46 protein-coding genes and 1 rRNA gene (1 of these 47 running past the window's edge) are annotated in these 57,671 nt (G+C 41.6%); 28 read left to right on the top strand and 19 right to left on the bottom strand.

Features of this window, described 5'->3' with window-relative positions:
• From L1266_RS06855 to L1266_RS06840, 4 genes are all read right to left on the bottom strand, one after another.
• Positions 1 to 343: the beginning of a cupin-like domain-containing protein gene (locus L1266_RS06855; protein ID WP_235377148.1), read on the bottom strand. It extends 668 nt beyond the left edge of the window; 343 of the gene's 1,011 nt are visible here — the first part of the coding sequence; its start codon is at positions 341 to 343; its stop codon lies beyond the left edge, outside the window.
• Positions 343 to 1,068, bottom strand: a complete 726-nt coding sequence (locus tag L1266_RS06850) for a SapC family protein (RefSeq protein WP_138616057.1) — start codon at positions 1,066 to 1,068, stop codon at positions 343 to 345. The genes L1266_RS06855 and L1266_RS06850 overlap by 1 nt, the downstream gene beginning before the upstream one ends.
• A gap of 20 nt (positions 1,069 to 1,088) precedes the next feature.
• Positions 1,089 to 2,630, bottom strand: coding sequence for a tryptophan halogenase family protein (locus tag L1266_RS06845; RefSeq protein ID WP_235377147.1), 1,542 nt, complete (start codon positions 2,628 to 2,630; stop codon positions 1,089 to 1,091).
• A gap of 90 nt (positions 2,631 to 2,720) precedes the next feature.
• Positions 2,721 to 5,669, bottom strand: coding sequence for a TonB-dependent receptor (locus tag L1266_RS06840; RefSeq protein ID WP_235377146.1), 2,949 nt, complete (start codon positions 5,667 to 5,669; stop codon positions 2,721 to 2,723).
• 300 nt (positions 5,670 to 5,969) lie between these two features.
• On the opposite strand from L1266_RS06840, the gene L1266_RS06835 reads away from it, so the two are divergent.
• Entirely contained in the window at positions 5,970 to 6,581 is a 612-nt protein-coding gene (locus tag L1266_RS06835) for a fumarylacetoacetate hydrolase family protein (protein WP_054552598.1), read from the top strand.
• On the opposite strand, the gene L1266_RS06830 is transcribed toward L1266_RS06835, so the two are convergent.
• From L1266_RS06830 to L1266_RS06820, 3 genes are all read right to left on the bottom strand, one after another.
• A complete protein-coding gene (locus tag L1266_RS06830; RefSeq protein WP_138600380.1) occupies positions 6,532 to 7,413 on the bottom strand; it encodes an ABC transporter substrate-binding protein in 882 nt (293 codons plus the stop codon). The genes L1266_RS06835 and L1266_RS06830 overlap by 50 nt on opposite strands.
• A gap of 182 nt (positions 7,414 to 7,595) precedes the next feature.
• Positions 7,596 to 8,648, bottom strand: a complete 1,053-nt coding sequence (locus tag L1266_RS06825) for an aldo/keto reductase (RefSeq protein ID WP_054552596.1) — start codon at positions 8,646 to 8,648, stop codon at positions 7,596 to 7,598.
• Positions 8,649 to 8,660: 12 nt separating this feature from the next.
• Positions 8,661 to 9,089: an acyl-CoA thioesterase gene (locus L1266_RS06820; protein ID WP_054552595.1), complete on the bottom strand. Its 429-nt coding sequence runs from the start codon at positions 9,087 to 9,089 to the stop codon at positions 8,661 to 8,663.
• A 153-nt stretch (positions 9,090 to 9,242) separates the two neighbouring features.
• On the opposite strand from L1266_RS06820, the gene L1266_RS06815 reads away from it, so the two are divergent.
• From L1266_RS06815 to L1266_RS06800, 4 genes are all read left to right on the top strand, one after another.
• Positions 9,243 to 9,449 carry a hypothetical protein gene (locus tag L1266_RS06815; RefSeq protein ID WP_054552594.1) on the top strand — a complete coding sequence of 69 codons (207 nt, stop codon included), beginning with the start codon at positions 9,243 to 9,245 and terminating at the stop codon, positions 9,447 to 9,449.
• A 61-nt stretch (positions 9,450 to 9,510) separates the two neighbouring features.
• On the top strand, positions 9,511 to 10,563 hold the full coding sequence (dinB, locus tag L1266_RS06810; protein ID WP_054552593.1) for a DNA polymerase IV: 1,053 nt from the start codon (positions 9,511 to 9,513) through the stop codon (positions 10,561 to 10,563).
• 106 nt (positions 10,564 to 10,669) lie between these two features.
• Positions 10,670 to 12,352, top strand: coding sequence for a carbon starvation CstA family protein (locus L1266_RS06805; protein WP_054552592.1), 1,683 nt, complete (start codon positions 10,670 to 10,672; stop codon positions 12,350 to 12,352).
• A gap of 103 nt (positions 12,353 to 12,455) precedes the next feature.
• A complete protein-coding gene (locus tag L1266_RS06800) occupies positions 12,456 to 13,979 on the top strand; it encodes a M17 family metallopeptidase (protein ID WP_187490580.1) in 1,524 nt (507 codons plus the stop codon).
• A gap of 67 nt (positions 13,980 to 14,046) precedes the next feature.
• Here L1266_RS06800 and L1266_RS06795 read toward each other — a convergent pair whose 3' ends face one another.
• From L1266_RS06795 to L1266_RS06785, 3 genes are all read right to left on the bottom strand, one after another.
• Positions 14,047 to 16,167 carry a Calx-beta domain-containing protein gene (locus L1266_RS06795; RefSeq protein ID WP_235377145.1) on the bottom strand — a complete coding sequence of 707 codons (2,121 nt, stop codon included), beginning with the start codon at positions 16,165 to 16,167 and terminating at the stop codon, positions 14,047 to 14,049.
• A gap of 311 nt (positions 16,168 to 16,478) precedes the next feature.
• Positions 16,479 to 18,116, bottom strand: a complete 1,638-nt coding sequence (locus L1266_RS06790) for a methyl-accepting chemotaxis protein (RefSeq protein ID WP_054552589.1) — start codon at positions 18,114 to 18,116, stop codon at positions 16,479 to 16,481.
• 149 nt (positions 18,117 to 18,265) lie between these two features.
• Entirely contained in the window at positions 18,266 to 20,491 is a 2,226-nt protein-coding gene (locus tag L1266_RS06785; protein ID WP_235377144.1) for a S9 family peptidase, read from the bottom strand.
• 112 nt (positions 20,492 to 20,603) lie between these two features.
• Here L1266_RS06785 and L1266_RS06780 point away from each other — a divergent pair, with 112 nt between their 5' ends.
• Both L1266_RS06780 and L1266_RS06775 read left to right on the top strand, forming a co-directional pair.
• Positions 20,604 to 21,008, top strand: coding sequence for an HIT domain-containing protein (locus tag L1266_RS06780; protein WP_138600394.1), 405 nt, complete (start codon positions 20,604 to 20,606; stop codon positions 21,006 to 21,008).
• Positions 21,009 to 21,066: 58 nt separating this feature from the next.
• On the top strand, positions 21,067 to 21,819 hold the full coding sequence (locus tag L1266_RS06775; protein WP_054552586.1) for a substrate-binding periplasmic protein: 753 nt from the start codon (positions 21,067 to 21,069) through the stop codon (positions 21,817 to 21,819).
• Positions 21,820 to 21,867: 48 nt separating this feature from the next.
• Here the strand turns inward: L1266_RS06775 and L1266_RS06770 are convergent, their stop codons facing one another.
• Positions 21,868 to 23,568 carry a dipeptidyl-peptidase 3 family protein gene (locus L1266_RS06770; protein WP_235377143.1) on the bottom strand — a complete coding sequence of 567 codons (1,701 nt, stop codon included), beginning with the start codon at positions 23,566 to 23,568 and terminating at the stop codon, positions 21,868 to 21,870.
• Positions 23,569 to 23,841: 273 nt separating this feature from the next.
• On the opposite strand from L1266_RS06770, the gene L1266_RS06765 reads away from it, so the two are divergent.
• Positions 23,842 to 24,684 carry an HDOD domain-containing protein gene (locus L1266_RS06765; RefSeq protein ID WP_054552584.1) on the top strand — a complete coding sequence of 281 codons (843 nt, stop codon included), beginning with the start codon at positions 23,842 to 23,844 and terminating at the stop codon, positions 24,682 to 24,684.
• 58 nt (positions 24,685 to 24,742) lie between these two features.
• Here L1266_RS06765 and rdgC read toward each other — a convergent pair whose 3' ends face one another.
• The gene (gene rdgC, locus L1266_RS06760; RefSeq protein ID WP_054552583.1) at positions 24,743 to 25,651 is read right to left on the bottom strand and encodes a recombination-associated protein RdgC; all 909 of its coding nucleotides are present in this window, start codon (positions 25,649 to 25,651) and stop codon (positions 24,743 to 24,745) included.
• Between the two features lie 90 nt (positions 25,652 to 25,741).
• Entirely contained in the window at positions 25,742 to 27,505 is a 1,764-nt protein-coding gene (locus tag L1266_RS06755) for a sensor histidine kinase (protein WP_054552582.1), read from the bottom strand.
• Positions 27,506 to 27,743: 238 nt separating this feature from the next.
• On the opposite strand from L1266_RS06755, the gene L1266_RS06750 reads away from it, so the two are divergent.
• The 4 genes from L1266_RS06750 to thrC all read left to right on the top strand — a co-directional run bounded on the left by L1266_RS06750 (position 27,744) and on the right by thrC (position 33,001).
• Positions 27,744 to 28,118 (top strand): response regulator, encoded by a 375-nt coding sequence (locus tag L1266_RS06750; RefSeq protein ID WP_138600400.1) that lies wholly within the window; start codon positions 27,744 to 27,746, stop codon positions 28,116 to 28,118.
• A 227-nt stretch (positions 28,119 to 28,345) separates the two neighbouring features.
• Positions 28,346 to 30,763 carry a bifunctional aspartate kinase/homoserine dehydrogenase I gene (thrA, locus tag L1266_RS06745; protein ID WP_235377142.1) on the top strand — a complete coding sequence of 806 codons (2,418 nt, stop codon included), beginning with the start codon at positions 28,346 to 28,348 and terminating at the stop codon, positions 30,761 to 30,763.
• Between the two features lie 9 nt (positions 30,764 to 30,772).
• Positions 30,773 to 31,699 (top strand): homoserine kinase, encoded by a 927-nt coding sequence (gene thrB / locus L1266_RS06740; RefSeq protein WP_138615806.1) that lies wholly within the window; start codon positions 30,773 to 30,775, stop codon positions 31,697 to 31,699.
• A gap of 18 nt (positions 31,700 to 31,717) precedes the next feature.
• Positions 31,718 to 33,001 (top strand): threonine synthase, encoded by a 1,284-nt coding sequence (gene thrC / locus L1266_RS06735; protein WP_235377141.1) that lies wholly within the window; start codon positions 31,718 to 31,720, stop codon positions 32,999 to 33,001.
• Between the two features lie 64 nt (positions 33,002 to 33,065).
• On the opposite strand, the gene L1266_RS06730 is transcribed toward thrC, so the two are convergent.
• Positions 33,066 to 33,365, bottom strand: a complete 300-nt coding sequence (locus tag L1266_RS06730) for a hypothetical protein (protein WP_138615810.1) — start codon at positions 33,363 to 33,365, stop codon at positions 33,066 to 33,068.
• Between the two features lie 360 nt (positions 33,366 to 33,725).
• Here L1266_RS06730 and glyA point away from each other — a divergent pair, with 360 nt between their 5' ends.
• From glyA to L1266_RS06680, 10 genes are all read left to right on the top strand, one after another.
• A complete protein-coding gene (glyA, locus tag L1266_RS06725) occupies positions 33,726 to 34,982 on the top strand; it encodes a serine hydroxymethyltransferase (protein ID WP_054552577.1) in 1,257 nt (418 codons plus the stop codon).
• Between the two features lie 106 nt (positions 34,983 to 35,088).
• Positions 35,089 to 35,538 (top strand): transcriptional regulator NrdR, encoded by a 450-nt coding sequence (nrdR, locus tag L1266_RS06720; protein WP_054552576.1) that lies wholly within the window; start codon positions 35,089 to 35,091, stop codon positions 35,536 to 35,538.
• Between the two features lie 2 nt (positions 35,539 to 35,540).
• Positions 35,541 to 36,680, top strand: coding sequence for a bifunctional diaminohydroxyphosphoribosylaminopyrimidine deaminase/5-amino-6-(5-phosphoribosylamino)uracil reductase RibD (gene ribD, locus L1266_RS06715; protein WP_235377140.1), 1,140 nt, complete (start codon positions 35,541 to 35,543; stop codon positions 36,678 to 36,680).
• A gap of 4 nt (positions 36,681 to 36,684) precedes the next feature.
• Entirely contained in the window at positions 36,685 to 37,338 is a 654-nt protein-coding gene (locus tag L1266_RS06710) for a riboflavin synthase (protein WP_054552574.1), read from the top strand.
• A 42-nt stretch (positions 37,339 to 37,380) separates the two neighbouring features.
• A complete protein-coding gene (ribBA, locus tag L1266_RS06705; RefSeq protein ID WP_138615817.1) occupies positions 37,381 to 38,496 on the top strand; it encodes a bifunctional 3,4-dihydroxy-2-butanone-4-phosphate synthase/GTP cyclohydrolase II in 1,116 nt (371 codons plus the stop codon).
• A gap of 105 nt (positions 38,497 to 38,601) precedes the next feature.
• On the top strand, positions 38,602 to 39,066 hold the full coding sequence (gene ribH, locus L1266_RS06700) for a 6,7-dimethyl-8-ribityllumazine synthase (protein WP_054562661.1): 465 nt from the start codon (positions 38,602 to 38,604) through the stop codon (positions 39,064 to 39,066).
• A gap of 15 nt (positions 39,067 to 39,081) precedes the next feature.
• Positions 39,082 to 39,492, top strand: coding sequence for a transcription antitermination factor NusB (gene nusB / locus L1266_RS06695; protein ID WP_054552571.1), 411 nt, complete (start codon positions 39,082 to 39,084; stop codon positions 39,490 to 39,492).
• Positions 39,493 to 39,536: 44 nt separating this feature from the next.
• A complete protein-coding gene (thiL, locus tag L1266_RS06690; protein WP_054552570.1) occupies positions 39,537 to 40,511 on the top strand; it encodes a thiamine-phosphate kinase in 975 nt (324 codons plus the stop codon).
• Entirely contained in the window at positions 40,508 to 40,993 is a 486-nt protein-coding gene (locus L1266_RS06685; RefSeq protein WP_062566077.1) for a phosphatidylglycerophosphatase A family protein, read from the top strand. Before thiL ends, L1266_RS06685 begins: the two co-directional genes overlap by 4 nt.
• A 33-nt stretch (positions 40,994 to 41,026) precedes the next feature.
• Positions 41,027 to 44,113, top strand: a complete 3,087-nt coding sequence (locus tag L1266_RS06680; protein ID WP_235377139.1) for a ligand-binding sensor domain-containing diguanylate cyclase — start codon at positions 41,027 to 41,029, stop codon at positions 44,111 to 44,113.
• A 104-nt stretch (positions 44,114 to 44,217) separates the two neighbouring features.
• Here the strand turns inward: L1266_RS06680 and L1266_RS06675 are convergent, their stop codons facing one another.
• The 4 genes from L1266_RS06675 to xseB all read right to left on the bottom strand — a co-directional run bounded on the left by L1266_RS06675 (position 44,218) and on the right by xseB (position 49,691).
• Positions 44,218 to 46,320 (bottom strand): hypothetical protein, encoded by a 2,103-nt coding sequence (locus tag L1266_RS06675; RefSeq protein WP_442960595.1) that lies wholly within the window; start codon positions 46,318 to 46,320, stop codon positions 44,218 to 44,220.
• A gap of 285 nt (positions 46,321 to 46,605) precedes the next feature.
• The gene (dxs, locus tag L1266_RS06670) at positions 46,606 to 48,468 is read right to left on the bottom strand and encodes a 1-deoxy-D-xylulose-5-phosphate synthase (RefSeq protein WP_194442882.1); all 1,863 of its coding nucleotides are present in this window, start codon (positions 48,466 to 48,468) and stop codon (positions 46,606 to 46,608) included.
• Positions 48,469 to 48,556: 88 nt separating this feature from the next.
• The gene (ispA, locus tag L1266_RS06665) at positions 48,557 to 49,444 is read right to left on the bottom strand and encodes a (2E,6E)-farnesyl diphosphate synthase (RefSeq protein WP_138615821.1); all 888 of its coding nucleotides are present in this window, start codon (positions 49,442 to 49,444) and stop codon (positions 48,557 to 48,559) included.
• Positions 49,445 to 49,448: 4 nt separating this feature from the next.
• A complete protein-coding gene (gene xseB / locus L1266_RS06660) occupies positions 49,449 to 49,691 on the bottom strand; it encodes an exodeoxyribonuclease VII small subunit (RefSeq protein WP_054552565.1) in 243 nt (80 codons plus the stop codon).
• Between the two features lie 272 nt (positions 49,692 to 49,963).
• On the opposite strand from xseB, the gene pomA reads away from it, so the two are divergent.
• The 4 genes from pomA (at position 49,964) to L1266_RS06640 (ending at position 54,242) form a co-directional block, all read left to right on the top strand.
• Positions 49,964 to 50,731: a flagellar motor protein PomA gene (pomA, locus tag L1266_RS06655; protein ID WP_054552564.1), complete on the top strand. Its 768-nt coding sequence runs from the start codon at positions 49,964 to 49,966 to the stop codon at positions 50,729 to 50,731.
• 3 nt (positions 50,732 to 50,734) lie between these two features.
• The gene (locus L1266_RS06650) at positions 50,735 to 51,658 is read left to right on the top strand and encodes a flagellar motor protein MotB (protein WP_054552563.1); all 924 of its coding nucleotides are present in this window, start codon (positions 50,735 to 50,737) and stop codon (positions 51,656 to 51,658) included.
• Positions 51,659 to 51,788: 130 nt separating this feature from the next.
• Positions 51,789 to 52,265: a hypothetical protein gene (locus L1266_RS06645; RefSeq protein ID WP_138600416.1), complete on the top strand. Its 477-nt coding sequence runs from the start codon at positions 51,789 to 51,791 to the stop codon at positions 52,263 to 52,265.
• Between the two features lie 66 nt (positions 52,266 to 52,331).
• The gene (locus tag L1266_RS06640; RefSeq protein WP_235377137.1) at positions 52,332 to 54,242 is read left to right on the top strand and encodes a DNA topoisomerase III; all 1,911 of its coding nucleotides are present in this window, start codon (positions 52,332 to 52,334) and stop codon (positions 54,240 to 54,242) included.
• 1 nt (position 54,243) lies between these two features.
• Here the strand turns inward: L1266_RS06640 and L1266_RS06635 are convergent, their stop codons facing one another.
• Complete coding sequence (locus L1266_RS06635) at positions 54,244 to 55,557, bottom strand: M20 metallopeptidase family protein (RefSeq protein ID WP_138600420.1); 1,314 nt, start codon at positions 55,555 to 55,557, stop codon at positions 54,244 to 54,246.
• An 83-nt stretch (positions 55,558 to 55,640) separates the two neighbouring features.
• Here L1266_RS06635 and L1266_RS06630 point away from each other — a divergent pair, with 83 nt between their 5' ends.
• Both L1266_RS06630 and L1266_RS06625 read left to right on the top strand, forming a co-directional pair.
• Positions 55,641 to 56,498 (top strand): tetratricopeptide repeat protein, encoded by an 858-nt coding sequence (locus L1266_RS06630; protein WP_138615828.1) that lies wholly within the window; start codon positions 55,641 to 55,643, stop codon positions 56,496 to 56,498.
• A gap of 575 nt (positions 56,499 to 57,073) precedes the next feature.
• Positions 57,074 to 57,671, top strand: a 16S ribosomal RNA gene (locus L1266_RS06625); the annotation flags it as partial.

Below are 57,671 nucleotides of genomic sequence, written 5' to 3'. Positions count from 1 at the left end.
ACAGTGAATCACTGTCGGTTTGTGTGAGTAAATGTGCTAATTTTTGCAGTACAGAAACTAAGTTATCGGCGTGCTGTGAGAAATTAAGCCCTGAGAAATCAGCGTTATAAAAATAGCGACCCTGATGAATTGCTTGGCTGCTAAAACTGCGTACTGGGGCGTTATTGGCAAGCCCTAAAAGGTAGTCTAAGGCGTTTTTAGAACTTTGTTTAGCTGCCATGACTTGGGGCCAATCAACGCAGAGATCTCTTATGACCAGTGGTTCAGTTTGCTCAGCTAAAAACACTTTTAGATCAGCAATGCTTGAAGCCTGGCATTCTTTTATTGGCGCAGCCGCAAACATTACTGCTGAGCCCATTTTTTATTAAGCAAATGAGGAATGTGCTCCATTGATGCCAGCACCATATAAATAGCCTGTAGGTCACCTTGCTGTTGTAACTGCTTAAGCTGTTCAGCGGTTAAGCCGTTTAGCACCTGTTGGTTAATAGTATAAAAGCCGCTTACTGTGACTTTTTCGCCATTTTTATCTGCATATTCAATACTGAAAGCTTCGAGTAAATTAACGCTAAGCAAACGCTCAAAAAACAGATTAATTGTTTGGTGTTCTTGATGTAACGCGTTAAGTACTTGAGCAATATGATTTAAGTATTCGCTATTTCCACCATGTTCAAGGAAAATGGCTTCGCCATCATGTGTGCTTATGCGTGGGCTGTCTAAATCAATATGTACCACCAGAGATTGCTCAGGAATACCGTTGTTATACTGGGTTTGTTGGCCAATTAAAAATGGCTGGCGCTGCATACTTAGCGGTAAGTAACTCAGTTGCAATTCGCCTTGCTCGTTTAGCAGCAAGTTCTCACCATTTTCAAAACCAAATAAAGCGAGGGCTTCGAATTGACCTGTTTGTGGGTGCTTACGAAATACGATAGGTTGATTTGCTTGAACTTTAGCAAACTCACTTGGAAATACGGTAGCGCAGCTAATATTGTCGCCCCAGTTAGCACCGCGTGTGGTGATCACTTTTAGGTCTTTATGGCTGATGTTATCAAGTAAGACATGATTGGCCATTGGGCCTCCTAATACTGAGATTAAATAGGTTGTATACCAAATTGCTGAATATGATTTAACAGCTCGCGGTTAGTGGGTAGTTGTTGTAATCCGCGTTTGGCTTGTTGTTGGTTAGCACTAAAATGCTCAATAATTGCCGCAGGCATTGCAAGTACAGGAAACTGTGGCAATTGCTTCATTCCATAAAGTACATACTGGTAACTGGCTGCAGAGAAGACCTCTTGAGCACGGTCAAAGTCGTTTAACCACGGACTTTGATATTGCCAAAGTGCTAAGTTTTCTTGAAGTTGCAGAGGAATTGAGTTTGCCTCTTTATGAGCTTGCCAATAAGGGCTTGTGCGCTTTGACAACACATAATGCAGCTTTAAAAACTCAATGATACGTTTCCAGCGATAATGGCACTGCTCATCAAAACGTTTTGCCAGTGTCGGCATTGCAGCACGATGTGTTGGGAAATTAGCAAGTAAGTTATTAAGGCCAAGCTCCACCATGACTAACGCTGAGGCTTCAAGTGGTTCAATAAAGCCTGCAGACATACCAATAGCTAAACAGTTTTTATACCAAAAACGGCGTCTATAGCCGGGCGTAAAACTAATTTCACGAAATATCAGTTCATTTTGTGCTGTGCCAGGCTGGGTTTTTGCAATGTACTGGCTAAGCGCTTGTTTCGCATCTTCGCTATTGGCAAAACGACTTGAGTACACCATACCCAGACCACGGCGGCTTTGTAAGCCGATATCCCAAATCCAACCGGCATCTTGCGCCGTGGCTTTGGTATAAGAAAGGATCTCTTGCTGCGGGTTTAAATAGGGCACCTGTACGGCAACGGCTCGATCGTTAAATAACACATCGTGTTGCTCGATTAGCTCTATCCCGTAATGTTGATGTAACAGCTTTGCGTGGGTGCCAGAGCAATCAATAAATAAATCACCCGCAATAGTGCCATGATCGCGGGTTTGCAATGAACTAATATAGCCATCTTCATCACTATTGATGCATTCAACATGACTGACGATATGCTCAACGTTTAGCTTGGTAGTGCAGTGTTGTTGTAGCAGCATGGCAAACTTACCAGCATCTAAATGATAGCCATAGTTTGCTTCACCTTGATAGGCACTATGTAAGTGGTTTTTCGGTGCTTTATGGTGATCGCATAAGTAGGTTTGGCTTGCCACCGCGTGGCTGAAACTCACGGCATCTTTGTTGGCAAACCAATAAGGTGCAATATTTAATTGCTGATATGCCACCGGTAAGCTGAACGGGTGGTAATAATGTGCGTCGCCTTCATCGTCGCACCAGCCATCAAAACGTGAGCCTTGTTTAAAAGACGCATCACAACGTTGAATAAATTCACTTTCGCTAATGCCGATGGTTTTTAAGGTTTGTCGCATGGTTGGCCAAGTACCTTCACCGACACCAATGGTGGCAATATCAGGCGACTCAATCAGGGTAATTTGTGCGTTGTGAGTTAAATGAGGCTGGGCAGCAATTAAACTTGCAGATAACCAACCTGCTGTACCACCACCTAAAATGACGACTTTTTTTACTTCATTCTTTTGCATGTTTAAGGCCATCTCAAATGCTATGTAGACAAACTAGCATAATTATGAAAAAAAAAGCCGCTGTTGAGCGGCTTTTTTGACAACAAAATGCTAGAACGAGTAGCGGAAGCCGATGTTGTAGCGCGCACCGTATTGGTTTGCACGTAACAGCTGCTCAGAGTAACGAACGTAAGTACGTTGCGTTTCATCTGTCAGGTTAAGGCCTTCAACAAACACAGTTAGGTTCTCGTTAACTGAATAGTTCACGTTGATATCCCACTGGCCATAAGACTCAGTAAAGATAGGTGAAGCATGTTGGTCAAAGCCTGTTAAGAACTCATCACGCCAGTTATAAGAAATACGAGCCGATAAACCATTTAAATCATAAATCGCAGAGAAGTTAGCTGAATCACTTAAACCCGGTAGGGCAAATTGATAGCCGATAGCATCTCGGTCTGCTTCAACATCACCAAATACGAAAGTCGCGTTAGCGGCAATACCAAAGCCAGAATCACCAAACATATGTTGCGCTGCTAGTTCCCAGCCCCATAGATTTGCTGTTTCAACGTTGTTATCACGCGATACGAAGAAGTTTGCTAGAGGATCTGTATCGTTACCAACGATAGGTGTGCCTTCTTCTGTGCCTTGGTTTTCGTTGATCTTATCGTGAATTGCTTGGTCAGATGGTTGCTCACCCGCTGCCGCTAAATCGTCACGCGCTTGTTCAGCACGATCACCGATGAATGGGTCTGTAATACCGTCAATAGTCTCTTCGGTTGTGATATTTACAAGGAAGTTATCAACTTGCTTACGATAGTAACCCGCAGACATATAGCTGCCTTCACCGTAGTAGTATTCAAGTGATAGGTCGATATTATCTGAAGTATAAGGTTTTAAGTTCGGGTTACCCACAGCCACTTTACGTTGACCCACTTTCGGGTTACCTAAGAATGACGTTGTTGAGCGAAGCGCGCCTACAGGAGGACGAGCAAGGCTGCGGCTGTAAGAGAAACGTGCAATAACGTCTTCAACTACTTCGATATTCATATCGATGCTAGGTAGAAACTCTTTGCTACTACCTTCACCGTTTGAGAATGAGCGTTCATCAGCGTAAATGTAAGACCATTCGTTACCGTTAACCCATTCCATTGCAACAGCAGGGCGCTCTAAGCTGTTTGCTGTAACATCTGTTGATTCGTAACGTAAACCCGCAGTGATGTTCACTGGCATACCGTTAAATTCTGTTTCGAAGTTAGCTTGTGCGTATACCGCCGTTGTTTCTTCGCTTACACGGTGGTCGTCATCGATTGGACCCGCTTGCACCATGCCGTTTACATCAGCAGGCCAGCTACATGCGCCAATACCGCCATCAGGGTGATCACAGTCAATGCTTTCGGCAATCGCGACAATCTCATCAAAATCAGCATCGTAGTAGTAATTTAATAACTTATCGCTACCACCACCAGAGAAGCCATCAAGTAAACCTGAGCTGTCGACACGAGTGAACATGCTGTCATCGTACCAATCCGCAGAGTTCAACCACCAACCAGCAGCAAGCTGACCTGAGTAGGCTGTTGTCGTACGGAAATCGATTTTAGTGTGTGATACACCAAAGTTAATGCTCGATAGAGCACCGCTGTCTTCGTTATACCACGTACCTTTTAACTGGTATTGGTCAAGATCGTTAGTGTTGGTATCTTTGTTTACACCGGCGAAAAGGGTTCCCATATCGCTCGGTAAAATTTCTGCTTGGCCATTGGTTAAGGTCATATCAATAAGCGGAATTTCGCCTTGGCTAAAGTCAGCCATTTTTTCGTCGATATTAACCGTTGGGTTTTCACACCATGAACATGATGTGTTACCAATGATCATAAACGCATCGTGGCCAATACCTACACCGGCACTTTCAGCCGATGAGTTATGCGCATCAAACTCAATGTTTAAATTGTCTGTTACTTGCCAATCAATGTTTAAACCAAGCGATTTATTTTCGTTGGTTGTTGCACCACGGTTTAAGTTTGTAGAGTAGTCACCACCAATTTCAGTTACCTGCGTGTAAGTACCTTTTTCATTGATAGTTGCTGCGCTGACGTTACCACCATTATTGAACCATACACCAAAGCTACGGCCATCTTTTTCAAACTCGAGTTTTGAGTAAGTGTAATCAACGGTTGCAGTAATGCGGTCATTCGGTGCGTATTGCAGCACAAGTTGACCATTGGTACGTTTACGTGAATTGTCTGAAAACGCGTAACCTGCATTTTGCGGATACCAGGTTGCGCCATCTGCGCGCTGGTTGTTATCTGTCAGTGCTAAATCAGGAGACGATGAAATATCAACATCTGGGATCCAGTTATCAACTGCCATTGATTGTTCGCGGTTATCACGTTCTTGAACTGAGCCTGAAATTAAAATCCCGAATTTGTCATCGTTGAATGTGTTGCTGTAGATACCTGAAAGCTCAGGCGTTACATCATCACCTGTTTCGTTTGATGTGTCGTGAACTGCTTTTGCACCAATCGAAGCGTGCAAACCAGGATTAGAAAGTGGTTTAGCTGTAGTGATATTAACTGTTGCACCAATACCCCCGCTAGGGATATCAGAACGCGCTGTTTTATATACTTCAACACCGCTCACACTTTCTGTTGCGATGTCACCAAAATCAAATGAACGACCGCCAGTTGTTGGCATTTGGCGATTGTTAAGGGTTACTAAGTTAAATTCAGGGCCAAAACCACGAACCGTAATTTTGCTACCTTCACCATTACTACGGTCAATAGACACACCGGTAATACGTTGCAAAGATTCAGCTAGGTTGGTATCAGGGAATTTACCAATGTCTTCAGAGGTAATTGCATCAACAACCCCCGCAGATTGACGCTTGATATCCATTGATTTTACTAGGCTTCCGCGAATACCTGATACTTGTATTACTTCAATATCACTTGCTTTGTCGGGCTGTTCTTCGGCGACAGCTGAGTGAGGAACTAGCGCGCTTAAACCCATTGCCATAGACAGGCTAATAGCAAGCTGCTTTTTCTTGAAAAGTGTGTGGTTCATGCAAATCTCCAGATTTGGTTTTATTTTATGTTGTTGTCTATTTTTGTAAGCGCTTACATTTCTTTTCAAAAAAAATCGCCGAACCCGATTTTTAAAATGTAACCGCTTACATTAAGTTATTAGAAAGTAAAACAATCGTCAACATAAATAACGCTTATAGTGAAAGGTAATATCTATGTTTATGTTATTATGAGAATTATTCTACCAATGGATTTACTTATTTTAGGTACGAAATTGGCGTGTTAATGCTAAAAATAAAAAATTGAGTCTTTTACATTTGTTAAAATGAGAGGTATTTGCGTGCAATCAGTGAAATGGAATAAAGAAGTATTCACCCCAAGCAAAATTATTTGCGTAGGTCGTAATTATGCTGCGCATATTGCAGAGCTTAACAATGAAACACCAACAAATATGGTGCTGTTTGCAAAACCAAATAGCGCCATCACAGATTCTCTTAATAGCGAACACTTAGGTGAGGCTCTACATTACGAAACTGAGCTTTGCTTTTTAGTTAAAGATAAACAGCTGGCAGCGGTTGCGCTTGGGCTTGATTTAACCAAACGAGGCTTACAAAGCACACTTAAAGAAAAAGGCCTGCCTTGGGAGCGCGCAAAAGCATTTAATGGTTCAGCGCTTTTTACTGAATTTGTTGCGGTTAATGCCAGTTGTCATTATCAATTTAGTCTAAAGATTGATGGAATAGACACTCAACTAGGCGATACAAGGTTAATGCTGCATAACGCAGAGCAAATCTTAGCTGAAATTAGTGATTTTATGGACCTAGAAGATGGCGACATCATTATGACTGGCACGCCTGAAGGGGTAGGGAAGGTTGTCGCAAATTCGAGCTTTGCTGTAACACTTATGGATGATCAACAGGAGCTGTTATCTCATCAGTGGCAGGCTCTTTAAGCGGGTCTAGAATAGAGCGCTGATAATAAGTTGAAAACTCAGGAAAGCTTTGTTCAAGCCAAATTCGTTGGCTTTGCTGGTATTTTTCACTCGGCAGTACTTTGTTTTTCAGCGCCTCATTGATTTCTGCAAGTACTTTTTCGGCATAATTATTAGGCGCATTTGTTGAGCAACCAATGGCACCAAAAACCACATTTTGAGTTGGATTAGCAATGCTGAGCTTTTGAATATTCTGTTGGTTTTGTTGATTGTAATAATCAGCAACAAATGGGTAATCAATTGTGTAATCAATGTAGCCATGCTCTAACTGCGATAGTAGCGCTTGGTTTGCATGGCTGCCGGTGCCACTTAATGCAGCACTCTCATAAAGCTTAGTATTTTTAGCTATTGCGTCCAGTTTACTGCCAAATTTTCGCGCATCATTTTGGCCATAAATAAAATTGGCATCAGTCAATAATGAAATTAATGACACTGGATTACCGTGTTTTTGCTTAATCTTTAGCGCTCTTTCTTCAGTACTTAACACGCTAAAGGATGGATAAACTGCAGTTGGAATAGAGTAAGTGGCACGGTTAGTTTTTTTATCTCGATGGATCATGCACGCGTAACACGCTAAGTGGCCATCATCGAGATATTTGCTTAATCGCTTAGGTGGCAATAGTGACTTTTGATGCTTAAAATTTGGCATTGCTTCAATCAGTAAGTCGGTTATGTTGTTGCACAAGCCACCTAAAGGATATTGCTCAGATTTATCAACAAAGAAAGGTTTGTTATCTGTTTCTAGCCAAGTTATAGAAAGCCGCTCTGAAGCATAGGTTATAGGAACAAGCACTATCACCATTATCATGCATAATATATTTTTTACGTATTTACTCATTAACAACCAAAAAAGTTAAATGCTGTGAATTACCATACACTAAAGTATTGGTGAAGTTGTAGGAGAAAGGTAAAAATGATGAATAAGTATTAATAAGCCTATCATTTAATAGACTTATTAATATTGCAGGGAGATGCTCAAAAAGGCATTGGATAACGGTTAAATACGTCAGCGATTTTATCGTTAGCTTCATCGCTTAATTGCACAGAAAAAGCATCGATATTTTCTTTTAACTGCGCCATTGATGTAGCGCCTATGATTGTTGAGCTTACGCCATCCACTTGATTACACCAAGCCAATGCAAGTTGTGAAGGGGTTAAATTAAAGGCGTTAGCAATTTCAACATATTCAGCAATCGCAGCGCGAGATTGTACTGTGTCTCTAAATAAACCATTACGTTGCACTAGCGTCCAACGACTACCTTCAGGGCGAGCACCATTTAAGTACTTACCGCTTAACATGCCGCCACCTAGCGGTGACCAAGGTAGGTAAGCAATATCTTCATGAATACATTGTTCAATTAAATACGGCCAATCTTTGGCGTGCAGGAGACTAAATTCGTTTTGAATAGAAACCATACGCGGAAGGTTATGCTGCTCACTTAAACGCAAGTACTGGCTAATGCCCCAAGGAGTGTCGTCTGATAAACCACAGTGCTTAATTTTGCCAGCCTTGATACAGTCATTTAGACCTTCAAGAATATCTAACATACCCGCGATATTTTGTTCAGTGTCAGCTTCTGAGAAACACACTTTACCTGGCCACTGTTTACCAAAGTGCGGTGATGTACGGTTAGGCCAATGTAATTGGTATAAATCGATAACCTCAGTTTGTAAGCGTTTAAGAGATGCATCAACGGCTTCAACCACTGCTTGGCGAGTAATATCGCCTGCATCGCGGACCCACGGTAAGCCGTTACCTGCTATTTTAGTGGCAATGACAAGATCATCGCGTTTGTCTTTATTTCGCGCTAACCAATTACCGATGATCTCTTCTGTTTTACCGTAGGTGTCAGGAGAAGGTGGTACGGCATACATTTCGGCGGTATCAATAAAGTTAACGCCTTTATCTAACGCATAGGCGATTTGTTCATCGGCATCGGCTTGGTTGTTTTGCATACCCCATGTCATGCTACCTAAGCAGACACGAGATACATCAATACCACTTCGACCAAGTGGGCTATAAAGCATAATAGATCCTTGTTAATCGCTAGAATGGGCTTTAAGTGCAGTTAATAACTCATCATTTAACTGAGCTTTTTTACCCGTTTTAAAATTAAACATAACCACTTGTGATGAGCCAATGGTTGTTACTGCGTCTTGGCTTTCACTAAATACAGTGTAATGCATCATAAAGCGATCGTGTTCAATGTCACTAATCTTAACACCAACATGCACCGTATCAGGAAATGTCACAGGGCGTTTATAGCGAGCATTGTTCTCGCTGATCACCGGACCCACACCTGTTACTTGTAAATCTTTAAGAAAGCCTAGTTGAGTGAAAAAATCGATACGAGCTGTTTCGAAGTAGCGAAAGTACACCACATTATTAACGTGTTGTAGGGCATCCATTTCACCCCATGCGACATTTATTTTGGTTCTGATAGGGTGTTGTTCTATAAACGATTGCATAGTAAATCTTCATTGATTGTGAGAAAACTTAGGTTAGCAATATGATGCTTTTAGCTCAAGGAAATTAGAAATCTCAGTAAATCGTGCTAGATTTATAAGTTCACGCTTACGTAAAGTGTGAGTAAAATGAACACACATTAAAGGACCTTAATTATGCAGCAACTAACCTTGAGGGTGATAAAGTGGATTGCACTTTTCATCTTACTTGCTCTAGCTTTGCTCTGTTATAGCATGGGCACAATGTCAGGATTTATCGCTTTAATTGTCGTGGGCTTGTTATTCGAAGCCGCCTTTTGGTTATTTGGCGCACGGCTTATCAGTCGCAAAAAACCAAACCAACAAACAAGCCAAACCTCTTAGCTTGCACTCTCAGGAAGTTTAAATATAATAACTGTATATATAAACAGTTGTTGTGTTCCTGATGAAAAAATTCATTCACATCGATATGGACTGCTTTTATGCAGCTGTAGAGATGCGTGATAACCCCGCGCTTGCCAATGTGCCTCTGGCTATAGGTGGTAATAGTCGTCGCGGGGTGCTTTCAACAGCCAACTATATTGCCCGTAAATATGGTGTGCGCTCGGCGATGTCCAACTATCACGCCAAACAATTGTGCCCCGATCTGGTTATCGTGCCCGGACGAATGCAGGTTTATAAAGAAATCTCCACGCAAATTCGCGCCATTTTTGCAAAGTACACAGACCTTATTGAGCCGTTATCGTTAGATGAAGCCTACCTTGATGTAACCGACAGTACCGCATGCAAAGGCAGTGCAACACTCATGGCACAGCAAATCCGCCAAGAAATCTATGACACCACTGGGCTGACAGCCTCAGCGGGCGTTGCGCCAATTAAGTTTATTGCCAAAATAGCTAGCGATGAAAATAAGCCTAATGGTCAATTTGTGGTATTACCCGATCAAGTTGATGACTTTTTGGCGAGTTTACCGCTTGGCAAAATTCCCGGCGTTGGCAAGGTGACCTTAGAAAAGCTGCAACTTAAAGGGCTTTACACAGGGGCTGATGTGCGTGCGAAAGGGGTTAATTGGATGCAGCAGCACATTGGTAATTTTGGCGTCTCTTTATATCAAAAGTGTGCAGGCGAGTACGTTGGCAAAGTGTCAACTGAGCGAGTACGAAAGTCACTCAGTGTTGAGCACACCTATGAATACAACAAAAATAATTTAGACGAGTGTTTAAGCCAGTTACCCCGTTTGATGGATGAATTAACCCGCCGTCTTGATAAACAACAATTAAACAACCGCATCAATAAATTATCGGTAAAAGTAAAATTTGCCAATTTTGTCGTGACCAGTGCCGATCAAAGCCACCATCAATTAGACGAACGCATTTTTGCTGAGTTAATGAGCAAAGCCTATGAGCGAGGTAATAACCAGCCAGTACGCCTGTTAGGGATAGGTGTCGGAATAAAGAGTCAGGCTCACGAGCATTTTCAGCTGAGTATATTAGACTAAAGGTTAACACCTTGGTGCTTGAAAGTTTGTTAGTGTCTAGTTGGGGTGCTAGGCCTGCCTAGTTCAACACCTTAGACAACATTATAACTTAATAAGAGAGATGACTATGCAATCGGTCGTAATCGTGCTGCTCGGAATAGTCGGTATGTTGTTCGGATGGTTCTTTTATTCGAAATTCATCGCCGAAAAAATATTTAAAATGGATGATAATTTTGTCACGCCAGCTCATGAACTTGAGGATGGTGTGGATTATGTGCCAACTAACAAAGTTGTGTTGTGGGGCCACCATTTCACTTCTGTTGCAGGTGCTGCGCCAATTGTTGGCCCTGCTATTGCCGTTTATTGGGGCTGGGTGCCTGCGGTACTTTGGGTGGTATTTGGTACTATCTTTTTTGCTGGTGTTCACGACATGGGGGCTCTTTGGGCCAGCGCGCGTAACAAAGGCAAATCAATGGGCGCTTTATCTGAAAGCGTAATTGGTAAGCGTACCCGTGCGCTATTTATGATTGTGGTGTTCTTAGTGCTGCTGATGGTGAATGCGGTATTTGGTGTGGTGATTGCCAAGTCATTTGTATCGCAACCTAACGCGGTATTCCCCGCTTGGTCAGCGATTGTAGTGGCCTTAGTTATTGGCCAGTTACTACGCCGTAAAGTGTCGTTAATTCCGCTTTGTTTAGTTGGTGTGGGAATTCTGTATTACACCATTTACCTTGGTAGTGGTATGCCAATTTCATTACCTGATGAAATGTTTGGTCTAAGTGCGAATGCGAACTGGATCATTATCTTATTTATTTATGCTGCCATTGCTTCGTTATTGCCAGTATGGATGCTGTTACAGCCTCGTGACTTTATCAACGGTATGCAGTTATTAGTTGGCTTAGTGCTTCTTTACGGTGCGGTGTTTGTGTCAATGCCAGATATCACAGCGCCTGCGTTTAATACGCAAACGGCGGTTGATACACCAAGTATTATTCCATTGCTATTTGTGACCATAGCTTGTGGTGCGGTATCGGGTTTCCACGGTATTGTGTCTTCAGGTACCAGTTCTAAGCAGCTGAACAAGGAAACTGATGGCCGCTTTGTGGGTTACTTAGGTGCGGTAGGCGAAGGTATGCTTGCACTTATAACACTCGTTGCAGTTAGTGGTGTTGCACTTGCTGTATCACCTGAAGAATGGCATGAAATTTATAGTCACTTAGGTGCAGGTAGTGTCAGCGCCTTTATTAATGGTGGCGCAAACTTAATTGAAAGTGGTTGGGGTATCTCGCAAGAGGTGGCATCAACCTTACTTGCCGTGATGGTGGTCTTGTTTGCGGGGACTACCATGGACTCTGGCGTACGCCTGCAGCGTTATATCATCCAAGAGTGGGGAGATATTTATAATATCAGCATCATTCGTAATGGTATTGTAGCTACACTTATTGCAGTTCTAAGCTGTTTACTGCTTGCCTTTGGAGCTGGTGGCGCTGACGGTAGCGGCGGTATGATCATTTGGCCGTTATTCGGTTCGACTAACCAAATCTTAGCAAGCTTAACCTTACTGGTGATTTCGGTAATGTTAATTAAAGCGAATCGTCCAGCTAAATACACGCTTATACCAATGAGTTTTGTACTCGTTATGGCGTTCTTTGCTGGGGTTATTAAATTGGGCGAGTACTATCAACAAGGTAACTGGTTACTGGTGACACTTGATTTGTTAGTACTGGTTGTGAGCGTACTGGTTATGCTTGAAGCTTGGTCTGTAATTGTTAAGCATCGTAAAGACTCAGCACACATTACAGAGCAGTAAACTTAGCTTGCCAGCCTTATAGTAAGCTATCTTACTTGGCTGGCAATAGCGCCCTAAATCAATGATAATAAGGTCCTATGTTTTTAACAGCAGGACCTTTTTTATGGCATACCCTCATGCAGTTGCAGCCCCGCAATTAGCGGATGCAAATCACGATGCATTGATCATTATCGGTGATGATTTTTCTTCTTTAGCAGACGCAAGCTTAAGTCAAGCTATTAGCGCTCAACAAGCTGTAGACGCACGTATTGGCAAACAAGTGACATTACTTGTAATTGACTCTAAACGCGTTATTTTAGCGCCTACAGGCCCTCTGAACCGTGATTATGATGATGTACGTCGTTACTTTGATGCAGCAAAGCAAGGTGTACTAGAAGCGAAAGCATCGGGTAGCACTCAGCCTGCAATTTTACTTGCTAACGTAAATCAAGATAGCCGTTACAAGCATGCCCTTGAAGTGGCTTATTTAGGTGCTTGCCAAGCGCTATGGCAACCACTTGAGGCACGTGAGTTCCACGGCCAAGCGATTGAACCAATTAGCCAAATTAGCCTAGTGGGTGCAGACGAGGCAATGAGCAAAGCGCTTAATGCTATTGCTGCAGGTCAATACGCTGCACGTGATTTATGTGGTACAGAGCCTGAGCGTATGGCACCACCTCGTTTTGCAGACTACTGCGTTGAGTTATTTGCTGGTAGTAAGGTGTCTGTTGAAGTGATTTCAGATATCAACACTATCGATAAAGATTACCCAATGATGAGCACCGTAGCGCGCGCATCTTATGCTGTTGAGCGTCATCACCCACGTGTTGTAAAACTAGAATACGTGCCTGAAGGCGATGTTGAGCGTACCTTAATGTTTGTTGGTAAAGGTTTAGTTTACGATACCGGTGGTGCAGACCTTAAAGTGGGTGGCTTTATGGCAGGTATGAGCCGTGATAAAGGCGGTGCTGCTTCGGTTGCTGGCTTTATGAAATCAGTGGCTGACTTTGCACCAAAAGGCGTAAAAGTGATTGCTTACTTAGCCGTAGTTCGTAACTCAATTGGTTCTGATTGTTTTGTTCCTGATGAAATCATTACTAGCCGCGAAGGTGTACGTGTTCGTATCGGTAACACAGATGCTGAAGGCCGTTTAGCTATGGGCGACTTACTAAGCGAAATGAAAGATCGCGCTTTAAACGAAGTGAATCCAGAGCTATTCACTGTTGCAACACTAACAGGCCACGCAGCACGTGCTATGGGTCCTTACAGTGCGTATGTTGAAAATGGTCCAGCTCGCGCGGCGAAAATTTCGCGCCAAATTGCTGACTTAGGCGATTTATGGGCAGATGCCGCAGAAGTATCTCGTAGCCGCCGTGAAGATTATGACTTCATTCGCCCTCGCACATTAGCTGATGACGTACTATCAAGTAACAATGCAGCTTCTGCTGTAACTGCACGTGGTCATCAGTTCCCGATGGCATTCTTAGCGATTGTTGGTGGTTTAGATAAGCATGGTACTGAATCAGCGCAGCCATTACCGTATGTTCATATGGATATCGCAGGCAGTGGTGTAGAAGGTGGTGATTGGCAACATGGCAAGCCTACCGCCGCAACAGTAAGCAGCTTATTCGCTCGTTATTGTTTGTAAGTTGTAAGTTTAAAAAGCATAAGCTTTAGACACAACCCTGTGCTCTAAAGCCTATGCTTGGTCAGGTTTAGTCTTTTATGTTCTTCTTTCGGTTTCTACGAATAAAGCACAGTGCGCCGAGCATTAGTGTAAAGTAACCTGATACACTGCCGCTTGCTTTATCATCTGGGGTTGCATGCTCTGGAATACCATCTTTATTGGTGATTGTGATTACTTCATCAGCGTATTTTTCATTGAATGATTCAGACTCTAATACGAGAATGAAGCGTCTTGAGCCATCTACCTCTGAATTATCAATAATGTCGATCGTAATGTTTTTTTGTGTTTCGCCTTGAGCAAAGGTAAGTACTTCATCAAGAGCTGTAAAATCAGTGCCGCCGACCGCGCTATCATCCGTCGTTTTTATACGAACTTTTGTTTCAAAATCGGTTGGATCGGATTTGATTATACCAACTAATAGTTGGCCGCTATTTTCAGATATTTGTGTGTCTGAAATGTCTAACTCATAGCTGAAATCAACATCGTTGTCTTCAATCGTTACAATTGATTCATTGAAGATTATGTCACTTTCATCAGATGCTAGTTTGATATTAAAAGAGCGAGAACCATCAACTTCATTATTATCAAATATATTTATAGCTAGTTCTTTTTCAGTTTCTTGGCTCGAAAAAGTAAGGGTCTCATCAAGTGCTGTATAATCTTCTCCAGCAATAGCATCCACGTCTTCGGTGTAAATTCGTATTTTCGAACTACTATCTAAGCCTGAGTTTTTAATGACCTTGAATGTTACTTCATTTTCGTCTTCGGCTATATTGAGAGTATTACTATTAAATTCATAATCTTGCTGAGGTTGAGTGCCCGAAACAGTGAAAAGATCAAATGACGCATCACCTTTTTCACCTTCTATGATATGACTTAGTCTCAGCTGTGCGGGAGTTGTTCTGTAGTTAGATAGATCAACCGTCACTTTTTCCCAAATGTCGCCGTCGGAGTGTTGTTGGCCTTCTTTTCGCCATAACTCAGCCCACGTTTGCGCATTATCGGCGGATACCTCGATAATACTAGTTCCCATATCTTTGCCGTGCATATTGAAGTAAAACTCCAATGTCGGTTTTTCGATGAAGCTCAAGTCATAGCAAGGGCTTAAGTAGTTTAATTTGTCACCTTTTTTGGCATATACAATGTCATCAAAATCAGTGTCATCCCGTTTGCTACTATCAATTTGTAAATAGCTGTGCCCCTCAAAGGGTTCATCAGCACCTGTTCTGCTTGAATTTGAATCAGGTGAGGTTCTAAAAAAGAAGCCGTTATTAGCTACATCTTGAACCCATGGCTGCGCTATTTCTTGATTAAAATTAAAGCCATCTATATGTGGGAATTGAGTAACTATAATTGAGTTTTCGCAGTTTGGTACGGTTCTACCTTCACCAAATTGATTAAAAAGATGGTATTTATCTCTTTGCAAAACGTACTGCATACGGTCTATTTGTTGTGCAGAAAAGTGCGTACGGCAGGTATTTTTTCCTTGGCTCATTATGTTTTTGGCATCAGGGGCGTAGGGAGTACCTTCTTCATCTTCGGCAGAGCCTGTGTATTCGCAATTTTCAATATCATCATCTAAGTCATCAAAAGAAGGAGGGGTGTCGATTATCTGGTCACCGTACAAGTAGCCACGTTCACCGATTTGCACTGAAATAGGTTCATCATCACCATCGGCAAAGGTATGCAATAAACTGAGGTTATGGCCGATTTCATGTGCGAGTGTCGTTGTAACAAGATCTTCTGTATCAATTAACACACCATCTACGCCAAAGTAAGGAAAAAACGCATTACCATTGACGCCATCAAAGTCTGCGACCATGACATTTAAAGCTGATTTATCAAAATAAGGCTCAATAAATAACACTCTATTGTCTGGTGAGTAATCGTCGTCATAAAAACCAGGCATCTCTTCGTTGGTTACGAAGTCAGTAGATTTATAGTGATATGAGTAACCTGTACCTTGATAATGTGAATTTAAGTTTTCAATTGATTGCTCAATAGTGGCTTGGTCAACTTTGGCATTAGCGCCATCTTTATCGGTTGCTGCAACTATAAAGTGTAATGGAATTTGTTTTGTTTGAGTTGTATCTGCCAGCGCTTGATTAGTTACTCCGAGTAGCGAGTAAGTGCAAATTGCAGCTAACATAGTACGCTTTAAGTGTGTGTTCTTTTTGGGGTGTATGTTTCTTGAAGGCACTTTGGTATCGCTCCTTATTATTTTTGTAATAGTGATTAAATGCCAATGGCAATTTAATTCAGCACACCTCATTAGTTCCTTTTTAATTTATTTATGTAAATCTCGTTAATATCTATTTATCATCTTTTTTATCTATTTAATAAAGGTCTAATTAAATCAGTGGGTTGTGTTTTTGGTGGCTTCAAAAATTACTAGGGGATAAAAAAGAAAGGTTATAGAAAAACCCCGCAAATCATTGCAGGGCTTTTGAATTGCTGTGATCAATCGAGTTTGAAACGGTTAACTACATCGCTCAATGCTTGTGAGCTATGCTTTAAATTATCACTGGCGTTGGAAAGTCCTTGGGTATTCGACAGTGATTGCTCGGTTGATTGAGAAAGCTCATTAATCCGCAAGTTAACTTCATCTGCGGCGCTGGTTTGTTGCTCGGTAGCGCGGGCAATTTGGCTATTCATATCTTTGATAATAGTGACTAGTCGTTCAATTTCACTGAGGGAGCTATTTGCTTCACCTGCCTGTGAAACCGTTTCACTTGATAACTGCTGACTTGCTGATACAGCATCAACAGCAGCTTGTGCACCGGTTTGTAGTTTACTGATCATGGCTTGAATTTCGTCAGTACTTTTACCTGTGCGACTTGCTAATGTACGTACTTCGTCAGCTACAACGGCAAAGCCTCGGCCTTGCTCACCAGCACGTGCTGCTTCAATGGCTGCATTGAGTGCCAGTAAGTTGGTTTGCTCTGCAATGCTGCGGATAACATCAAGTACTGAGCCTATGTTGTTACTCTCTGCAGCAAGGTCGGCAGTAACCTTACTCACTTGTTCAATGTTACGCGACAAGGTTTCAATGGCTGTTATTGTCTTATTAAGAACTTGCTTACCCGTTTCTGCATTTTGTGCAGCTTCGTTAGCGGCATGCTCAGCTTGTTCAGCATTCTGACTAACATCATGAATTTGATGGGTCATTTGTTCCATCGCTGTGGCCACTTGAGTTGAGCTATCGTTTTGCAGTTCTATAAATGAATGGTTGGTTTTGCTGGCATCATCAACGCTGTGGGCAAACTGATTCACTTGCTCTGCGTTGTCGGCAACATGTTTTAGTGACTCACGCATTTTGGCCGTGTACAAATTAAAGTAGCGCGACAAACGAGACACTTCATCATTGCCGTTTTCATCAAGCTTTTGAGTTAAATCACCTTCACCTTGTGAGATATCTTTCATCATATTTGCGGCAAGTTGTGTCGGACGAAGAATGCTATTGGCAATTAGGTAGCTAAGCGCAACCAGTAAGGCAATAATCACTACCGCGGTGATAATGACATGGGTACGAAGTGACGAGAACGCCTCTTCAATGGTATCAATGTAGACACCAGAGCCAACAATCCATTGCCACTTTGCAAACCCTTTTACGTAGGCAATTTTATCAACGGGCTGATCTTTACCTGGCTTTGGCCACTTATAGGGAATAAAACCCTCTCCTTGTTTTTTGACGATATTAACCATATCGACAAATAACAACACACCATCTGGATCTTTACTGCCCGCTAGCGATTTACCATTTAATTCTGGCTTAAACGGGTGCATGACCATAACGGGTTCATAATCGTTGATCCAAAAGTAATTGTTATTGTCATAACGTAGTGCAGAAATTGTTTCGAGGGCTGCTTGCTTGGCTTGTTGCTCACTCAGCTTACCTTGCTCAAACAACGCATAGTTATGCTCGATAATAGAGTAGGCTGACTCAACAAGGTTTTGGGTTTTTATGTATTGCTCTTGCTTTAGCGAGCTGTATTGCTGCGTTAAACTCGAGACGCTCAAAAATATCAGCCCTATCACGACCACACTCACTAACATGGCGAGGCGCTGAAAAATTGTAAAACGGCGTAAGTAATTCATGTGTGTTCCTTCGTCATGCTCATAAGAGCAATGTATTAAGCGTAGCCAAAATAGGTCGAAAATCTAGTTAAATAGTAGAATACATTGAGACAAAAAAAAGGCTGATTTAACAATCAGCCTTTAGTCTAAGTTACCGAAATTAAACGTTATTACTCAACGTTAAAGTGTCGGTTGAAGAAACTTGTGATGGTTTGGTGTAAGTGCGTTTGTACGCTCTTGCCACGTAAACTGTGTTTTGAGCCCGGGTAAGTCATCATTTCGAACTGTTTTTCTTGATCTTGCAGTTGTTTGAATAACTTAGTGGCGTGAGTGAATAACACGTTATCATCAGCCATACCGTGATAAATCATCAGCGGGCCTTTTAAGCCTTCAGCATACGGGAAAACTGCACTTGCTTCGTAACCTTTCGCGTTAGTTGCAGGGTGACCTACATAACGCTCAGTGTAGTGAGTGTCGTAAAGTGCCCAATCAGTAACTGGCGCACCAGAAACACCGGCTTTGAAGTAGTCGCCCGCTTTAAACATAGTCATAAGCGCCATATAACCACCATAGCTGTGGCCATAAATTCCAATACGTTCAGGGTCAACGTAATCAAGGGTGCGTAAGAACTCGACACCTTTGATTTGGTCTGCCACTTCAGCCACACCTAAGTGCTTATAAATCACGTCTTCAAATTTTTTACCACGGTTGTATGAACCACGGTTATCAAGTTGGAAAATAACATAGCCTTGTTGTGCCATGTACTGGAAGTATAAGTTTTTACTACGCCAGCTGTTCGTTACACGCTGAGCATGAGGGCCGCCATACACGTTAACAATAACTGGGTGCTTTTTACCGTCTTGGTAATTAGTTGGCTTGAATAAACGGTAATGCATGATTTGCCCGTCTTCAGCCGTTAGTGTGCCGTATTCTGGGGTGATCAAATCAGCTAGGTAAGGCGTTAATGGGTGTGACTTATCTAACTTGTTTTCTTCAAGCCAAGTGATAAATTCGCCATTAATTTTACGTAATGCCGCAGAGCCAGGCTTATTCACTGATGAGCTGTTATCGATAAAGGTTTTGTTATCTTTAGCAATTACCACATTATGGTAAGCACCTAGCTCAGTTACGCGCTTAATTTCGCCTTTTTTGAATAGCGGTACGCTGTAAAGGTGGCTCTCAAGTGCTGTATCTTTACGACCTGCAAAATACACGATGCCTTTTTTCTCATCGATACCTTTTAAGCTATCAACAACCCATTCACCTTGGGTGATTTGACGGATCATTTCACCGTTTGTGCGGTATAAATAAAGGTGTTTAAAACCGTCGCGCTCAGATGCCCAAACGAAATGCTTTTTATCGTTTAAGAATTGCAAATCAAAGTGTAGGTTAATCCAAGTATCACTGGTTTCTGTTAGGGCAACCGTTTGTTTTTTAGTGTCGCTATTATAAAAACGTAACTCTAAGTTATGTTGCGAGCGGTCTTGCCACTGATAAGAAAGCGTTTTGTTATCTTTTAACCATTTTGCGCGAGCGATATAGATATCTTGATCGTCGCCTAAATCAACCCAGTCAGTTTTTTGATTGTTGATGCTTACAACACCTAACTGAATTTTAACGTTGTCGGTACCTGTAAACGGGTAGCGTTGGTTAAAAAGCTTTACTTCATCGGCGTAAATTTCATTACGGATCGCTTCTTTTACTGGGCTTTCATCAACACGGGTATAAGCGATTTTAGACTCATCACCAGACCACCAGTAGCCAGTCATACGGCCCATTTCTTCTTGCGCAACAAACTCGGCCATACCGTTTTTAATAACACCGCCACCATCTTTACTTAATTGGATTTCTTGACCCGTTTTTAAGTTAAGTGCGTATAGGTTTTGCTTACGAATAAACGATACGAAGTGCCCTTTAGGTGAGAAGCGTGCATCGGTTTCAAATGCGTCTGTGTCGGTTAATTTGCGGCTTTTAGCTGAGGCAAGCTCGTAATAGTAAAGGTCGCCATTAAGTGGGAATAAAAGCGCTTTACCATCTTTAGACCATTTATATTCTAAGATCCCTTTACCAAAAATACGTTGGCGCTCACGGCGTGCTTTTTCTTCATCAGATAAGTTTTCTGGACCAGAAAATAGCGCAGCAGAGTCAACTAATAAGCGGTTTTTGTTATCTTTTAAGTTGTATTCCCATAGATCGTAGCGGTTGTAATCATCGGTTTTACCTTGCAGGTAAGTGACACGACTGCCGTCTGGAGAGAATTTAAGTTGTACAGGCGCTTTGCCTGCTAAGCTTGGATCGTCAAAAATACGCTCAAGTGTGAGTGGTTCAGCAGTCACACTAAATGCAGTGGCCACCACTGGCAGAGCAAGTGAGAGAGATTTAATTTTTTTTAGCACAGGAGTACCTTCGCTCGAATAAAAACTGCCATGATGTTAATGGTAAGCTTAGGCAACTGCAACAAAATGCTATAAAGTAGGATTTGATTACCCAATATCAAAGGATTTATTGATGAAAAATACTGATACGTCGTTTTCTCTGGCCCCAGAACTACAACGCGACTGCATTGAACTTGCGGATTGGCCACTGTGTAAAGTATTGCTGATGAATGATAGCCAGTACCCTTGGTTTATCTTAGTGCCAAGAGTTGCAGACGTTAAAGAGATTATCGATCTGTCTGAAGAGCTACAAATTACCTTATTACAAGAGTCGGGCAAACTGAGTAAGTTGTTACAACAGGTATTCAGCCCAGACAAACTCAATATAGCAGCATTGGGTAATATGGTGCCGCAATTACATGTTCATCATATTGCACGCTTCACTACCGATCCGGCTTGGCCAGCGCCTATTTGGGGGAAATTACCGGCAGTTCCATATAGCGATGAACAAATAGAGCAACTAAGAGCACATTTTTAATCAATCATATTAAATTGCGCTAAGCTAAGTAGATGCGAAAAATAAGAGACTAATAAAAGTGAAAAGCACAGTAATAGCCGTATTGGCTTTTCTATGTTCATTTTCCGTAACAGCAAAAAGTTATTACTTTGTTGGGAGCCATTTCCCCGCAATCTTAGAACAAGATCAACAAGGTACAGTGATTGGTTTAGGTGCTGATATTGCTCATGAAATTTGTCGACGTCTTGGGCATGAACTCGTCATCGATATCATGCCACTAAAGCGTGCTTTAAAAATGGTTGAGCAAGGCCATGCAGATGCCATTATCGGTCCTTATAAGTCTCTTCAACGTCAACAATATATGCAATTTAGTGCCTTGCCATTTTATGAAGATCCTATTGTCTTTTTTACCAAAAAAAATAGCGATGTAACTTGGGCTGGTAATTTCGCAAGCTTACGTAAAGACGTGATTGGTATTACTCGGGGTTGGAATTATGGTTCAGAATTTAAACGCAATAAATCAAGTTTAACTTTGTCAGAAGTGGCGAGTGTTAAAGCTAGTTTTTTACAGTTAATGCATAATCGAGTTGATCTAGTGATGACTCACCCGCGAGCTGCTCTTCCGATTATTGATGATTTATCAATTTCTAGTAAGGTTATCATGCTGTCGCCAATCATTACGGTGAATCAAGGCTATTATGGTTTCACTAAGCAACGGGAGCTTAATGAGTTTATAGATGACTTTAATTCAGAGTTTAATAAGATGTTGATTAGTGGTGATATAGTCCAGCTGAATAGCAAATATGGATTAAGTTTTGTCGCACGAGAATAATAAAAAACGCTGCAATTGCAGCGTTTTTTATATCAGACAAGGCTGGTATTAAAGGCCTAATACTTCTTTGCCTTGTTTGAAAGTAACATCAACTGGGATATTAGCTTGGCTTAATTTTTCTAAATCTTTCGCTAGCTCTGCTTTGATCTCACCATGAGTTGCGATTAGCTGATCAACTTTTTGGTAATCACCGTCACCTTGAATCGTTAAGATTAAGCGCGATAGTTTTTCCATTGCTTGGCTCATTTTCTCCATGTTAACGCTGTATAAGCCGTCAGCATTTTTAGAAAATGCGCCTTCTTCAGCGAAGAAGTTAAAGCGGATCATATTCGCTTTACCATGTGCGCTTGAAGCACCAAAACGCACTGAACGGAAGATACCAGCCATAAAGGTGATGTAGTAATCTTCTAATGTACCGTCAGTGATCTCGCCTTTCTTAAGTAATTGCTCAACCATGTAAAGACCTAAGATATCCGCTTTACCTTCTTCAAGGGCACTTGCATGCTCTTGCAATGATTGGCGAACAGTACCCTTACCCGTAATGGTGTTTTTAATGCCTAAACCGTGCGCTACTTCGTGGAACATAGTGTTTGCGAAGAAAGCGTCAAAGGTAATGTGTTTACGTTGCTCAGGAACAATTAGCTGCTCTGAAATAGGCACTAAGATTTTATCGAACTTAGCACGCATTGCGTTTTTAAGCTGTAAACGACGTGTGCCTTTTTCTAGCTGTACTTGCTCATCATTTGGCAAGTTGATAGCAATTGTTTTACTACCCGCATTTGAGTGGCCTGCGTAATAAACGACATCATAAGCATTTAAGTCAGCGTCTGAACCTGGGACTTCTTGCTTATATTTTTCGTCTACAGGTAAACCTTTTTGTAGCTCTGGTAAGAAAGCAGCGAATTTAGCTAAACGCTCGCTCCATGCCAAGTCTTTGATTAGTACATAAGATTCATACGCCGCACGGTAACCAAATAGTTGATCTTCATAGGTTTCAATAGGACCAATAACCACATCAATAGGGTTATTTTTCATATCCATCCATGCAAAATCAGATGGTTGAAAGTCATCATTTACTAGTGCATCTGCACGCATGCTTAAGTAGTTAGCGAATTCTTTATCATCAGCTAGCTTGCTTGCTTCACGTAACAAGTTGGCTGCTTTTTCTAGCTCTTGTGCGTACTCAACAGAGTAAGCTACACTGTAAAGAAGGCCTTTCTCGTCACGTTTGATCACTGAGTAAAGACCTGTTTTGTCATCAACGATTGCGTTGTTTAATTCTTCTTTAGTGATATCGCTTGGGTAAAATTCAGCGCCTAGAGGCTTTTCTTCATAACCTGATAAGAAAACTTGGTCGCCGTTTAAGCGATCCCAAGGGCCGTAGTTGATATCTGCAAACTTCTGAACTTTTTCATCATTGATTTTTGCTAAGAAAGCGTCTTTGTTCTCACCAAATGCTTGGCGCCAGAATAGCTCATCCATAATTTTTGAGGCATCGATCAACTTACCAACCATTTGCTTTTGGTTATCACTCAGGTGGCTAAGATCAGAAGTAAGTGTGAAGTCTGTGTAAATGTCTAAACGGTTTTCATCTACATTGATAAGTTGTGGGTTGTTCTGTTCAATACTTTGCTTTGTTTGCTCTGCAGCAGGCTGAGTTTGAGAAGTGGTTGCTTGCTGATCAGAACATGCACCAAGAAAAACAGCACCAGATAAGATAAGTGCTTGGCTAATTTTATTTAATGTCATTTTGCCCGTTCCCGATTTTAGTGAGAGTCATTGTTATTAAAACAAAAAGTGTATGCATTAAAGCAAACCTGTCATATACATGGCAAGTATACAGCGCTAGAAGCGATATTTATTTATCAGTTACATGATTAAAAAGCATAAAAAGAGATAATTTCTGTGATTTTCTTAACTTTAGCGTTAAGTTAGACAATACTAAAACAAGAACTAATCTAATAATGTCAGTCATTAGTTTGTCTTTATTTTGGCAAACTAACCCAAGAGGATGGCACGCATATGTCAACAGAGAATGCATTACTGACCATATTGGTCGACAGAATAAATAATGACACTTTAGTGTTACCGACATTACCTGAAGTTGCAGTAAAAGTGAGGCAAGCAGCAGATAACCCAGAAGTAAACTTGATGGATATGGCAGATGTTATCTCCCATGATCCTGCGTTATCGGCACGAATGATTAAAGTGGCCAACAGTGCATTTATGGGGCGCTCAGTTAAAGTCACCAATCTTCATCAAGCCGTCACACGAATTGGTCTTCGTCAAATCAAAAATATTGCCACCGCAATGGCGATGGAACAATTGTTTGTATCGCATAATGAGCTGATAAAAGGGTATATGGATAAAGCATGGCAAAAAACCCTTAAAGTTGCATGTCACTCAATTACTCTAATGGACTTTTTCTTACGTCGAAATAAGCAAACATCACTGAACCGAGATACCATTACGCTAGCTTCATTAGTCTATAACATAGGCGTGTTGCCAATTTTGACTGAGGCTGAAAAGCACCCTGAAGTTTTTGCAAATCCAAGTTTTTTGGCACACGCTATCCAAAAATTAGGAGGCAAAGTAGGTGGCGCAATTATGCGTGCTTGGGGCTTTACTGATGAGTTCGTCGAAGTTGCTGAAAGCTGGGCAAATCCAAACTATCGTCCAGAGCATATATGCTATGTTGACTTTATTCGTATTGGTGCGATTTTAGAAGGCATCTTGCAGGTTTCTGACAAATCGGCAGCATTGCAAACATACGTAGATAAAGGCGTAATAGAATCGCTTGAGTTATTTAATGAAGACGAATATCACGATATGCTTGATGAGGTCAAAGCCATTTTTACTGAATAGCTAAAAACACAAAGCGCGACCAAGTCGCGCTTTGTGTTAATTAACATTTAGGTTAATTTTATAAATCTTCAGCGTCGCCTAAGCCTTGGGTCAGCTCTTCTAGCAACTGTTTAATTTCTTCTGACGCTAAGATGAAGTCAGCATCAAGTTTTACCGCCATATCTTCTTTTGGAATGTCGGCGTTTTCTTCTTTTAATGTTTCTGAATAGCTTAGACGCTTAATCGAACCATCGTTTTGTAGCATGAACTTAACGCGTTCTTGCCAATCAAGAGCCAGTTTAGTTACGCGCTTACCATTTTCTAGGTGTGACTTTACTTCGTCACATGATAAGTCATGGCCTTTCAATTTAACCTGAGCACCACTGTCATCGGCTTCTTCAAGCTCTGCATCGTTACCGATAGAGAAGCCTTCAGGAGTGCTGAAATTAGTTAACCAATCTGTTAAAAATACATCTAAATCATAATTAGCAAATGCAGGTACGACAGGTAGCGTGCCAAGTGATTTACGAAGTAGGGCTAAAAGCTCTTCTGCTTTATTAAAGCTTGCGCTGTTAACGACAACCCAGCCATTTTTTTGGTCAATAAACGCAAACTGTAGGCTCGACTTTTTAAATGCTTGAGGCAGTAAAGTGTGCAGAATATTTTCTTTTAGTTCGTCTTTTTCTTTTTTCTTTACCGGACGGTTTTCTTCCGCTTCGATTTGCTCAACTTTCTCTGCAACCAATTCGTTGATAACGGCCGCAGGCAGTACTTTTTCTTCACGCTTAGCGCATACTAAAATGCTGTCTTGAGAGAAGTGAGATAGAGTTTGACCATGCTTACCAAAGGCTTTTGTCCAACCAAATGTTGAAAGCTCTTGGCCTGTACATGAGCGGAACAGATCTTGTTCTAGGGCTTTGTCGAAGTCTTCTTGAGAGTATGAAACGTCTTGTTTAAAACGGTAGCAGATAAGGTTACTAAACCACATAATTAGGCTAATCCTTTCAATAAATTTGCCCAATCATAACAATAAAAAACTGATGTCGAAATGAATCATTTCGCCATCAGTACGAAATGCTTATGAGTTAAACATTGAGAGCGGTTTAGGCATGTTTTTTGGGAAACTAATATGGTAATGCAAGCCTTTTCCAACTTCGCTTGTTACTTCTATATCACCGCCAAGGGTTTGCTTCACTAAGTTTAAAGTGATATGAGTACCTAACCCACTGCCACCCTGATCACGCTTGGTTGTGAAGAACGGGTCAAACAGTTTTTCTAGCTGATGTTCGGATACACCATTACCATTATCTTTAAAGTCGATAACGACTTCATCTTCTTCGTCTTTAATTATGATATCTATGATGCCACTTTCAATACCTTCAAAGCCATGAATAAGTGCGTTCATGATCAAGTTTGTAAAAATTTGGCTAATAGCGCCTGCAGGCAGGTTGAGCGTTAAATCTTCAGGGCAATCTAAATTGATATGATGAGATGTTTTCTTTAGTTTTGGATGTAAAGAGCGGATCACTTCACCTAAATACTCTTTGAAATTAATAGTACGTACTGCTTCACTAGCTTGATCGACTGCAATTTGTTTGAAACTTGCAACCAACTCTGATGCACGGTCTAAATTACTAGTAAGTAAGCTAGTGCTTTGCTTGGCGTCATTAATAAACTCTTCAAGCGCTTTTGGTGATAGGGTTTTTTCTTTGTATGCCGCTTCAATCTGATCTAAACGTTCTTGTAAAAATGAAGTCGCAGTCACACCAATCCCGATTGGTGTATTTACATCATGGGTAATACCTGCAACTAAGCCGCCTAAAGCAGCCATTTTCTCGGAGCCGACTAGGCGCTCCTGTGCTAAGTTCAACTCATCAACATAGCGCTGTAACTCAGTTTGCTTGGTTATGAGTTCTTGTTCAGTTTGTTTACGAAGGTCTATCTCTTCAGTCAGTGTTAGCTTTTGTTTTTCTAATTCATATTTCTGTTGCTGCAAATCCATCATCGCTTGGCTAAGGTTAGATGTTTTGCGCGCGACTTCTTGCTCTAATTGTAAATTATGTTGGTCGAGTTTTTCATTACTAAGTACAAGCTCTTTCTGAGTATGTTCCAGTTCTTCTCGGTAGAGAACAACTTTATCTATTAAACGGTTAAAAGATTCTTCCATTACTTTTAATTCGTTGTGTTCAGTTGTGTGGATCTCGATATGGCGGCCTTCTAAATCGTTTAGTTCAAGATCTTCAATTTGTTCTGTAAATTGCGCAAGTGGTTCAGTTAAGCGTTTTCTAAATGCTAATAAGAAAAGTATGATCAAAAAGGTGGTTTTGATCATTGCGTTACCGATTAGAAAATAAATAGAGATCATGATGCGGCTAAATACCACTTCTCGGCTTGAGAATAAGGTTACATCGCCTACTTGAGTTGTTTTACCCGAAAACTCAAAAATAAGCGGAAATGTATAGCCGAATAAACCGGATGGTGTATCTTCAATTATCGCTTCTTCTTGCACTAACTGCTGGCTATATAGCTCGTGAATATCTAATGAGCGACCTAATTGTGAGAGTACCTCGCCACTATCATCGCGCACAATAATGCCTTCGATCATAGGAATTGCGAGTAAGCCTTCAGCTGTTGTGATGGTTTGTTTATCGTTAAGCTCCCAAATTGCACGGGTTAAACTACGGCTAAATGTTTTTTGTAAAGTGGTTAATTCGTCACGAATGTAATCTTTAGTGTTTACATATTCAGCAATAACCTGCCCACAGGTCACTACAAAAGTGAGTAAGAAGTAGACCGAGAGCACATTTGTTAACAATTCTTTTGATAGGCTTTTCTGTAACATAGAATACCCATAGCTCCTTGGTTACATTTGTAATACATTCAATTAGTTCTAAAGTTAGCTAATAAACGGTTAAAAATAAATAAATAAATCCTTTTTTACTGGAGTATTTATAAATTGTTACTATTTTTTAAAAAAACTTAACCTTACTGCACCAATAAAAGTGTGTTATAAATTTCGCTCGTTTTTTACTTTAGCCTTTTTAGATGTTGTATTTGCTACAGCGAAGATTTTTATATTCATGAATAACCCTAATTTTTCAATACTGGTTTGTGATGATTCAAGTATAGCTCGCAAACAAGTAGTTCGGTGCTTAGGTAACTGTTTAAGTGCTGATATTCAACAAGCAACCAATGGTCGAGAAGCACTTGCTTTACTACGCGAGCAAAACTTTGATCTATTGTGTTTGGATTTAACTATGCCAGAGCTAGATGGTGTTGCTGTACTTGAAACGATCAAAGCAGAGAAAATAGAGTGCTTTGTTATAGTGATTTCAGCTGATATTCAAGCGCAAATGAAGCAAAAAGTAGTTAGTTTGGGAGCCATTGATTTCATCGATAAGCCAATAGATATTGTTCGACTTAAAGCAACTTTGCATAAATTTGGTATTCATTAATCTTTTTTATAACAAAAGCGCATAATTTATCTTTTCTTTAAGGGTTGACAGCTTGGCTACATTTAAGGCAGTCTAAAGGCTATGAAAACATTTAATCACGCAACGACCATTATTATTACAACCATCATCCTTACGGGATAGTGGCATAGGTCGGTGCAACAAATTTATAGGCCTGTGTTCACTAGAACACAGGCCTTTTTCGTTTATGGAATGAGGAAACATAAATAATGCGAGTATTAAAATTTGGTGGGTCGTCCTTGGCCGACTACGCATGTTTGCAACAGGTAGCTCAGTTAGTCAAAGAAGAATTACGCGATGAAATGCTGTTAGTGCTGTCAGCACCAGGTGGCATGACAGATTCATTAGTAGCATTAGCAAGCGCCGCAGAGCAGGGGCAAGATTTTAGTGAGTTATGGCAAGCATTGGTTGCGCGCTGTGAACAATTAAAAGCTGCTGTTGAAGCTGACTTTGGTCAGGTAGTGAATTGGCCTGATTTAAACGAACTTAAGAATAAACTGGATGGTGTTGCACTTTTGAAGTGTTGCCCAGACCAAGTACGTGCTTATGTAATTAGTTTTGGTGAGCGCGTTAGTGTTGCCTTGATGGAGTGTATGCTTAACGAAAGTAATGCTCGTTATTTAGAAGCAACAGACTGTATAGCTTCAGTGGGTGGCTACATTGATGCTGAAGCTGACTTGGCCGCAAGTAAGTTACGTTTTCAAGCTGCATTAAAAGCGGCACCGAGCACAATTTATATCATGCCGGGTTTCACTGCTGCCAATGAGCAGGGGGAACTAACAACACTTGGTCGCAATGGTTCAGATTACTCAGCAGCTATTGCGGCAGCATGTTTAGAAGCTGATGTATGCCAGATCTGGACTGATGTTGACGGTGTTTACAATGCTGACCCGCGTTATATCAAAAAAGCATCTAAGGTTGATTCGTTATCTTATAAAGAAGCAATGGAGCTGTCTTACTTTGGTGCGAAAGTATTACACCCGAAAACGATTTTACCTTGTGCTAAAGCAGGTGTGCCGTGTGAGATCAAAAATACTCATAACCCACGCGCTGAAGGTTCAGTGATCAGTAACGACAGTGTGTCGAACGAGCCTGTTAAAGCGCTATCAAGTTTACAAAACCTCGCTATGTTAACGGTGTCTGGCCCAGGTATGAAAGGCAAAGTGGGTATGGCATCAAAAGTATTTAATGCATTGGCGCATGACAATGTGTCAATTGTACTAATCACACAATCTTCGTGTGAATTTAGTATCAGTTTCTGTGTGCATGAGAGCGACCTATCACTTGCTCTAGAAGCATTACAAATTGCTTTCGAATTAGAATCACAAGCCGGTTTAATCGAACCAGTTCAAGTACAGCGTAACCTTGCGATTGTTACTCTAGTTGGTGATAACATGCGTGCGCACAAAGGCTTAGCTGCTAAGTTCTTTGCTTCATTAGCTCAAGCGCAGGTTAACATTGTTGCTATTGCACAAGACTCGACTGAGAGTGCTATTTCAGCGGTTATCGATGGTGAACTATGCAACGACGCAGTGAAAGTGTGCCATGAGAACTTCTTTACTCACATTCCTTCAATCGATGTGTTTTTACTTGGCTGTGGCTTAGTAGGTCAAGAACTTATCCAGCAGTTAAAGCGTCAACAAGCATGGCTTGAAAAACGTAATATTAAACTGAACTTGTACGGTGTTGCTAATTCAAGGCAGCTTTATCTAGATAGCGAAGGCATTGCTTTTGATGGTTGGCAAGACAAATTAGCCGTGTCAGAGCAGGCATTTGATTTAAATTTGGTCGAGCAATTTGTTAAACAAAACCATTTAATTAACCCTGTGATCGTAGATTGTAGCTCAGCCGATAAGCTTGCTGGGCAATATGTTGATTTCTTGAATGCCGGTTTCCACGTTGTTGCGGCAAACAAAAAGGCCAATACTAGCTCGTATGCTTACTACCAAGATTTAGTTGCAGCGACACAGAAGAATAATCGTAAGTTTTTATACGAAACAAACGTAGGTGCAGGCTTACCAGTACTTGATAACCTGAAATCACTCTTTGGTGCCGGTGATGAACTTATTAAGTTCAGCGGTATCTTGTCGGGTTCATTATCGTATATGTTTGGTGCGCTACAAGATGGTTTATCACTTAGCGAAGCAACGTTAAAAGCGAAAGAAAGTGGATTTACAGAACCAGATCCGCGTGATGATTTATCAGGCACTGATGTTGCTCGAAAACTACTGATCATTGCCCGTGAATCGGGTCTTGAGTTAGAACTAAGCGATATCGAAGTTGAATCTGTTTTACCAAAAGGGTTTGCAGAAGGTGATTCTGTAGCAGATTTCATGGCAAAACTACCATCACTTGATGCACAGTTTAACGACCGTATACAAAGTGCTGCAAGCGAAGGTAAAGTACTTCGTTATGTGGGTACTATTGAAAACGGTCAATGTAAAGTAGGCATTGAAGCCGTAGATAGTAGCCATGCTCTTTATGATATCCGTGACGGTGAAAATGCACTGGCCATCTTAAGTCAATATTATCAACCTCGTCCGTTTGTTATTCGTGGTTATGGCGCAGGTGCTGAAGTAACGGCTGCAGGCGTATTTGCCGACATTTTAAAAACGTTAACACGTTAGGAGCTGGTCATGATCCGTGTATATGCACCCGCTTCAATCGGGAATTTTGCTGTCGGCTTTGATGCGTTAGGTGCTGCGCTAGCACCAATCGATGGCACCTTATTAGGCGATGTTGTAGAGGTGAGTGCCGCTGAGCAAGATACTTTTGTCTGCTCAGGCGACTATGCCCACAAACTGCCTGCTAATGCTGAAGAAAACTTGGCTTATCAATGTTTAATTCATTTTAAAGAACACGTTGCACCGACTATGCCAGCGGTAAAACTTGAGCTTAAAAAGAACCTACCAATTGGTTCAGGTTTAGGTTCGAGTGCCTGTTCTGTGGTGGCTGCGTTTGCAGCCCTTGATAAGTTCGCTGAAACCAACTTATCTCAAGAACAACTTATCGAGTTGATGGCTGATTTTGAAGCCATTGTTAGTGGCGGTCGTCATTACGATAACATCACACCCTGTTATTTAGGTGGCTTGCAATTAACTGGTGAACTCATTCCGAACAAGTCAATTTCGTTACCTGTTGATAATCAATGGTATTACGTAGCGGCTTTTCCGGGATTTTCACTGAATACCGCAAAAGCGCGTTCGGTCTTGCCAACGCAATTATCAATGCACGACAGTGTCGAGTTCGCTCAGCGACTTTCTGCATTTAGCAGCTTATTGCTTACAGGTCGCTTTGACGCAGCGCTTTCCATTATGAGTGATGAAATCGCTGAGCCACATCGCGCACCGCTCATTCAAGGCTTTGCCGAAGCAAAGAGTGCCTTGCCAGAGCTTGGTGCAGAGATTGTCAGCATTTCTGGTGCGGGCCCAACATTATTTACCGTGTGTAAGAGCCTGGAAGCTGCTAAGCAGTGTGCAGCTTGGCTGAATGATAATTACATCAATGAGCAGGGCTTCTGCCACATCTGCCAACTTGATCAGCTTGGCACACGACAGCTTTAAAGAATTTAAGGAATAAACATGCAATTACATAATTTAAAAGATGAAACACAACAGGTGTCGTTTGTTGAAGCGGTAAAAACGGGTTTAGGGCGTAATCAAGGTGTATTCTTCCCTAATAGCCTTACACCAATTCAAGACATTGATAAGTTACTTGATTTAGACTTTGTGAGCCGTAGCAGTAAGATTTTATCGCACCTGATTGGTGACGAGCTTCCTGCCGATACCGTTGCACAGATGGTGCAAAATGCGTTTAACTTTGATGTGAAGTTAGTTGAAGTAGAAAAAGATATTTATTGCCTTGAATTATTTCATGGCCCAACGCTTGCGTTTAAAGACTTTGGTGGCCGTTTTATGGCTGAGTGTCTTGCGCAATTTAATCAGGGTGAAAAAGTCACGATTTTAACGGCTACATCAGGCGATACAGGGGCTGCAGTTGCCCATGCATTTTATAATAAGCCAAATATCGATGTCGTGATCTTATACCCGAAAGGTAAAATTTCATTAGCGCAGCAAAAGCTATTCACAACGTTAGGCAACAACATTCACTGCTATGCGGTTGATGGTAGCTTTGATGATTGTCAAAGCATGGTAAAACAGGCGTTTTTAGATGATGAAGTGAAACAAAAGCTAGGTCTAAATTCTGCTAATTCAATCAACATCAGTCGTTTAGTTGCACAGGTTTGCTATTACTTTGAAGCGATTGCTCAATTACCTAAAGAGCAGCGTAGTAAAGCGCATATCTCAGTCCCAAGTGGTAACTTTGGTAATGTGTGCGCTGCGATGATCGGTGCTGTGCTTGGTATGCCAGTAGCGAAACTAAGTGCTACAACTAACCAAAACGACACTGTGCCACGTTTCTTACAAAGCAAAGAGTGGGCACCGTATGACACGCTTGAATCGTTATCGAACGCTATGGATGTGAGTAAACCGAATAACTGGCCACGTGTTCAGTTTATGTTGGATAACAAATGGTTTAGCTATGATGACTTTTATTCAAGCTGTGTTGGCGAAGAAGAAACAAAAGAGGTGATGAAAAAAATTCATCAAACGGGTTACATCGCAGAGCCTCATACTGCAATTGCTTATCAAGGCTTGAAAGAAAATCTAGCAGATGGCAGTGCAGGTATCTTTTTAGCGACTGCACACCCAGCAAAATTTAAAGACAGTGTAGAAGAAATTTTAGACATCGAATTGCCTATGCCGAAACCACTTGCTGATGTGCTAGCAAATGAGTGCTTGGCTGAAGATATTAACTTTGATTATCAATTGCTTCGAACTGAGCTGTTTAATAAATTAGCTTAGTGCTTAATAAAGGTATAAAGAGCGGCTAAGCCGCTCTTTTTAATGCAGTCTTTTAAAGAAGCCTTTAATGAAGTAACGAATGACTATGTCGGTTTAAAACCCGCATGATAAGAATGACCCCGGCCGAAATACACAGCAAAATACTGATCATCGAGACGAGTTCACTGTGCGTCCATTGCATCAAGGTGAATGCCGAAATAAAAATGATAAAGGGTTTAAATTCATAGTAATAGCGACGTTTTTTTTGTTTAACACGCTGGCTTGAATGATCGGTTCTTCTGGCTTCTGAACGCATCCGCCAAATATTAGCACCTAATAAAAATAAGATTACACCGATGAGAGTTGGCACATAATTATTTGCCAATGCGATACAGCTTATGCCAAGAAAAAAATATCCGTAGGGGACTAATTCGTATATTGGTTTAGCTAACATGTACTTATACCATCCTTGATATTGACTAGTCCTATAAGCTTAGTTTGTCCCTATAAAAACGCAATTTAATCGGGCGGTTTTTCGTTGAAATAACATTTTAAATATCTATGAAATATTTTAAATCTATAAATTTTTATTATGTATCAATAAAAAAATATCATTATTAAAACACTGTGAAATAAATTCAATCCCTGTTTAAATATGTTCATCTTTACAAGATAGGCAAAAGTGCGTTTTAAGCGTACAATACAGCCTTCAAAAAACACCATACACGTTGCCTTAGGAGACCCCATGTTAGAACGTAGCATGAATATTTCGGATTTCGATCCAGAGTTATTTGCAGCCATCACTAAAGAGACGGCTCGTCAAGAAGAGCATATCGAACTGATCGCGTCTGAAAACTATTGTAGCCCACGCGTACTCGAAGCGCAGGGTTCTCAGCTTACCAACAAATACGCTGAAGGTTACCCAGGCAAACGTTACTATGGCGGTTGTGAGCATGTTGATGTTGTTGAGCAATTAGCAATTGACCGTGCAAACGAATTATTCGGCACAGATTACGCTAACGTTCAACCGCATGCGGGCTCACAAGCAAACGCAGCTGTTTTCCAAGCACTTCTTCAGCCGCACGATACAGTACTAGGTATGAGCTTAGCTCATGGTGGTCACTTAACTCACGGTTCACACGTTAACTTTTCTGGTAAAACGTACAATGCAATTCAATACGGCCTAAACGACGAAACAGGTGAAATTGATTATGCTCAAGTTGAAGCGCTTGCATTAGAGCACAAGCCAAAAATGATCATCGCTGGTTTCTCTGCATACTCAGGCGTTGTTGACTGGGCTAAATTCCGTGAAATCGCTGATAAAGTTGGCGCATACTTATTCGTAGATATGGCTCACGTTGCTGGTCTTATCGCAGCGGGTGTATACCCAAGTCCAATCCCTCACGCACACGTTGTTACAACAACAACTCACAAAACATTAGCGGGTCCTCGTGGCGGTCTAATCGTTTCTGCATGTGGTGATGAAGAGATCTACAAAAAACTAAACAGCGCTGTATTCCCTGGCGGTCAAGGTGGTCCTTTATGCCACATCATCGCTGCTAAAGCGGTTGCTTTCAAAGAAGCTTTACAACCAGAATTCAAAGCGTACCAAGCACAAGTTGTTAAGAACGCTCAAGCTATGGTTGAAGTACTGCAAGAGCGTGGCTACAAAGTTGTTTCTGGTAAAACAGACAACCACTTATTCCTTCTAGACCTAATCGATAAAGATATCACAGGTAAAGATGCTGACGCTGCTCTAGGTAACGCTAACATCACTGTAAATAAAAACTCAGTACCAAACGACCCACGTTCACCGTTTGTAACGTCTGGTCTTCGTATTGGTTCTCCGGCTATTACTCGCCGTGGTTTCAAAGAAGCTGAGTCAAAAGAGCTTGCTGGCTGGATCTGTGACGTACTAGACAACATCAACGATGAGTCAGTACAAGCAGAAGTAAAAGAGAAAGTTAAAGCTATCTGTAAAAAATTACCAGTTTACGCTTAATTACTGGTTAAACCGTAATTAAGATAACAATAGCGTTGTTTTTTGCTATCATAAAGGCCGCTTACTAAGCGGCCTTTTTGTTTTTTATAAACGGAACTAGAACCCTATGCATTGCCCTTTTTGCACCGCAAAAGATACTAAAGTAATTGATTCTCGACTTGTTGGCGGTGGTCACCAAGTGAGACGTCGACGTGAATGTAACGAATGCCATGAGCGCTTTACCACCTTTGAAGGCGCTGAACTTGTGATGCCAAGAGTCATCAAGCAAGACGGTAGCCGCGAACCATTTAACGAAGACAAGTTACTGAATGGCTTGCATCGCGCTTTAGAGAAACGCCCAGTGAGCACTGAGCAGGTCGACGAAGTCGTTAACATCATTAAATCTCAACTTCGTGCTACCGGTGAGCGTGAAATCTCTAGCCATTTAATTGGCGAATGCATCATGGAGTCGCTGAAAAAACTCGACAAAGTAGCCTATGTGCGCTTTGCATCGGTTTATCGTTCATTTGAAGACATTCGCGAGTTTGGAGAAGAAATCGCTCGTTTAGGTGATTAATCATGTCGTTTACAGAACTTGATACTGTTTACATGGCGCGTGCCATTGAGCTTGCTAAACACGGCCGTTTTACTACCACGCCAAACCCGAATGTTGGCTGTGTACTGGTTAAAGATGACGAAATAGTCGGCGAAGGGTTTCATCAAATCGCAGGGCAGGGCCATGCTGAAGTGAATGCGTTGGCTGTAGCTGGCGATAAAGCAAAGGGCGCCACTGCCTATGTCACTTTAGAGCCTTGTAGTCATTATGGACGCACTCCGCCTTGTGCCGAAGGTTTAAAAGCTGCGGGTGTAAGCAAGGTGATTGCTGCTATGGTTGACCCAAACCCTGCGGTAAGTGGTCGCGGCCTGCAGATATTAGCTGACGCTGGTATTAGTGTGGCATCTGGCTTACTTGAGCAACAAGCGCGCGACTTAAACAAAGGCTTTTTAAAGCGTATGGAAACTGGGTTGCCATATGTAACCTGTAAAATGGCGTGTAGTTTAGATGGTAAAACTGCGCTAAATAACGGTCAAAGTAAATGGATAACAGGCCCTCAAGCGCGCCAAGATGTGCAAGCATTTCGTGCGCAAAGCTGCGGTATCTTAACCGGTGCAGACACCGTTATTACTGATAATGCAAAACTCAATGTCCGTGTTGATGAGTTGCCATTTACCATGCCAACCTCGCTGCCTTTGCGCCAACCAACCCGAATCATTATTGACTCACAAAACAGGTTAACGCCTGAGCTTGCGTTATTCAGCATCGAGAGCCCGGTAATAATTTTTACCACTTCGCTTGATAATCACACCAAGTGGCCTCACTTTGTTAAACACGAAGTGGTGCCAGCAGTTAACAATAAAGTTGATTTATCGGCGGTTTTAAAGCGTCTTGCTGAACTACAATTTAATCATATTTGGCTCGAAGCGGGGGCAACCCTTGCTGGGGTGTTTGCCGAGCAAGATTTAATTGACGAATATATTGTTTATATTGCCCCTAAGTTAGTAGGTGATATGGGCAAAAGCTTACTAAACTTTGCAGAAGTCACCATGATGAGTGATATCACTGAACTGACCTTTACTGACACAGTGATGATTGGCGACGATATTCGCTTAACAGCGACAAAAGCAAAGCAAGCCTCAAAAATTGAAAATAAAGAGTAGCACTATGTTTACTGGAATTATTGAAGCAACAGGTAAAATTGTTGAACTAACACAAAAGCAAGGCGATCTAGCTATTCGTATTCAAAGCGCTAATTTGGATATGGAAGACGTCAAGCTCGGTGACAGTATTGCCACCAATGGTGTGTGTTTAACGGTTGTCGCTAAACATAGCGATGGTTTTAGTGCTGACTTATCAAACGAAACAATTAGCTTAACTGGGTTTGCACATTATAAAAAAGGGCAAACAGTTAACCTCGAAAAAGCTATGCAACCGGTTTCTCGCCTAGGTGGGCACTTAGTGTCAGGCCATGTTGATGGTATTGCGACTGTCGAAAGTATTAGTCCTAATGCTCGTGCAACTGAGTATTGGTTAAGTACTGACAATGATTTAATGAAGTACATTCCGTACAAAGGCTCGGTGTGTATTGATGGCATTAGCCTAACCGTCAACGAGGTTGAGCAAAATCGCTTTAAGCTGACGATTGTTCCACATACTGCTGAGCAAACAACGATTGCAGAATTTCAGGTGGGTACTCAGGTGAACTTAGAAGTTGACCAGATTGCTCGCTATTTAGAGCGCCTAATTAAAGGGGCTGAACAACCTTCCCGTTCAGACATATCAATGAGCTTGCTCGCACAAGCTGGCTTTATTAAGTAAGCAAAGATACGTCACTATTAATCATACTCTCATGGGCACATTATGAATTTACACAGCGCGCAAGAAATTATCGATGACATTAAAGCCGGTAAAATGGTTATTTTAATGGACGATGAAGACCGAGAAAATGAAGGCGATTTAATTATCGCGGCAGAACATATCAGTGCTGATGCCATCAACTTTATGGCAACACACGGCCGTGGTTTAATTTGTTTAACAATGACACAAGAGCGTTGTCAGCAGTTAGAATTACCACTGATGGTTAAAAATAACGGTGCAGCTTTTTCAACTAACTTCACTATGTCGATTGAAGCGGCGAAAGGCGTAACTACAGGTATTTCAGCAGCCGACCGCGCACGTACCGTACAAGCCGCAATCGCTAAAGGTGCCGTACCGAGCGATATCGTACAGCCAGGGCATATTTTCCCAATTATGGCGCAGCCTGGTGGCGTGTTAACACGTGCTGGTCATACTGAAGCGGGTTGTGATTTAGCACGTTTAGCAGGTCTTGAACCTTCATCTGTGATTGTTGAAATTCTAAATGCAGATGGCACTATGGCCCGTCGCCCAGATCTTGAAGTATTTGCTAAAGAGCATGACTTAAAGATTGGCACTATTGCAGATTTAATCGAATACCGAAACCTAAACGAAACCACCATTGAGCGTGTTGCTAAATGTAAACTACCAACGGATCATGGTGAGTTTGATTTAGTGACCTACAAAGACACAATTGATGGTCAGCTTCACTATGTTTTACAAAAAGGTGAAGTATCGAAAGATGAGCCAACGTTAGTACGAGTTCACTTACAAAGCACCTTTAACGATATTCTATTATCAGATAGAAGTGCTGATCGTAGCTGGGGCTTATCAGATGCTATGGCTTATATCGCTGAGCATAACGGCGTGCTGGTTATTTTAGGTAAACAAGAATCAACTGAAGATTTAGAAGCAACCGTTAAAGCCTTTGCCGCTGAAGATGCGGGCGAAAATGTCAGTCATCGTAAATTCCAAGGTACCTCGCGTACTGTGGGTGTTGGTTCGCAAATTTTGGCTGATTTAGGTATTGAAAAGATGCGCTTAATGAGCCGTCCTAAGAAGTACCACGCGCTATCTGGTTTCCACTTAGAAGTGGTTGACTATGTTGAGCCTCGCTCTTAATTTGGGAAAATAGATTTACTAGGCTACTTTTATATTTTTGTGGTATTATGCGCCGTAATTTTTGCGCAATCGCAACCGCTTAAACTTATTTTTTAGGGTTATTAAATGAAAATTATTGAAGGTAACAAATACGCACCGGGCAAAAAATTTGCCATTGTCATTTCTCGCTTTAATGACTTTATTGGTAGCAGCCTATTAGCAGGTGCTGTTGATGAGCTTAAGCGCACAGGTGGTGTTTCTGAAGACGACATTACTGTTGTTTACGTACCAGGTGCCGTTGAATTACCTTTAGCAGCGAAACGCGTTGCAGCAAAGAAAGAACACGATGCAATCATCGCTCTAGGTGTCGTGATCAGAGGTGGTACGCCACACTTTGATTTAGTCGCTGGCGAATCAAACAAAGGTCTTGCACAAGTATCTCTTGAGTACGATATCCCGGTTGCATTTGGCGTATTAACCACTGAAAGCATTGAGCAAGCAATTGAGCGCGCAGGTACCAAAATGGGTAATAAAGGCGGCGAAGCTGCTTTAGGTGCGCTTGAAATGGTTAATGTGTTAGACAAAATTTAAGTTTAAGGAATCTCTGTGAAACCAGCAGCAAGACGTAAAGCACGTATCTTAGCACTTCAAGCCGTATACTCTTGGCAGTTAAGCGGCAACCCAATTGCTGATATTGAACAGCAAATGTTAATTGAAAATGATGTGACTAAGATCGACGTCGAATATTTCAAAGACCTAGCACGCGGTGTTGTTGTTAACTGTAAGCAATTAGATGAAATCGTTGCACCACATTTAGCACGCCCAGCTGATGAGTTAGACATGGTCGAAAAAGCAATTTTACGTCTGTCTGGCTATGAGCTGAAATTCCGTGAAGACGTACCTTACAAAGTGGCAATCAATGAAGGCATTGAGCTTGCTAAGATGTTTGGTGCTGAAGACAGCCATAAGTTTGTCAACGGTGTACTTGATAAAGCAGTGAAAGAACTGCGTAAGTAAGTAACCCCGTAAAGGAGAGCCGGCTTGGGCCGGCTTTTTTGTGTATGAAGGAATTTGAATTAATCAATCGTTACTTTAAGGGCCGTGGCATTATTCGCCGTGATGTGAACCTAGGTATTGGTGACGATTGTGCCTTAGTAACTGTGCCTGAAAACTGTCAATTGGCGGTAACAACAGATACTTTAGTTGCGGGCGTACACTTTTTTGATGACATCTCTGCGCGTGCTCTTGGGCATCGAGCTTTAGCTGTTAACTTAAGTGATCTTGCGGCAATGGGCGCTGAACCTACGTGGATTTCGGTAGGCCTAACTTTGCCTGAAGCAAATATAGAGTGGCTTGAAGAGTTCACTGAAGGCATGCATGAAATTGCAGAGTACTTCAATGTGCAAATCATTGGTGGTGATACCACTCAAGGTCCTTTAACTATTACGATTTGTGCTAAAGGCATCGTGCCTGAAGGCAAAGCACTGCGCCGTAGCGGTGCTAAAGTGGGCGATTGGATTTATGTAACAGGTCCATTAGGAGATGCTGGTGTAGCCATTGAAGCCCGTAAACAAGGCCTCGATATCGCCCCTGAACACTTAAGCTATTTAAATAATCGTTTTGATTATCCGACGCCACGTGTAGCAGCGGGGCAAGTTTTGCGAGGCGCAGCCTCTTCAGCAATTGATATCTCCGATGGCTTATTAGCTGATTTAGGCCATATTTTAGCGCTATCGCAAGTTAGTGCGGTGATCAATGTTGATAAAGTGCCTGTTTCTGATGCATTAAATTCGTCGATTCCACGTGCTGAGCAATTTGACTATATCTTAAATTACGGTGACGACTATGAGTTGCTGTTTACTGTGCCAGAAAGCAATAAAAGCATGGTTGATATGAAACTGCGCCAATATGGTGTAGAAGCAAGCTGTGTAGGTCAAATTAAAAGTGGCGAAGGTGAGATTGAGCTATTGCTTGACGGCGAAAAGTTTAACTACCAAGGAAAAGGCTTTCAGCACTTTACAAAGGAGCCGGTTTGAGCAGTAACCGTTTATTCAATTTAAAACGCCCACACCAATTTTTTGGTCTGGGTTTTGGCTTAGGCCTTGCCCCTAAAGCGCCAGGCACCTTTGGTACCTTTGCTGCCTTGCCATTTATTTTCACCACAATGTATTTTCCGCTTTGGTTACAAATTGTATTTGCTGTCGTGATCAGCGTGTTTGGTATTTGGGCATGTGGTAAAACAGCAGATGACTTAGGGGTGCATGATCATCCAGCCATTGTTTGGGATGAAGTTGCTGGTTATTATATCACCATGATTGGTGCTGCACTGAGTTGGCAGTCACTGTTGGTTGGTTTTTTATTGTTCCGCTTTTTTGATATCGCTAAACCAGGTCCTATCAGAATTTTAGATAGACGTTTACACGGGGGCTTGGGCATCATGGCTGATGATATTTTAGCAGGTATTTTTTCATTAATTTGTGTTCAAGCCTTGTTTAAAGCAGGCTATTTGCCTTTTTAAACGATGAGTTAAGTGTTACTTGGTGGCAAGTATATGATGCGATTTCTAGTTGTCTGTTTGTTGATGCTTTGCAGCATGCCTGCGTTTGCATCTATTACTGACTATGTCGTCAAACAGTGGAACATCCAAAATGGCTTGCCATCGCAATCATTAAAAAGTATTGCTCAAGATGAGCAAGGCTATATGTGGCTGGGTACTCAGTTTGGCTTAAGCCGCTTTGATGGTAATACGTTCACTAACTTCAATACGCAAAACAGCGACTTCCTGCCAAGTAATGGTATCAATAAATTACTAGTCGATAGCACAGGGTTACTTTGGGTTGGTACCAAAAATGGTTTAGTAACACTTGATCCTAAAACCATGATGTCGCAAACCTTTAACGTTAAAGGTCCGGTGCGCGATATTCTTGAAGACTCCAAAGGCAGTATCTGGATTGCAGCCAACGGCCTCTATTATGTTGCTCGAAATCAAGTCACACTCAATCAAAATTCCGCACTAATCGTGCCGGTATCTAATGCCACTGCTATTACGCAAATTGTGGGCTCAGTGAGTCAAATGGCATTGTCGCCAGAAGGCATTTGGCTGGTTAATGAGCGTCACTTATTGCGTTTAACTAATACCTCTTCTGATTTTGCGAAATTACGATTAGAGCTGACTGCCAAGGTTTCACTACCTGAACGATTAGCGCAAACCATTATTCATGACATGGCGTGGCTTGAAGGTAACTTGTATCTTGCCTCAGAGCTTGGTGCCTACTTTCTTGATTTAGATGACGAGCTGCGTCCATTCCCACTGCCAAATGCCAGTAACTCTGCCGTTTATAAGTTTATGAGCGACTCCGATGGCGCGCTATGGATCTCTACTTATGGACGCTTATTATTCCGTAATAATTCAGGAGATTGGCAATGGGTTGAACCTAGCCAGCTCGATCAAAGCATTTGGTTTGCCGATATTTTCCGTGACAATCAAAATAACATTTGGCTGGCAAGCTTCAGTGAAGGCTTATGGCTTGCTCACGAAGGGCGTATTGAACGTCACTCAGCTATCTCAAATATGACCGAAGCGGTGATGGCAATTAGCCAAGCACCTGATGGCAAATTATGGGTGGCTAACCGCAGTGGTGTTGGTTACTTCGATTACAACAAGAATTTTGTAAATCAAATTCCGAGTAACCAGTTTGGTCGAGCAGCAGTGCATGACTTACAATTTGACGGTGACCGTTTGTACATCGCAACAGGCCGCGGTGTGTTTTATTACGAAAACCAAAACTTGTATACGGTGCCTGGGCGAGCGCTGCGCGATAACCCAGTATTTGCAATAAGCCGTTCTAGCAAAGGTGGATTTTGGCTCGGTACTGGCCGCGGTATGTACCGCTTAAGTTATGGTGGTTTAACACCTTTTGCATACAATGCCTTCTTAAGCAGCAAATTTATTACTTATGTTCATGATGAGCAGAATTTTGGCTTAATAGGTACCAGTAAAGGGGCTTATTACTTTACCGATCGCGGGATTGAAAAAATTGGCGACCAAACTAGTTTAGAAAGTGCTTACGTCACCAGTATTTTGAATATCGAAGGAGTGGGAATATTAATTGGTTCACTTAACGATGGCTTATTTTATCGCAGTACCAAAGGGCAGTGGCGTCAGTTAGATGCCACCGATGGTCTACCGTATGGCTCTATTTTCAGTCTAGTTTACGACAAGCAATTAAAACGTATTTGGGTCAGTACTATGAAAGGCGTATACCGTATGCCTGTAGAGCAGTTTGGTACTGATATCGAAAGTTTAAAAGTAGAACAAGTGATCTCATCGTTTGACCGTCAACTTGATGGTAAAGCCAGTCAATGTTGTGCAGGCCTTGGCCATGATGCTGTAGCAGACACAGGCAACTCTATTTGGTACCCAAGTCTGCAAGGTGTGGTAGAAATACCAAAGAGCGTTGAGCTGTTTGGTGTACAAGCACTTAAGCCTCGCATTGAAAGCTTGATCACGCCGCTTCGTCATTTAAGTACCGCAACTTTAGGTAATAAGCCTGAGCTACAAATTGATGAACGCGATGTAACGTTAAAATATACCGCGATTGATTATTATGCCCCTTCAAGTATCGAGTTCCGTTATCGTTTAAGTGGCTTAGACAGTGACTGGCGTTATGCCAATACTCGTCGTGAGGCAATCTATACCAACTTACCGCCGGGGTCGTTTTTGTTCCAACTTGAAGCAAAGCGTCGTGGTGAAGATTGGCAAAAAGCACGTCGTACCGAGTACAGCTTTGTAGTGCCGCGTCGTTTTGATGAGACTATTTATTTTAGACTCTTGATCACCAGCAGCTTTATTTTACTGTTCTACCTCGTGTTTTGGGTATTTAGAGCGCAAGAGAAACGTAAGCAATTAGCGCTTGAAAGCTTAGTAACAGAACGTACCGTAGAGCTTCGAGAAGCTAACGATAAGCTTAACCAAGTGAACTCACAGCTTAAGCTAGTTAGTCACTCAGATGAGCTTACAGGCTTACGTAGCCGTCGCTTCTTGTTTGATCAGCTCCCTAAAGATATCGAACACTTCCAGCGTAACTCACAGTCATTGCAAGCGCAGGGTAAGTCGCTAGTGCTATTAATAATAAACTTTGATAACTTCAGCCGCATTAATGATGCGTATGGCCCACTTGCAGGCGATAGCTGTTTACAGCAAATGGCGACTTTGTTGAATAGCCGTACTCAAGGTTCTGACTATGTTGCGCGTTGGAGTGGTGATGAGTTTTTACTCTTACTACGTGATTTCAAACGCACAGCAATAGACATTTATGTGGCCGATTTATGTGAAGCAATTGCAGCAAACCCATTTAGATTACCGAATGGGCAGTCGACCACTATCACTGCGTCGATTGGTTGGTCTTTTTATCCATTACCTTTACTGGGTGGCCAAGTTATTGGTTGGGAAACCTCAGTTAACCTTGCCGATATCGCACTGCATCAAGTTAAAAAGCGCGGTGGCGATGGTGTAGCAAACATTACCTTTGATGAGCAATTAGATGCCTTTGAGTTCGAGCAAAGCAACAATGTTGATCAGCAGCTCAGCGCACTGCAAGCCAATGGCTTAGCCGATATTAAAATTTGGATGCGTTAATACTCTCTAAACTAAGTGAGCAGATATAAAAAATGCCTTACCTAGGGCTAGATAAGGCATTGGAGGCCAATAGAGGCGTTCGTTACCTAAACACCTTTTGATGGTTAGTGATTAAGCCAAGCTGGTAAAACAGCCACAGACTCTGGGGCGGTAAAGGAGTAGCTCACCGTTGCTGCAATGTCACCGCTAGGACTATTTAAAATATTATCAAAGCGCATAACTAGGCCATTTGATTTTTCGGCAACATATAAATCATTACCCGTATACATAATATCGACAGGGTTACCTAATTGGCTTGCAGGACCTGCGATATTTACACTTACATTGGTTAAACCACTGGCCATAGCAGCACTATTAATTACATAAATTTTCCCGTCGGTGGCATCGGCTGCAGAGCCAACATCAGAAACTATTAGTGAGTCACTTAATGGGTCGTAATCAATACCATGAATATTGGTTGGTGCAGCAAATGCAGTGCCGCCCGATGCAGGGGTAATTAAACGATCTTCACCTGTAATGGTAGTCATACCTGACATCCACTTGCTTTTCACTTCATCAAAAACAGCAATTGTGCCATTGGTAAGTGCAACAAATGCCCTGTCAGTTGATGGATCATAGTCTACATCCCAAGGGCGTGCACTAGCACTGGGTGTTAGGGTCATTAATGGGCTTACATCACCTGTTGCGCAGCTAGAGAAAATGAGAACACCAGGCGTTGTTGCATTAAATTCAGCAACAAAAATCATGCCTGTATCTGAAGCTATATCAATACCTTTTGGTGAGATAATACCAGTACTTGCTCCCATGATTGTTCTATCTTGGTTGGTTGCGTAACTTTCGCCGTTACGCTGTGTTGCAACCTTGTTTGAAATAACGATACCACCCATCGATGTAACTGCATCATCAAATGTTGCGTAGCTAGTGCCAGACTTATCAAAAGCCACACTTTCAATTGTTTGATTTGCATTATACGTTGCCAGTTCGGCTGTTAAAGGTGCGTTTAAACGACTAATTTGACCTGTTGTTGGACCTACTGTTCCTGGGTTACTACTTACAGCTACACCGAGCAGGGGCATGTTAACCATAATACTATCAGAGCTATCTTGCATATTATTATGCATAACGGTTTCTGTTATTGATTCAGGTTTTGTTGTTGGCGTGATGAGATCTGGTGATACATCACCACTTTCGCCTGCAAATATATTACTAAATACTAAAACTGCATCATTTGATTTTTCAGCCACACGCAAGTCGCTGCCAGTAAGACTTATATCCACAGGGTTACCGAGCATAGACATTGGGCCTGCTATATGACGGTCAACCGCTACCATACCATCTGCTTGAGCAGCATTTGAAATTACAAAGAGTGCACCATCTGTTGCATCAGATGCACTACCTACATCAGACAGCACAAGCTTGTTACTAGTCATATCTAAAGCAATACCATGAATATTGACTGAGATTTTTGTACCAGTTTCATCACTTGGTGTAATGGTTCGAGTTGGTGTTGCAGCAAAACCACCCATTACATAACTGTCGTAAACAGCAACATCACCATTAGTTAGTGCGACGTAAAGACGATCATTATTTTCATCGTACGTAAGATCCCATGGTGTTGCATCGGTTACCGTTGTTGCTAATGGTGCTACATCACCTGCAGCTTCTTTACCAAATACAGTTACTTGCATAGCATTAAAATCAGCAATAAAAACAAGACCATATTTATTAGAGATATGTATGCCCTTCGGATTTACAAGTGTGGTGTTTGTGCCAGTTAATGTACGATCAATATTATTGGTGTACATGCCATCTGCACGGCTTAACACTTGGCATACGGTACTTAGTGCTCCATTTCCTGAATCAGCAGCTTGCACTAAATTACCTAAGCTATCGAAAACAACACCTTCATTAGCACCAGTATTAAATGTTGTGAGTTTAGCGGCATTTTGATCAATGAGGTTGATAGTGCCCGCATTATCAGAGCCATTGTTCGCTAATATAAATGTTGCTGATGCGAAGCCAGGAGCGCCATCGTTACCATTCATACCATCAGCGCCATTTTGACCGTCAGCGCCATTTTGGCCATCGACACCATTAGTACCGTCTTGCCCTGCTGCACCTTGAGCTCCCATAGCACCATCTTTACCATCATCTCCATCACACCCTGTAATACCCAGCATTACAGCAAGAGCAATGGCAGAAAACATGACCTTAGATAGTTTTGAATTAGCGAGTTGTTGATCTTTAATAGCTTTACTTTTAATCGTATTCATTTGTCTATACCTTTTAAATATTCCATCAAATGTGAACAAACAACCTGTATTGTTTAACGACAAAATACGTGCTCACGAGTTAACCTCAATGAATAAACGGCTAGCTAAAGATATTGGATGCAAGAAAATAGAAAATAGGTAAGTTATTTTTTATGTGTATGGTTTTAAATAATAAAAAAGGAGCCATGAGACTCCTTTTTAATGAATTGCGTATAGTTTTTAAGCCATGAACTCTTTAATGCGAGTTAAGATGCCATTGGCATCTAGGCCCATCTCAGCGTGCATTTCATCTTGTGTGCCATGCTTAATGAACTCATCTGGAATACCTAAATTTAAGATAGTCACATCGGCTTTGATTGCAGCCAAATATTCATTCACAGCAGAACCCGCACCGCCTGCAATGGCATTGTCTTCTAAAGTAACAATGACATCATGGCTACTAATTAGCTCATTAATAGCTTCAGTATCAAGTGGTTTGATAAAGCGCATATCAATCACTGTTGCATTAAGCTCATCTGCGGCTACTTTGGCGCTCTCTAGCAGCGTACCGAACGACAAGATGGCCACTTTACTACCTTGTTTGATACTACGCGCTTTACCGATTTCAATCGCACTCATTGTTGATTCAACATCACAATTGCCGGCACTACCACGTGGGTAACGAACAGCAACAGGTTGATTGCATTGGTAGCCAGTGTAAAGCATTTGGCGGCACTCGTTAGTGTCGCTAGGCGCCATGATAATCATATTAGGAATACAGCGCATAAAGCTTAAGTCATAGGCGCCTTGGTGAGTTTCACCATCAGCACCAACAATACCGGCACGGTCAATAGCAAATAGAACAGGTAAGTTTTGTAATGCTACATCGTGGATAAGTTGGTCGTACGCACGTTGTAAAAAGCTTGAATAAATAGCAACAACAGGCTTCAACCCTTCACAAGCAAGACCAGCTGCAAGCGTTACAGCATGTTGCTCAGCAATTGCTACATCAAAGTATTGCGCTGGGTACTCTTTAGAAAAACGTACCATCCCTGAGCCTTCACGCATCGCAGGGGTAATTGCCATTAGCTTGTCGTCTTGGGCTGCCATATCGCATAACCAGTCACCAAACACATTTGAGAATGTGGCAGCACCCGGTTTTGATTTTGGTAATTTCGACATGCTCGGATCAAATTTTGGTACGCCGTGGTAGCCAATTGGATCCGCTTCAGCAGGCTTATAACCTTTACCTTTTTGCGTTTTAATATGTAGTAACTGTGGGCCTTTAAGGTTACGCATATTACGTAAGGTATCAACCAACATATTTACATCATGACCATCGATTGGGCCGATGTAATTTAGGCCTAACTCTTCAAAGAACGTACCCGGAATGACCATTCCTTTTAGGTGCTCTTCCATGCGGCTAGCAAGTTCTTTCACAGGCGGTAAACCAGAAAGGAGCTTTTTACTGCCTTCACGAATATTGGTGTAGAAGCTACCAGATAAAATTCGGGCAAAGTGGTTATTGAGTGCCCCCACGTTTTCTGAAATCGACATTTCATTGTCGTTTAAGATAATTAACACGTTAGGATTAACATCACCCATGTGATTCATTGCTTCAAATGCCATACCAGCAGTGATCGCACCATCGCCAATAACAGCAACAGTTTTACGATCTTTACCTTCTTTTTCTGCAGCAATGGCCATACCTAAGGCTGCTGAAATTGAGGTGCTCGAATGACCAACACTGAAAGTATCGTATGGGCTTTCTTCACGGAATGGGAATGGGTGTAAACCGTCTTTTTGACGAATAGTATGCATTTGGTCACGACGACCCGTTAAGATTTTATGCGGGTATGCTTGATGACCCACATCCCAAACTAAACGATCTTCAGGAGTGTTATAAACATAATGCAGTGCAACTGTTAACTCAACAGTGCCTAAACCTGATGCTAGATGACCACTACTTTGCGAAACTGAGTTAAGTAGGTATTCGCGTAACTCTTTACTAAACGCAGGTAACTTGTCTTGCGCTAAATCACGCAGTTGTGCTGGTTCGTCAACCAAACTTAATAATGGATACTTGCTACTATCAAGTGTCATGATTTTTTATACATCCTTCGCTAACCAGAGTGCATTATAGCCCATTGCCGCTCCGATTTTTTAGTTATTTTGTCTTTCTTTTTAGGTATTAATAATTGCGTTCAACAATATAGCTTGCAAGACTCGCCAATTCGCTGGTGTCGTAATCAATAGCCTCAAGAGCTTGATGGGCTTGAGCCAGCAAATCTTGTGCTTTTTGCTTTGCGCCTGCCATCCCTAATAAAGCAGGGTAGGTTGCTTTGTTTGCAGCAACATCGGAACCCTGTGGCTTACCTAATGTTTCAGTATCAGCTTCTACATCAAGGATATCGTCTTGTACCTGAAAGGCCAGCCCAATTGCTTGACCGAATAGGTTTAATTGCGCGAGTGTATGTTCATCACAGCTTTTTGCACTCAATGCACCGAGTGTAATTGCACAATTAAGCAAGGCACCCGTTTTTAGCTGATGAATGCGCTCTAGCTGAGCAACTGTAATTTCTTTATCGGTCGCTTCAATATCCAGTGCTTGCCCACCTACCATACCTTCAATACCTGAGGCTTTGCTTAATGAGGCAATCATTTTTACTTGCTGGCTCGCAGAAACAGCAAATTGATGATTGGCAATTAAATCAAATGCCAGTGTTTGTAAGGCATCACCTGCGAGTATGGCTTGTGCTTCGCCATAGACAATATGACAGGTAGGGCGGCCACGTCTTAAGTCATCATCATCCATTGCTGGTAAGTCATCATGAACTAAAGAATAGCTATGAATACACTCAATAGCGGCGGCAAGAATATCAAGATCGGCCTTGTCCGCGCCCATCATCCGGCCCGTTGCATATACAAGGTAAGGACGTAAGCGTTTACCACCATTTAGAACACCGTAGTGGGTGGCTTCTTTGATGTTTTTTTCGGTATTAAGTGGCTGTTCAAAATAGCGATTTAAATGTGCTTCAACGTCTTCACGAGCGCGTTGTAATTGTTCTTTTAATTGCACTTAATTAGTCCAAGTTTGAATCAAAATTGCTAAGAGGCGCTTGGCTATCGTTACCCATTAAAATGGCAACTTTTTGTTCGGCTTGTTGTAACTTACCAGACGAAGCGTTTGCTAGCGCAATGCCGCGTTCAAATTGTTTTAGTGATTGTTCCAGTGACAATTCACCTTGCTCCATTTGTGCAACAATTTGAGATAATTCATCCAGTGCTTCTTCAAAGCTTAAGTTTTCTGGTTTCTTTGTTGCCATTGTGGCCTCGATAGCTGTTAGAAAGTGAGGCCAATTTTAGGGGGAATGCTAAACTAGGTCAAAGAATGATGTGTTTTTTTACGCATAATTCATTTTTAGTATGCTATTTTTACGATTTTAAATACAGCTTAAACTTGTAGCTTAAAAATCTTACATTAAAATAAAATTAATTCATTTAATGATTTAAGTATTTCAACTGCTTGCCGATAAGCAGTTAATAATAAAAATTTGATACTTGAGTGTATCGTGTAATTGTTCCTCTGGAGGGGTATGTGGATTTAGCAACCATAATAGGTATTCTTGGTGCCATAGGCTTAATTGCTATGTCGATGGTGTTAAGTAGTGATGGCCAAGTTGCAATGTTTTACAACACGCCTTCGGTGGTCATTGTATTTGGTGGTTCGATTTTTATTGTATTATCAAATTTCACCATGGGGCAATTTTTGGGCATAGGTAAAGTGGCAGCAAAAGCTTTTATGTTCAAAATCGAATCTCCGGAAGAATTAATTGAAAAAGCAGTAGAATTAGCTGATTCTGCACGTAAAGGTGGCTTCTTAGCATTAGAAGAAGCTGAAATCCCCAACGGTTTTATGCGTAAAGGGGTCGATATGTTAGTGGATGGTCATGATGCTGATGTCGTTCGCGCCACGCTGCAAAAAGATATTTCTCTTACTGCTAACCGTCATGAACTCGGTGCTGGTTTATTCAAATCACTTGCCGATATTGCTCCTGCAATGGGTATGATCGGTACGCTAATCGGTCTGGTTGCTATGTTATCAAACATGGATGACCCAAAGGCAATCGGCCCAGCAATGGCAGTTGCCCTTTTAACAACTCTCTATGGTGCTTTCTTAGCAAATGTTGTCGCTATTCCAATTCAGGTAAAACTAGAACTGCGTAAAGACGAAGAAGCCCTCAATCAACGCTTAATTCTTGACGCGGTGCTAGGTATTCAAGACGGTCAGAACCCGAAAGTAATTGAAGGTATTTTGAAAAACTACTTAGCCGAATCAAAACGTAAAGTTGATACCGAGGAGTAGAGCATGTCAGATGAAGAGTGCAAATGTCCTCCACCAGGCTTGCCTGCATGGATGGGTACCTTCGCGGATTTAATGTCATTATTAATGTGCTTCTTTGTACTCTTGCTTGCTTTCTCTGAAATGGACGTGCTGAAGTTTAAGCAAATTGCTGGCTCTATGAAGTTTGCTTTTGGTGTACAAAATAAAATTGAAGTAAAAGATATTCCAAAAGGAACCTCTGTTATTGCCATGGAGTTTACTCCAGGCAAACCTGAGCCAACACCTATTGAAACGATTCAGCAACAAACCGTTGAGATGACACAACAAATGCTTGAGTTTCAGGCTGGCGACGAAAGCTCCGCCGGTGGTCGACAAGAACAGCGCGGTAATAAACGTGGTGGTGAATCGCAAAGTACGGCTCAGCAACAAGCTTTAGAACAGTCAATTTCTGCGGCTGATCAAGAACAAACAAATGAACTTGTGAAGAAAATTGCTCAGCAACTAGAACAGCAAATTATGGATGGTGCGATTGAGCTCGAGTCATTAGGCCAGCAAATTATTATTCGCATTCGTGAGAATGGTTCATTCCCATCGGGTAGTGCTTTTTTACAGCCAAAATTTAAACCTATTATTCGTGATATTGCTACGCTGTTAAAAGATGTGCCGGGTGAAATAACCGTGTCAGGTCACACTGATGACTTCCAAGTATCGAATGAGCTTTATACTAATAATTGGGATTTATCATCAAAACGTGCGGTGGCAGTTGCCAGTGAAATGGAAAAAGCGCCAGGGTTTGATAAGTCCCGTATGATGGTAGTCGGCCACGCAGAAACGAGGCCTCTAGTACCGAATGTAACCGACGAAGATCGCAAGCGAAATCGCCGTGTTGAAATCTCTATTATGCAAGGTAAAGCACACGAATCTGAACCTATTGATGTAAGGCAGTAAATCAATTAAAGTTAAGTCTCATTAACAAATGTAATAGAGAATAAAAATGAAAAAAGTTGATAAATATAGCTACATGCCTGGTAATGGTAGTGGCGACGATGATGGTAAAACAGATTAAGGTTAGTTAATTTTGCCTGATTGGTTTGTATATACCATCTCAATTTTGAATAATAGCTGGGTGTTCATTCTGAGCCCTGCTATTTTCGTTTTCTACCTCCGCAAAGATTGGCAGGCATTCCACTTTACCGTAATAACTGCATGTTTCTTTTTATACGGTACCTTAATTCATAGCGGCTTACGTGAATTTGATGACATTTATATTTGGCGCTATGTCGTTTGGGCTTTTAATGATATTGCTTGGATGGCAATCATTGCTTACTTAGGTATTAAAGATAAAGTCTACTTATGGCAAAGTGTTTTAGGGCAGTTGGTTGTGATAATGGCGCCTATTTTGCAATTGTTCCGTTTAGTTGACCGCCACCTTTGGGATTTGTCTTACAGCACTTACATGTATAAGACCCTGCTACCGCTAATCAATATTGGTACTGTGGTCGTATGTTACCTACCACTTATCTATCTTTTTACTCGACGAAGCCAGCAAGCTTAAGGCGTTTCATCGTTAAAAATCCTGTGCTAGACTACTGTTTATAAAAACAGTATTTAGTGTTGCGTTATGAAACTTTACATTGCCGAAAAACCATCCTTGGCACGAGCCATTGCAGATGCTCTACCAAAACCACAAAAAAAACATGATGGTTATATAGAGCTTGGTAATGGAGATTGTGTTTCTTGGTGTATTGGTCATTTACTTGAGCAAGCAGAGCCCGATGATTACGATGCAAGTTTTAAAAAATGGCGATTTGAGCATTTACCTATCGTGCCAGAACAATGGCAATTAAAACCTAAAGCAAAAACACGCAAACAACTTACTGTACTAAAAAAGCTCATTAAGCAGGCAAGTACAATAATTCATGCTGGCGACCCTGATAGGGAAGGCCAGCTATTGGTTGATGAAGTGATCGAACAGGTTAAACTTAGCCAAGCCAAAAAACAGCAAATTCAACGACTCTTGATCAGCGACTTAAACTTAAGTGCAGTTAAAAAAGCACTAAATAATTTGAAATCGAACCGCGATTTTATTCCTTTGAGTGTGTCTGCCTTAGCTCGATCACGTGCCGATTGGTTATTTGGCATGAATTTAACTCGAGCCTATACGCTTGCTGGGCAAAAAGCTGGATTTGGCAATGTGCTATCTGTTGGGCGTGTTCAAACGCCTATTTTAGGTTTAGTCGTTAATCGTGATAATGAAATCACTCACTTTGTAGCGAAACCTTTTTATGAAGTATTAGCTCACCTTGAAACTCAGCAGCAGCAAACATTTGCTGCAAAGTGGCAACCAAGTAAAGCATGTGAACCTTATCAAGATGAAGAAGGGCGAGTATTGCATAGGGGGCTTGCTGAAAATGTTGTGTCACGTATAACTAATCAACCAGCTAAAGTGGTTGAGCTTGAGCAAAAGCAAAAAAAACAACAGGCACCGCTACCTTATAATTTATCCGCTTTACAGATTGATGCGGCAAAGGCGTTTTCAATGCCTGCACAAAAAGTGCTAGATACCTGCCAAAACTTGTATGAGCGTCATAAGTTAATTACGTACCCTCGTTCAGATAATCGCTATTTACCAAAAGATCATCATAAAGATGCCGCGAGTATTATTGCCGCCATCGCTAATAATGAAGGTCAAGCAATTGAAGCTTGTAAGCAAGCTGATAGCAGTAAGCGTAGTAAATGTTTTAATGACAGCAAAGTGGCAGCTCACCACGCTATTGTTCCAACCGAAAAACAACTTCGCTCAGCGTCCTTAAATAGTGATGAACAAAAAATCTATCGCTTGATCTGTCGTCATTATTTAATCCAATTTTATCCAGATTATCTATTTAACGAAACCAAAATAACGGTTGAAATTGCGGGTGGGCTTTTTAAAGCAGCAGCTAAGCAAGATGTTAGCTTAGGCTTTAAAATATTAATGGGCAAAACAGAGTTAAAAGATGAGCAAACCTTACCACCACTTGAAAAAGGTCAACAGCTGCATTGCAATCAAGGTGAAGTAGTAGACAAAATGACGACACCGCCAGCGCATTTTACTGATGCGAGCTTATTAAGTGCCATGACAGGCATCAGTCGGTATGTGAAAGACCCAGAAATTAAAAAGATCCTTAAGGAAACAGATGGTCTTGGTACTGAAGCTACGCGAGCCGGTATTCTTGAGCTTTTATTTAAACGCCGTTTTTTAGAGCGGCAGGGTAAAAACATTTTGGCTACCGCAACAGGTAAAGCACTCATAAGTACATTACCAGAACAGCTTGCTAGCCCTGACTTAACCGCTAAGTGGGAAGCATCGTTAGGTAATATCGCTGAACAGCATATGAGTTATCAGCAATTTTTAACACCATTGTTGGAAGAGTTACATGCTTTAGTTGAGCAAGCCAAGCATTGCGATAGCCAAGTCTTTGCCCAGTTACCAAAAACGCCGCAAAAGCGACGTTTTAAAAGAAAAGCTAAGCCCAGAGCTAAGTCAGCCTAAACTACTTTTTGTTGAATAGGGCAACCGCGGCGTTACTCATTGCTGTAATTCCAGTAGGAAGTGCTTTTTTGTAATCAGGTGCAAACTTACTTGAGTGTAAAGAAGGTAATGTTGCGCCAGATTGCATTGCTGAGTCATATTGACTCGGTTCAACACCGCCTAACCAAAACAAAGTAATCGGCACATTTTGTTCTGTACGGCCATAAAGGCCAAAGTCTTCACCGGCCATTACAGCTTCAGTTTCAAGTACATTGTCTTCACCAATAGCGTTAGCAATTGCTGATCGCACTACATTGGTTTGTGCAGGATTGTTATAAGTTGAAGGAATTGACTCATCTTCATGCACATAGACTTCTGGTGCTAAGCTTTCGTCAAGCCCAGCACTTAATGCGATGCCTTTAGTAATTCGTTTAATTGCCGCGATTTGTTGTAAACGAACTTCAGGGTTATAGCTACGCAATGTAAGTTGTAGTTTTACTTCATCTGAAATGACATTGTGTTTAGAGCCTCCATGAATTGAGCCAACGGTGATCACTGACGGCTCGAGTGGTGACAATTCGCGACTAGTAATAGTTTGCAGTGCCAATACAATACGTGAAGCAATCACAACTGGGTCTATCGTTGTGTGTGGATAGGCACCGTGACCGCCTTTGCCCTTTACTGTAATATCAACAGAGTCAACACTTGCCATTGTATATTCAGTTTTCATGCTAACTTTACCAGCAGGAACACTTGCACTTACATGCAAACCAATAACATGATCTGGAGTAGGGTACTTAGTGAAAAGCCCTTCTTTAAGCATTGCTTTTGCACCACCGCCAACTTCCTCTGCAGGTTGTGCGACCATCATTAACGTACCTTGCCACTGATCTTTATGTGTCATTAACTGTTGTGCTGTGCCAATAAATGAGCTCATGTGAATATCATGACCACAACCATGCATTACGCCAACGGTTGCACCAGCATCATTTGTTACAGTCACTTTAGAAGCGTAAGGTTTTCCAGTTTGCTCAACAATTGGTAGTCCATCAGTATCAGTGCGGATCATTACTGTAGGGCCATCACCGTTTTCATAAATACCAACAACGCCATAACCACCTACATTATCTGTAACAGTAAAGCCCAGTTGTTTTAATTGCTTTGCAAGCTTTTGGCCCGTTTCTTTTTCATGGTAAGACAGCTCAGGAGATTGATGTAAGTCTAAATAGAGCTTTTCAATTTCAGGCATAGTCTTTTGAAGGTTTAAATCGAGCGTTGTTGCTTGTGCGAATGGACTAAGAAGTAATAAAGCTGCAGAAATAGCAGATAATTTCATAATGACCTCGACCCGTTGGGCTTGTAATTGTTATGTTTGCCACTATATAAAAACCTAAATACTTATATAGTGCAATCAATCAAATGAATAATATGATAAACCTTACCCCACAAAATTTGCAGCAAGCATTGGGTGAAACGTCAGCTGAAAAGCTAGTGCTACTTACTTTTTACTCTGCACAAAACCCAGAGTGCCATCAGCAAGCTGCAATTTTAGAGAAAATAGCAAATGAGTATGGTGAGCATTTATTAGTAGCGACATTAGATTGCGATGTTGAGCAAGCTCTTGCAGGGCAACTTGCGCAGCAAATTGGTTTACAAGCATTACCAACGCTTGTGATGTTAAAAGATTCAGCACCTGTCGATATGTTACCCGGTGCTCAAACAGAACAGCAAATTCGCGATGCGCTAGCTAAACATTTACCAGCTCAACACGAGTTATTATTAGAGCAAGCTAAGCAAGCGTTAATTAATCAAGATCTAAATAATGCCTTTAACTATGCAAAGCAGGCTTATGAACTTGATCCAAATCACACACGTGTAAAGTTAGTTTTAGCTGATATCTGTATTCAAATTCATAAATTAGAAGATGCACAAGCATTATTAGATTCGGTTGCAGAAAACGAACGTGATGCGTATTTCACAAATATTCAAGCAAAATGTGAACAAGCATTAGCTGCCACTGATTCGCCAGAGATAAAAGCACTGCAGGATAAAGTTGAAAAATACCCAAATGATTTAGAGATAAAAGTAGAACTAAGTAATGCTCTTAATAGCGCGGGTCGTAAAGAAGAAGCACTAGAGATGTTATTTAATGTACTTAAAAAAGATCTTAACTACGCAGATGCAAAACCAACCTATCTAGAAATTATCGCTTCTTTACCTGATGGCGATGCCTTGGCATCTAAGTACCGTCGTAAGTTATATAGTATCTTGTACTAATTAAGAGTTGATTGATAAAAGCGCCATTAAAAATAGTGGCGCTTTTTTTATTTAAAAACTTGCGTATTACCTATTATCGATAATACTTAAGATCCTCTCGAGAAAAGTTGGCTGTATTTTGTACAGTAAACTGTGTTTTTTACTGCCTTTAGCTTGTTTTTTGCGCGAAAGGTAAGTTTTTATTAGTTTTCTACAAAAAGTGCTTGCGTTAAAAATCCATCTCCCTATAATGCGCATCCACTGACACGGCGGGCAGCAATGAAAAGCGCTGAACAAAGTGACACAGAGTTAAGTAAAACTTCGGTTTAAAACGGTCTAAAAAGAAAGTTTAAAATTAAGTGTTGACTCGAAAAATTAAGGATGTATTATACGCATCCCTAGCGACAACGTCGCAACGTTCTTTAACAATATAAAGCAATCATCTGTGTGGGCACTCGTACAGATTGAGTTCTAACAGCGAAGCTTAGTTTACTAAGTGAAGCAAACAAATTTAGAGTCTCAATTTCTTATGAGTGACTATATAGTCAATTTATACAGAATTCATTGAGCACGAAACTTCGGTTTCAAAAAACTTTTAATTGAAGAGTTTGATCATGGCTCAGATTGAACGCTGGCGGCAGGCCTAACACATGCAAGTCGAGCGGTAACATTTCTAGCTTGCTAGAAGATGACGAGCGGCGGACGGGTGAGTAATGCTTGGGAATATGCCTTATGGTGGGGGACAACAGTTGGAAACGACTGCTAATACCGCATGATGTCTACGGACCAAAGTGGGGGACCTTCGGGCCTCACGCCATAAGATTAGCCCAAGTGGGATTAGCTAGTTGGTGAGGTAATGGCTCACCAAGGCGACGATCCCTAGCTGGTTTGAGAGGATGATCAGCCACACTGGGACTGAGACACGGCCCAGACTCCTACGGGAGGCAGCAGTGGGGAATATTGCACAATGGGCGCAAGCCTGATGCAGCCATGCCGCGTGTGTGAAGAAGGCCTTCGGGTTGTAAAGCACTTTCAGTAAGGAGGAAAGGTTAAGTGTTAATAGCACTTAGCTGTGACGTTACTTACAGAAGAAGCACCGGCTAACTCCGTGCCAGCAGCCGCGGTAATACGGAGGGTGCGAGCGTTAATCGGAATTACTGGGCGTAAAGCGTACGCAGGCGGTTTGTTAAGCGA

Source organism: Pseudoalteromonas sp. Cn5-37, assembly GCF_021532495.1.
GTDB classification, from domain to species: Bacteria; Pseudomonadota; Gammaproteobacteria; order Enterobacterales; family Alteromonadaceae; genus Pseudoalteromonas; species Pseudoalteromonas simplex.
This window is presented reverse-complemented; position numbering and strand designations above follow the sequence as displayed.

Excerpts from the sequence above, each read along its gene's own strand:
- L1266_RS06850 (WP_138616057.1), bottom strand. The coding sequence starts at position 1,068 with ATGGCCAATCATGTCTTACTTGATAACATCAGCCATAAAGACCTAAAA.
- L1266_RS06845 (WP_235377147.1), bottom strand. The coding sequence starts at position 2,630 with ATGCAAAAGAATGAAGTAAAAAAAGTCGTCATTTTAGGTGGTGGTACA.
- L1266_RS06840 (WP_235377146.1), bottom strand. The coding sequence starts at position 5,669 with ATGAACCACACACTTTTCAAGAAAAAGCAGCTTGCTATTAGCCTGTCT.
- L1266_RS06825 (WP_054552596.1), bottom strand. The coding sequence starts at position 8,648 with ATGCTTTATAGCCCACTTGGTCGAAGTGGTATTGATGTATCTCGTGTC.
- L1266_RS06820 (WP_054552595.1), bottom strand. The coding sequence starts at position 9,089 with ATGCAATCGTTTATAGAACAACACCCTATCAGAACCAAAATAAATGTC.
- L1266_RS06815 (WP_054552594.1), top strand. The coding sequence starts at position 9,243 with ATGCAGCAACTAACCTTGAGGGTGATAAAGTGGATTGCACTTTTCATC.
- dinB (WP_054552593.1), top strand. The coding sequence starts at position 9,511 with ATGAAAAAATTCATTCACATCGATATGGACTGCTTTTATGCAGCTGTA.
- L1266_RS06805 (WP_054552592.1), top strand. The coding sequence starts at position 10,670 with ATGCAATCGGTCGTAATCGTGCTGCTCGGAATAGTCGGTATGTTGTTC.
- L1266_RS06800 (WP_187490580.1), top strand. The coding sequence starts at position 12,456 with ATGGCATACCCTCATGCAGTTGCAGCCCCGCAATTAGCGGATGCAAAT.
- L1266_RS06795 (WP_235377145.1), bottom strand. The coding sequence starts at position 16,167 with ATGTTAGCTGCAATTTGCACTTACTCGCTACTCGGAGTAACTAATCAA.
- L1266_RS06790 (WP_054552589.1), bottom strand. The coding sequence starts at position 18,116 with ATGAATTACTTACGCCGTTTTACAATTTTTCAGCGCCTCGCCATGTTA.
- L1266_RS06780 (WP_138600394.1), top strand. The coding sequence starts at position 20,604 with ATGAAAAATACTGATACGTCGTTTTCTCTGGCCCCAGAACTACAACGC.
- L1266_RS06770 (WP_235377143.1), bottom strand. The coding sequence starts at position 23,568 with ATGACATTAAATAAAATTAGCCAAGCACTTATCTTATCTGGTGCTGTT.
- L1266_RS06765 (WP_054552584.1), top strand. The coding sequence starts at position 23,842 with ATGTCAACAGAGAATGCATTACTGACCATATTGGTCGACAGAATAAAT.
- rdgC (WP_054552583.1), bottom strand. The coding sequence starts at position 25,651 with ATGTGGTTTAGTAACCTTATCTGCTACCGTTTTAAACAAGACGTTTCA.
- L1266_RS06755 (WP_054552582.1), bottom strand. The coding sequence starts at position 27,505 with ATGTTACAGAAAAGCCTATCAAAAGAATTGTTAACAAATGTGCTCTCG.
- L1266_RS06750 (WP_138600400.1), top strand. The coding sequence starts at position 27,744 with ATGAATAACCCTAATTTTTCAATACTGGTTTGTGATGATTCAAGTATA.
- thrA (WP_235377142.1), top strand. The coding sequence starts at position 28,346 with ATGCGAGTATTAAAATTTGGTGGGTCGTCCTTGGCCGACTACGCATGT.
- thrB (WP_138615806.1), top strand. The coding sequence starts at position 30,773 with ATGATCCGTGTATATGCACCCGCTTCAATCGGGAATTTTGCTGTCGGC.
- thrC (WP_235377141.1), top strand. The coding sequence starts at position 31,718 with ATGCAATTACATAATTTAAAAGATGAAACACAACAGGTGTCGTTTGTT.
- glyA (WP_054552577.1), top strand. The coding sequence starts at position 33,726 with ATGTTAGAACGTAGCATGAATATTTCGGATTTCGATCCAGAGTTATTT.
- nrdR (WP_054552576.1), top strand. The coding sequence starts at position 35,089 with ATGCATTGCCCTTTTTGCACCGCAAAAGATACTAAAGTAATTGATTCT.
- ribD (WP_235377140.1), top strand. The coding sequence starts at position 35,541 with ATGTCGTTTACAGAACTTGATACTGTTTACATGGCGCGTGCCATTGAG.
- L1266_RS06710 (WP_054552574.1), top strand. The coding sequence starts at position 36,685 with ATGTTTACTGGAATTATTGAAGCAACAGGTAAAATTGTTGAACTAACA.
- ribBA (WP_138615817.1), top strand. The coding sequence starts at position 37,381 with ATGAATTTACACAGCGCGCAAGAAATTATCGATGACATTAAAGCCGGT.
- ribH (WP_054562661.1), top strand. The coding sequence starts at position 38,602 with ATGAAAATTATTGAAGGTAACAAATACGCACCGGGCAAAAAATTTGCC.
- thiL (WP_054552570.1), top strand. The coding sequence starts at position 39,537 with ATGAAGGAATTTGAATTAATCAATCGTTACTTTAAGGGCCGTGGCATT.
- L1266_RS06680 (WP_235377139.1), top strand. The coding sequence starts at position 41,027 with ATGATGCGATTTCTAGTTGTCTGTTTGTTGATGCTTTGCAGCATGCCT.
- L1266_RS06675 (WP_442960595.1), bottom strand. The coding sequence starts at position 46,320 with ATGTTTTCTGCCATTGCTCTTGCTGTAATGCTGGGTATTACAGGGTGT.
- dxs (WP_194442882.1), bottom strand. The coding sequence starts at position 48,468 with ATGACACTTGATAGTAGCAAGTATCCATTATTAAGTTTGGTTGACGAA.
- xseB (WP_054552565.1), bottom strand. The coding sequence starts at position 49,691 with ATGGCAACAAAGAAACCAGAAAACTTAAGCTTTGAAGAAGCACTGGAT.
- L1266_RS06650 (WP_054552563.1), top strand. The coding sequence starts at position 50,735 with ATGTCAGATGAAGAGTGCAAATGTCCTCCACCAGGCTTGCCTGCATGG.
- L1266_RS06640 (WP_235377137.1), top strand. The coding sequence starts at position 52,332 with ATGAAACTTTACATTGCCGAAAAACCATCCTTGGCACGAGCCATTGCA.
- L1266_RS06635 (WP_138600420.1), bottom strand. The coding sequence starts at position 55,557 with ATGAAATTATCTGCTATTTCTGCAGCTTTATTACTTCTTAGTCCATTC.
- L1266_RS06630 (WP_138615828.1), top strand. The coding sequence starts at position 55,641 with ATGAATAATATGATAAACCTTACCCCACAAAATTTGCAGCAAGCATTG.